This window comes from Pseudomonas sp. URMO17WK12:I6 (genome assembly GCF_003253625.1).
Lineage (GTDB): Bacteria > Pseudomonadota > Gammaproteobacteria > Pseudomonadales > Pseudomonadaceae > Aquipseudomonas.
On record NZ_QKYZ01000006.1, the window covers coordinates 346029 to 399909 of the forward strand.

A 53881-nucleotide genomic window follows, 5' to 3' on the forward strand; every position below is an offset into this window, starting at 1 on the left:
GCAAATCGCCCTGCCCAAAAGCATGCCGATCGGCCAGCCTCTGGCCGGACGGGCGATTTACCTGCTCGATGCCGGCGGCCAGCCAGTGCCAGTGGGTGTCGTCGGTGAACTGATGATTGCCGGCGACCTGCTCGCACGCGGCTACTTCAAGCGACCTGAGCTCACGGCCGAGCGCTTCATCCCCGACCCGTTCGATGTTCAGGGCGGCGGTCGTCTCTACCGCACCGGCGATCTGGCGCGCTATCGCGCCGACGGTGTGATCGAGTATGCAGGCCGGCTGGATCACCAGGTGAAGATTCGCGGCTTCCGCATCGAACTCGGGGAAATCGAGTCATGCCTGCTGCGATCGCCGCAGGTCCGCGAGGCGTTGGTGGTTGCCCGGGAAGGCGCGGTGGGTTTGCAACTGGTCGGCTATGTCGTGGCCCAAAGCGACTCGCTGAGCGAGCAGCAACAACTCGACCTGCGCGAAACCCTCAAGGCTGAGCTCAAGGCCAATCTGCCGGACTACATGGTGCCCAGTCATCTGCTGGTACTGGCCGCCATGCCGTTGAGCCCCAACGGCAAGCTCGACCGCAAGGCCCTGCCGCAGCCCGACCTCAGCCAGACGCAGCGGCACTTCATTGCCCCCGAAACGCCCCTGGAAAAGGCGCTCGCCGAACTCTGGCAAGAAGCGTTGCAGGTCGAGCGTGTCAGCCTGGACGACAACTTTTTCGAACTCGGTGGCCACTCGATTCTGGCCATTCAATTCATCTCGACCCTTAACGCGCGCCTGGGCATCAAACTGGCGTTGCAACACATGCTGGCTCACCCCAATGTCCAGGCACTGGCCAGATTCATCGCCCTGGAGCATCAGCAGCATGTGCAATGCGTGGTCGAACTCAATGCCTCGACAGCGTCGGCACCGCCGCTATTCTGCCTGCACCCCAGCGGCGGTATCGTGTTCTGTTATCAGCCGCTGGCGAAAAAACTCAGTGCCCATGCCCGGACCTTCGGCGTGATGCACAAGGGCTTTGCCGACAAAGACTCGATCGCTCAGACATGGGCCGAGATGATTGCCGACTACAGCGCACAGATCGTCGAGAAACAGCCCCACGGCCCCTACCGATTGATGGGCTGGTCATTGGGGGGCGCGATTGCCATGGACGTCGCCGCCCACCTGGAGCGCCAGGGCAAGGAAGTGACCTTCCTCGGCCTCGTCGACACCACTCTGCCAGAACGCGACCTGCCCGCCGACCTGCCGCGCAAGCCTCAGGAAGAAGACAACCCGAACCACCTCAGCGCGGAAAACGAACTGCTGGCGGCGCTCGAAGTCTTCAACCTGATGTTTGCGCATCTGGAACCGGCGGCGGCGAGCTTCATCGCCCGGAACCCGACGGCCGACCTCAAGACCTTCTATCGCTGGGCCAGCGAACAGACGGCCACCGGCGAGCAAGAGATGATCGCGACCCTGGAAGGCATCAAGCAGGAAGTCATGAACGCCCAGGCCTATGCGATTCACGATCGCCTGGTGGACGCGTTCAATGCCTTCTCGCTGCCGCCGCTCAAGGTCAAGGCCAGTTGCTGGTGGTCGCTGTCGCATAAAACCCTGGAGCAAGTGCTGTATTCGGAACAACTGCTCAGGGCCCACAACGTGACAGGCCAATTGCACACCTCGATCCACTCACCACTGCCGCACCGCAGCATGATCTACAGCGAGTCGCTACTGGAGTCGTTTACCGAAGTGTTCCTCGGCTGCCAGGGCAAGTCATGTAGCTGACCGAGCGACGGCAAAAAAAAACGCAGAAGCCATGGCTTCTGCGTTTTTGTTTGTGCTTGTTGACTGCTGCTAAATAGCGAGGGCGCAAGCGCCCTCACTACCTGCCTGGCGACTACCCAGGCTTGTGGTTATCCAGTACGCGTTTGACCGCTAACTCACTCATCAGGATCACCCGTTGCAGCACCAGCATCGTATAGCGTCGCGAGCCGTCCGCCAGCTCGGCGAGATCGTTGACCATCTCGCGGGCCGATGCCAACGATTCGCTGGCGTCGACCAGCAACGTTTCGTCATCCACCGCTGCGTCGATGGTGAAGATGGTGCTGGGCTTGCGGGGCGGTATCTGCGTTTTCGTCGCCCCTGGGTTGAGGTAGAAGTTGAGTGCGCGGTCGGCCGCCTCTTTCAGTTTCTTGGGGTCAAGATCAAGAGAGACGTCGTAAGGTACTGGATTAGTATCCGGGGGGTTGGGTGTGACTTTGAACATGGTTGAAACTCCTACTACAAATTTTAAGGAGCCGTCACCTTCGCTACCAAACGAGGGGTGGCGGCCATACGCGGGTTGGTAGACCGGCTGTAGTAGGAACCCGGCGCTCACGAAGGAGCCCCACGCATGACCACCATAAAAGCGAGTCCCAAAACAGGGGCTGCATAAGGTGTTGCCATACGGCTACTACAAGCGGGCTACCAAACCCGATCACTGTTTTGCAGTGACCCGGAAACGATATAGCCCGCCCCATAGCCGCACAAGCCGGCGGATTCTGGCGCACACGTAGGTAACGACGCAAGGTGTTGTAGCCGCTTCTGACGTAACACCGAGTGTCTATAAACACGCGTCGTTAAACCTTAAACGGTTGAGTGTTGGGGGGAATGGATGGCGGAGCATGCTCGCTCCTGCAGAGGGTGTTGGCCCATGTCCCTCAAAGGGGCATGGGCCGGGTTCATACCAGCGGGAGCGTGGATCAGAACTGCGGTGTGTATTTCACGCTGAACATCACGTTGCGTGGATCACCGTAGTTGTTGTTGCCGTTGATCTGGTTGTAGGCCGCTGCGAAGTAGGTCTTGTCAAACAGGTTGTTGGCGTTCATCGCCAGCTCGATTTCCGGAGTGAGCTGGTAACCGACGCGGGCATTCCACACGGTGTAACCCGGAACGTTGACGGAGTGGTCGAAACCTATCGTGTGGGTTTGTGCGGTAAAGCCCAGGCCTGTACTCACACGGCTCCAGTCGCCGCTCAACTGATAATTGCCCCACACACGCAGCATGTGTTTAGGCGTCCACCAGCTGAAGATTTTGCCTTCGTTGTCAGGGTCGTCGAGGTATTTGGTGGTGTTGTAGGTGTAGCCGGCAAACAGTTGCAGATTGTCGATCACTTCGCCGCTGATTTCGGCGTCCAGACCCTGGCTGCGCACTTTGCCCGATGCCGTCGAGCAGAACCAACCGTCGCAGGTTTGCGCACCCTGCGTATCGAGAACGGCACGGTTTTCCTGGTCGTAACGGAACAGGGCCACGGAGGTATTGATCCGGCCATCCATCAACTCGCCCTTGAGACCAATCTCGTAGTTACTGCCGATAATCGGTTTGAGTACCGCGCCGGCGGTATCGCGTTCGGTCTGCGGTGTATATACGTCGGTGTAACTGGCGTAGACCGCCCATTCGCGGCTCAGGTCATAGACGATACCGGCATAGGGCGTGACTTCTCCGGTTTCAGTGGCGGTGCTTTTTGGATCTTCTGTAATGCCGCTCGCGGTCTGGGTCGAAGACTTGTAATTGTAGTCGTACCAACTGACGCGCGAGCCGAGCACCAGGGTCAGGTCTTCAACAGGCTTGACCCGCCAGCTGCCGTACAGGCCTTTCTGGCGGATGTCGTATTGGCTGGGAGTCCCACGACCACCGGGGCTATTGATCAAGCCTTCGTAGCTGATCTCCGGACGGTTGTGATCAATGTCGAAGATATTGTCGGAGCTGTCATTGAAGGTTCGGGCGTATTTGTCGTCCGAGGTGTATTTGGAATAGTTGCCGCCCACCATGATTTCCTGCGGCATGGACAAGGCTTCGAACTTGCCGGTGAGGTTCATGTCCAGGGCGACTTTGGTGGAGTCCATGTCCGTCACGAAGTCCGCGTATTGCACGCCGCTGCCATCGGGATTGATGCCATCGCCGGTGGATTGCACCCGCTGGTTCTTCGCCTTGTTGGTTTCCGTCATGCGCACGGCGCCGATCTTGAAGGCCCAGTCATCGTTGAAACGGTGTTCCAGATCGGTGTAGAGCGTGGTGACGTCGATATCCGAATGGTTCCACTTCGCCCCGGTGTACGTGCTGCGCGGCAGGTCGATGGGTTTACTGTCGGAGTAACGCGGGAAGCCGCGGACATTCGAGCGCGATTCGCCGTCGGACTGGCTGACCGCGACCCCCACGGTGGTGGCTTCGCTCAGATCGAAGTCCAGCGCACCGTACAGCGAGGTGGTCTTGTACCATTCGGAATCAACGAATGTGTGGGTGTCGTCCTGGTCGGCCACGAAACGTCCACGAATGGTGCCGTTCTGGTTCAACGGCCCGCCCGCGTCCAGTTGCAGACCGTAGTGATCCCAGGAGCCAGCCTTGCCGGTCAGGGTCACGGTCGGTGTGGCCTGACCGCGCTTGCGCACCAGGTTGACCGCGCCACCCGGGCTGCCGGTGCCTTGCAGCAAGCCCGACGCACCACGCAGCACCTCCATGCGATCGAAGAAAATCAAGTCCTGCGTGGCCCAGTTGCCCAATGCGTAAGTGTTGCGCGGGATCGGCACACCGTCGTACTGCCAGTCATCGATCTGGAAACCGCGCGAAGAGAGGATCAAACCTCTGCCGACGCCTTGGGCACCGACCAGTCCGGTGGTCTTGTTGGCCGCGTCCTTGAGATCGACGATATCCTGATCATCCATTTGCTTGCGGGTCATCACCGTGACCGACTGCGGAATTTCCTTGAGGGTGTGGGTGCCCTTGCCGATGGTCACGGCATTCGAGGTGTAGGAATTCGAACCTTCGGTGGTCGCGCCCACCTGTTGCGCGTTGATGGTGGTGGCGCCCAGTTCCAGACCCTCGGTCGAACTGCCGCGTACCAGCATCAGCGTGTTGCCTTCAAAGCTGTAGTGCACGCCCGTGCCCTTGAGCAATTGGGCAATCGCCGCTTCGCCGCTCAACTTGCCGCTGACGCGTGTGCTGCGCAGGCCGGCCATGTCATCGGCGTTGTAGATCACCTGCTGATTGGTCTGCGTGCCAAACGCCTGCAGCGCCTGGGGCAAAGGCTGGGCAGGAATGTCGAGGGTGAAGTCTTCCGCGTGGACCTGCGCGCTGAGCGGCAGCAGGCAAGCCATGCCCAGACCGGCCAACGAGCGACGCGAGCGCAAGGTTCGGGCAATGACCAAGGCCTTGAACAGAGGTTTCAACTCATGAATTGCTGACATCGTGCTCTCTATTTTTAATTGAAATGGATAGGATCCATGGGCAATCGAGTGCCCTGCCGCTGCCTGGACCTGTGAACCACCTGGATCGGCTGCCTCTCGGGCAACACGTCGCAAGTCGATGACCGGCCCCTCCCCGGGCTCGATCGTTTGTCCGGGCAGCGGTAAAAATGTGTACGGCTGGGAAAACCTGAGCCCAGTGGCTACCCTGCCCGGCTCGATTTATCTGCTTACGTAAGTAAGACGCAGCACCGCGCAAAAACCGGAATGAGTTTATTTATCATTTGCGCAAACATTCAAAAAAAAGGCCGACGCATTGGGCGTCGGCCTTTTTTTCTGCTACTTCAACCGTTTTGTGCAGCCTTGGCGTTCTGCAGTTGCCGGGCTTTTTCGGTGAGCAACGCTTTTTCTTCGGGGCTCATATTGTCCAGACGCAACCGCGCCTGGGCGATTTTCTCCAACTGACCCGGACTGCTTTCCCGGGAGCGCAACGCCGCCGCCAGCCCCGCCACGGTCGGATGGTCAAACACCACGCCCGGCTGGATTTCGCACTGCAACAACTTGCGAATGCCGGCCACCAGTTTGATCACCAGCAAGGAATGGCCCCCAGCGGCGAAAAAGTCCCGGTCGATGCCCAGACGCTCAACCCCCAGCAACTGCGCCATGCGCGTCACCAGCAGTTGCTCAAGAGCATCGCGGGGCTGCATGCCTTCATCGTCAGCCGAGGTGGACGCGAGTTGTTGCAAGGCCTTGCGGTCAACCTTGCCGTTGGCCAGTCGCGGGAAGCTGTCGATCAACTGCAAGTGCTGCGGCAGCATCACACTGGGCAGACGTAGCGCCAGTTCGCCGCGAACGGCATCGAGCAACGTCGCCGAAGGCGCCTGATGCGGCACGATGAACGCGAGCATCCCGTCTTGCGCGGACGGCCCCGGCAACACCAGTGCTTGCGCGACCTGCGGCAAACGCAGTAACTCGGCTTCGATCTCTGCCAGTTCGATGCGAAAACCCCGTACCTTGATTTGCTGATCGCGCCGACCGTGCAACGCAATCGCCAGATCCGGGCGATAGCGGGCCAAGTCGCCGGTGCGGTACAGGCGCTCCTGCGGATTGAACGGGCTCTGGATGAACACTTGCGAATCAGCCTCGACATTCACGTAGCCGCGACACAACTGCGCGCCGCCGAGGTACAACTCGCCCAGCACACCGACCGGCGCCAGTTGCAGGTTATCGTCGAGTACAAACACCTGATTGTTGCCCAACACCCGGGACAGAACGCCGGCGTCAGGCACCGCCGCCTCCAGATCCAGCGGATGAACCAGCACGCCGACCGTGGCCTCGGTCGGGCCGTAGTGATTGAACACCCGGCAACCACTACGCAAACCGGCGATCCGTTGCACCAATGCCTGGGCAATCGGCTCGCCACCCAGCACCAGCGTGCGCGGCAGTTGCGCGCGTTCGCTGTCGAGCAGCGCGGCCAGGTGCGACGGAACGATCTTCAGGCAATCGATGGACTGCCGTTGCAGGAAATCGGCAAACAAATTGCCGTCCTGCATTTGCTCATCGCTGGCCACATGCAGCGCGGCGCCGTTGAACAAGGCGCCGAACAGCGCCGTGTTGCCCAGGTCCGCCGCCACCGTGGAGGTGAAGCCGAACTGCTGGCATTGATCCAGCCCCAGGGCCTGGCTGACGTGAGCGGTGTAATTGAGCAATTGCCGGTGCTCGATGACCACACCTTTCGGCATACCGGTGGAGCCGGAGGTGAACAGCACGTACGCCGCCTGATCGCCCTGTGTGTCGAGGGTGATGGCCGACGTGCTCGCCGGGGTCGATTGCAGCACACGATCCACGGTCGCCAGAGGCAACGGATAATCGTGCCATTGCGCGATGTGCCCGGCGTCGACCAGCAGCAACGCAGCGCCGGCCTGTTCCAGCATCAAGGCTTGACGGGCTTGCGGCCATTGCGGGTCCAGCGGCAGGTACGCGGCGCCGATGCGCCACGCCGCGAGCATGGCGATCACCAGCTCCGCCGAGCGTGGCAAGGCCAGCGCGACGATAGCCCCCGGCGCCATGCCCTGGGCCTTCAATGCCTGGGCCAACACCTCGACCTTCGCCTGCAACTGCCCGTAACTCAGGCGTTGATCGCCGTCAGTCAGGGCGATAGCTTGCGGCGTGGTCCGGGCCCAATCGGCAATGCGCTGCGGCAAGAACCGGCTATCGACCCGTGCTCGCACTGGCGGGTTGATCGCCAGCAAGCGCTGTTGTTCGGCGGCTCCCAACACGTTCAGTTGACCGAGTTCGGCGTGAAGATTGGCAACGATGTTTTCGAGCAATACGCGCAGCTGCTCCAGCAACCCTTCCATCGCCTGAACCGAGTAACGGGACGGGGTGTAATGCAGGTGGAACCCGTGGGCGCTGCCCGCCTCGTCCGTTTCCAGTTCAAGCATTAATTCAAACCGTGCTTCGCGCACCGCCAAACGCGGAGTCCATTGCAGATCAGCGGACGTCGCGGCTTGCATGGCCCGGCACACGGCAAAACCATAGGCCGGGCGAGCCGCCGTCGGCGCCAGTTCAGGCGACCAGTATTCCTGCCACGTACGGTGCTCATCCAGGCGCGCCGCCAACTCCGCCACCCAAGTGCTGAATGCTGCATTCGCCGTCAGTGACAGGTTCAGCGGCAGGGTTTTCTCGAACACGCCCACGGCATTACTGAAGTATTGGTAATCTTCGCGACTGTCATGCCGCACCCCGACCAGCACCTGTTGATGCCCGCTGAGCCGACCCAGCAACAGCCACCAGGCCGCTTGCAGCACCACACTCGGCGATTGCTCCAACGCCCCGGCCACTTGCTGCAAACCGCTGCGCAGTGCCGGATCGAGCGTGAGCGTGAGCGCCAGCGATTCAGTGACAGACGACAATCCAGGATTCCCGTCGCGATAGGCCAGCCACGGGGTACTCAAATCGGGATCGGCGCCTTGCAGGTGTTCCTGCCAGTAACTACGTGCGCCGGCCGCGTCTTCGTCGAGCACCACTTCACTGCGCCATTCCAGGTACTGGGTGAACTCACCGGTTTCTTCGTCGTCCGCCGCCGACTGTTGCCCATAGGCCCGCACCAACTGCTGATACAGCAACCGCACGCCGCTTTGATCGAGGCTGTGCCGGGCCAGGCCCAAGACCAATTTCCATTGATCATCGGCCAGGCGATAGAGCACCGCTTGCGCGCCCTCGGATTCACCGACGACAAAAGCACGCTCCGCCCATTCGCTGAGCTGAGCCTGAATACCGGCCGGGGTATCGACCCGCGCCTGCACGCTCAGCGGGAAGCGCTCCGCCCCCCCGACGAACTGTCGGACACCATGGAATCCCGGCGCCTTGCCCAGCCGCGCGACCAGCATTGGCTGTTGCGCCAGCAAGCGATCCAGTGCGTTTTGCACCCGCTGCGGATCGAGGGCGCCGCTGATCTCGACCTCCAGGAAATGCAGCGCATCACCACAGGCCGGGGCCTTGGGCAACTGCTCCAGCCACCGTTGCTGTTCAGGCGTCAAGGCGTAACCCAGATACTGCTGGTCCATCGATACCTCGTTCATGCTCCGGTTTCCTCGGTGTTCATTACGCGTTCAAGGGCGCTGCGGTCGAACATGTCGCCCATGGCCACGACAATCTTGCGCGGGCCTTCGAACGGATCACGGGCGTGGGCCACCAGCATGTTGTCGAGCAGGATGGCGTCGCCTTTCTGCCAGTCGAAACGCACCGCGCATTCTTCGTACAAGTCACCGATGCGTTGCATCACTTCGTCTTCGATCGGCGTGCCGTCGCCGTAGAACACGTGGCGCGGCAAGCGGTCCAGGCCGAACATCGACAACAGGTCTTCCCGCACGTCCGGCTCCAGCCAATAGATGTGATGCAATTGCACCTGGTTGAAGAACGATTTGGCGCCGGTCACCGGGTGACGAATGATGGCCGGCCCTGGGGTGCGGGTTTGCAGTTCATTGTTGTCGAGCCAGCGCCATTCGATGCCGCCGGCCCGGCAACGGGCCTCGACTTCGGCACGGTCTTCAGTCTTGAAGAAGTGCTGCCAGGACACGTCGAGGTTGTCGGTGAAGGTGCGCACGTAAAGCAGGCCTTTTTCCTCGAACTTGTCCCGCAGGTCCGCCGGCAGTTTTTCGTACATCAACCGGCAATCCACCACTGGAGTCGCACCGCCAATGGGCGCGGCTTGCTCGCAATAGAACATCTGCTTGCGCGGCCAGCGGTCCTGATGGGAGCTCTCGTTGTGGAACAGGATCATCTTGCGTTCCGGGTACGGCGTGGAGCGGTAGGTGTTCTTGCCGCCCTCTTTCTTCGGCAGATCGCCGTACTGGCCGTAAAGCCCTGGCTGGATCGCTTCGGCAAACGCCTCGAAGCCCTGAATGCCATCCAGCTCGAAACCACGGAACAGAATCCCGGCATGCCTGGCGAGTTTTTCTTCGATCAGCGGCCGGTTGTTGTTGATCCACTCGATCAAGTCCAGATGCGGCTCGTTCGGTTCCAGCAGCAACGGGAACGGCTGTGGCGCGGCGATCAGCGATTCGCGTATTGGCGCCGGTCGGGCCTTGGCCGCCGGGGCGGCGCCGCGCTTGAGGAACTTACCGAGTTTGTCGGCCTTGGGTCCGGGGACGGCAGGCTTGGCGGCCACCGCTAAATTGTCGACTGGCATGCTGATAGCTCCCAATTGAATGTCCTGATCAGCGACGATCTGTTCCAACAGGGCTATCCAGGCCTTCACCAGGTACTGGATGCGCTCGTGTCCGAACAAGGTTGTGGCGAATTGCCAATTACCCAGCAATTGCCCTGCTTCATCGTCAACGAACAACGCCATGTCGAATTTAGAATGGGTCTCCAGCGCCGGCAGCGATTCCACGCTCAAACCGCCCATGGCCTGGGTGCGTCCCGGCAAGTTGTTCATCACGAACAACACTTGCACCAGCGGGTTCATGCCCTTGTGCCGCGGCACGTCCGAGGCGTCGACGATCATGTCGAACGGCAGGTCCTGATGCTCCAGGGCACTGAGCAGGGATTCCTGGGTCTGGCCCAGGAATCGGGCGAACGGCGTAGCGGCGTCGAACTGCGAACGCAACGGCAAGACGTTGACGAAGAAGCCGATCAACCGTTCAAGCTCCGGCTGTTCACGCCCGGCCACGTCGGCACCGACCAACACATCCGCAACGCCGCTGACCCGGTGCAACAACACCTGGAACGAGGCCAGCAGCGTGCTGTACAGCGTGACGCCCGCGTCCATCGATAACTGGCGCAAGGCTGTGCTGAGTGGCGTGGTGAGCTGGAACTGCACCGAGTCACCCGCATAGGACGGTGTCAAGCCACGGGGGTTGTCCGATGGCAACTTCAGTTGCCCGTCATAGCCCGCGAGCCGCGCTTTCCAGTACTCGGCCTGACGCGCCAGCACGCCTTGCTGTTCCAGTTCCTGCTGCCACAGCGCGAAGTCGGAATACTGCACCTCCAGCGCCGGCAACGAGGTCAGGTCACCGGCCTTGGTGCGGTGGTAAATCTGCACCAGTTCGTTGACCAGCAAGCCCATCGACCAACCATCGGAAATGATGTGGTGCATCGCATAAAGCATCACATGCTCGGTCGGCCCCAGGTGCAGGATCCGCCCACGCAACAGTGGCGCGTGTTCCATATCGATCGGCGTGCGCGCGTTTTCCAGTGCCGCTTGTGCCACCCATTCTTCCTGGGCACTGCGGGACAGACCGGACAAATCGATCACCGGGAAATCCAGTTCAACCTGCTCGGCGATCACGGCAATCGGGTCACCTTCATCGTCCTGGGTATACGCGGTGCGCAGCACTTCATGGCGGCGCACCACCTCGGCGAAACTGCTGATCAGTCGTTCCACCGACAACTCACCACGCAAACGCAAGGCCATCGGCATGCCATAGGCCGCGGTGCCGCCGGACAATTGCTCGGCGATCCACAAGCGACGCTGCACCAGCGACAACGGTGCGCTGTGCCGGGTGCCATGGGCCTTGAGCACCACACCGTGGTGGCCGTTCGGCTCAGGTGTGCCCTGCTGCCGCGCGATCCACGCCGCCAGGTCCTTGAGTCGCGGATGGCCGAACAGGTCACGCAGGCTCAACGTACAGGCCGTGAGTTTGCGCAGGCGCGAGACCGCTTGCGTCGCGAGCAGGGAATGCCCGCCCAGCTCGAAAAAGTGATCGTCGCGACCGACCTGATCCCGTTCCAGCACGTCCTGCCAGACCGTAGCGATCTGCTGTTCCAGTGCACCTTCAGGCGCGACAAAGTCCAACGCCGCCAGACGGGCATCGACGCCGGGCAAGGCCTTGCGATCGATCTTGCCATTCGGGCTCAGGGGCAGGCCTTCGAGGAACAGCACATGGGCCGGAACCATGTAATCCGGCAGGCTGGCCTTCAGGCGTGCCTTGATGTCATCGCGCAACGCCGCCAGCCTGGATGAATCGGCGCTGGCTTGCGCCGGATCGTCGAACACCACGTACGCCACCAATTGCTGACCGATGGCGCCCGGTTGCGCCACCACCAGTGCCTGACGCACCGCAGGAACCCGCAGCAGATGGGTTTCTATTTCACCGAGCTCGATGCGCAATCCACGAATCTTCACCTGATGATCGACCCGCCCGACGTACTCAATCACGCCGTCGGCGCGATAACGCGCGAGGTCACCGGTACGGTACACGCGGCCTCCGCCCAGTGGATCGAACGGGTCGGGAATGAAGCGTTCGGCGGTCAATTCCGGGCGCTGGAAGTAGCCCCGTGCGAGCAGCTCACCGCCAATCACCAGTTCACCGACCACACCGGCCGGCGCCGGTTGGCCCAGGGTGTCGAGTACATGAATCGCCCGGCCGCCCAACGCCCGGCCAATCGGCATGGTCACCGGCAACGGGTCGCGGCCGGACACGTAGTCGCTGCAATCGAGCAGCGTGGCGCTGACCGTGGCTTCGGTCGGGCCGTAGGTGTTCAGCAGGCGCACATGGCCCAGCCCGGCCTGGCCCCAGGCGGCAACACCTTCCGGCGGCATGGCTTCGCCACCGACGATCACCTGGCGCAACGCGCCATAGTCACGATGACCCGCCGCCGCAAGGTCCTTGGCCAACATATTCCAGTAGGCAGTGGTCAGGTCGCTGACGCTGAACTGCTTGTCGCGCAGTTCGCGATACCAGGTCTCGCTGTCCCAGATGTCCGGCCCGCGCAGCACCACCGAGGCACCGCAAATCAGTGCCGGGTAAAGCTGCTCGACAAAGGCATCGAAGTTGAACGTGGCAAATTGCAGCGAGCGGTCCTGCGGCGTGAGGCCGAGAAAATCCAGGGCCACCCGGGCATGACGGGTCAGCGCCGATTGAGTGATGCCGACCCCTTTCGGGCGCCCGGTGGAGCCCGAGGTGAACATCACATACGCCAGGTTTTGCGGGCCGCTGCGCTGCGGCAGATTGTCGGTCTGGGTCGGGTAATCCAGTTGATCCAGGCTCAGGACGGTCACACCCGCAGCTTCTGGCAACTTCGGCACGAGGTGGCTTTGGGTCAACAGCACACGCAGACCGCTGTCCTCGATCATCGCGCCCAGTCGCTCGGCCGGGTACTCCGGGTCCAGCGGCACGTAGGCGCCACCGGCCTTGAGCACCGCCAGCAGGCTGATGATCATCTGCGTCGAACGCTCGACCGCAATGCCCACCAGCACTTCGGGGCCGACGCCGTGTTGCAGCAGCACGCGGGCCAATTGGTTGGCCTGGGCATTGAGCTGGGCATAGCTCAGGCGTTGCTCGTCGAAAATCAACGCCAGCGCGTGCGGCGTGCGTTCGGCTTGCCGTTCAAACAAACGCTGCACGCACACGTCATCGACCGGCAGCGCCAGCGGCTCGCGCACAGCGGTCGAGACCAGGGCCAGATCGCCCACGGCACTGGCGGCAGGTGCCTCGACCATCTGCAACAGCAGGTGCGCGAGATGCCCGGCCAGTTGTTCAATCGCGGCGTCATCGAACTGCTGACGATCGAAACTCAGTTGAAACGACAACTCAGCGCCGAGGTTTACCGACAAGGTCAACGGGTAATTGGTTTGCTCGAAGTTACCCACTTCACCGAAGCGCAGATCTTGCGGTGCGCCCTGTTGCAGGGCTTCGGAGATCGGGTAGTTCTCGAACACCAGAATGTTGTCGAACAGGGCTTCGCCGCCCTGCCCGGCCCAACGCTGGATGTCGAACAGCGCGGTGTGTTCTTGCTCACGCAAGGCCAGGTTCTGCGCCTGCACCTGTTGTAGCCACTGCGCCAACGGCTGTTCGGCCCGTGGGCTGGCGACCACCGGCAAAGTGTTGATGAACAGGCCGATCTGCTGCTCGACCCCGGTCAGTTGCGCCGGACGTCCGGACACCGTGGCGCCGAAGCTGACCGTGTCTAGCCCGGTATAGCGTTGCAACAGCAACAGCCAGGCTGCCTGCACCAGGGTGTTGAGGGTGACTTTATGTTCCCGTGCAAACGTATTGAGCCCGGCGGTCTGCGCCTGGTCCAGGGTCAGGAAGTGCTCGCCTTGAGCGGTGTTGGCCGCATCGCTGCCGGTCCACACCAGCGCCTTGGCCAACCGGGTCGGCTCATCGAACGCGGCCAACTGGCCCTTCCAGAAACCTTCGGTGACCTGCGCGTCCCGTTGCGTCAGCCATTCGATATAGTCGCGATAACGCCCCGCTGTGTTCGCCGGTACCTGGCCGCTGTAGCGTTGCAGCACTTCCCCGAGCAGCTGCGAATTGCTCCAGCCGTCCATCAAGATGTGATGACTGGTGTAGATCAGGTGAAAACGCGCGGTGTCGAGACGCACCACCGTCAGGTTCAGCAACGGTGCGGCGGCAAGGTCAAAACCCTGCTGGCGCTGCGCGGCCGCCAGTTCGCTGAGCGCCAGGGCCACATCGCTCTGGTCGCGCCAGTCATGGAAGGTGAACGGCACGGCCAGTTGCTTGTGAATCACCTGCAACGGACGCTTGAACTCGCCGTCCCAGACAAAACTGCTGCGCAGCACATCGTGCGCATCCATTGCCGCTTGCCAGGCCTCGCGGAAACGTTCGACGTTCAAGCCTTCGACATCCACGCACAGCTGATTGATGTAATCGCCGGCCTGCTGCTCGTAGAGGGTGTGGAACAGCATGCCTTGCTGCATCGGTGACAGCGGGTAAATGTCTTCGACCTGGCGTGGCGTCACGGGCAATGAATCAAGCTGGCGTTGCGTCAACCCGGCCAGCGGGAAGTCCGACGGTGTCAGGCCCTGATGCCGAGCCTCACAGCAGTGCTCGATCAACAGCCCCAGTTCCTGCGCATAAGCCTGCGCCAATCGCTCGATGGTCGACGGATCGAACATCTGCCCGCTGAACGTCCAGCCAATACTCAATTCGCCGCCATACACCCGGCCATTGAGGGTCAGCCAGTTGTCCAGCGGTGCCAGCTGACTTTGCTCCGCGCCCGCCGATTCGCTGGCCGGGGTGAACAGTGCGCCCGCCTCGTCGCCAAACCCGGCATCGAACTGGCCGAGGTAGTTGAAGGTAATGCGCGGCACGGGCAAGGCTTGCAGCATTTGCCGGGTACTGTCATTGCCCAGGTAGCGCAGCGCGCCAAAGCCCAGGCCTTTATCGGGGATCGCCCGCAGTTGCTCCTTGATCGTCTTGATCGAGTCCTGCGGCGTGCTCGCCGGGGTCAGCCGAACCGGGAACAGACTGGTGAACCAACCCACGCTGCGGCTCAAATCGAGTTCGTCGAACAGCGCCTCGCGACCGTGGCCTTCGAGCTGGATCAGGGTCGAGGCGTCGCCCGTCCAGTCCGCAATCACCCGCGCCAGCGCCGTCAGCAACAGGTCGTTGACCTGCGTGCGATAGGCCGCCGGCGCCTCCTGCAACAGCTGGCGAGTCTGCTGTTTGTCCAGACGGGTCTGCACATGCAAGGCGTGGCGATTGTGCAACTCGCCCTGGGGTCGATCGCAGGGCAAGTCATTGCGTGAACCCTGCAACTGTTCTTGCCAGAACCTCAGCTGAGCCTGCATCGCCGGGCTGTCGGCATGTTGTTGCAAGCGTCGCGCCCAGGCCTGGGTGGCGCTGGTCTTGGCCGGCAATGTGAGCGCTTGACCGGCCTGCAATTGCTCGCAGGCCTGTTGCAGGTCTTCGAGCAGAATCCGCCAGGACACGCCGTCGACCACCAGGTGATGGATCACCAGCAACAGGCGCTGGCTGCCATCGGCCATGCTCGCCAGCACCGCGCGCAGCAGATTACCGCTCGCCAGTTCGAGGCTGCACTGTGCCTGTTCGCCCAACTGTTCGAGTGCCGCCGCATCAGCAACGTCGGCGGTCCACAGCAGCGGCGACTGTTGCCAGAGCGCCTGTTGCTCGGCCAGGGAGCGATGCTGCGCGGTCCATTTATTACCCTGACGGGTGAAGGCCAGACGCAACGCGTCGTGATGGCTGACCAGCGCCTGCAACGCCCGCTCCAGGTGTTCGGCGTGCAGCGGTTTGGCTGGCTTGAGCAGCACCGACTGGTTCCAGTGGTGCGGCTCGGCCATCTCGCGCTCAAAGAACAACTGCTGGAATGGCAGCAGCGGCGTGTCGCCAGTGACCGGGCCCTGGTCGATGCGCAAGTCGCTGTCGCCGACCTTCGCCACCGCCGCGAGGCTTTGCACGTTCTGGTGCAGGAACAGGTCTTTGGGGCTGAAATGAATCCCCGCCTGACGCGCCCGGCTGACCACCTGGATCGAGATGATCGAATCGCCGCCCAACTCAAAGAAGTTGTCGCTGATCCCTACTTGCGGCCGCCCCAGCACGCTTTGCCAGATCTCCACCAATGCTTGTTCGATGGCGCTGGTCGGGGCGGTGTAAGCCTTGCTGCTGGCTGTGGTGTCGGCCTTGGGCAACGCCTTGCGTTCCAGTTTGCCGTTGGGGCTGACCGGCATTTTTTCCAGCCACAGCCAATGCTGCGGGACCATGTAGTCCGGCAATGTCTGGCTCAGGTGTTCCTTGAGACTGCGCTGCAAGGTGTTGCGAGTTTCATCGTCGGCGTGCAGCAACGCGTCGCGGGTCGGCACCACATACGCCACCAGCAGCGTGCCGTCCTGGGCGATCACCACGGTTTCACGGACTTCGGCGCGTTCGGCCAGGCGCGCTTCGATCTCGCCCAACTCGATGCGCAGGCCACGGATTTTCACCTGATGGTCCATGCGCCCGGCGTATTCGATCACCCCGTCGGCGCGATAACGCGCCAGGTCGCCGGTGCGGTACAGACGCTGGCCGTCACCGAACGGGCTGGTCGCGAAGCGCTCCGCCGTGAGCGATGGACGACGGTGATAACCCCGGGCCAGGCCTTCGCCGCCCAGGTACAACTCGCCGATCACGCCCACCGGCACCGGCGACAACTCGTGATCGAGAATGTAAGTGCCCAGGTTGGCGATCGGCTGGCCGATCGGCACGCTGTCGCGCCCTTCCTCGATGCACGTCCAGTGCGTGACGTCGATGGCCGCTTCGGTCGGGCCGTAGAGGTTGTACAGCCCGGCATTCGGCAGCTTGGCAAACACTTGCTGCTGCGCGTCCACTGGCAGGGCTTCGCCACTGCAGACGATCCGGGTCAAGCTGGCGCATTGGTGCACCGCAGGGTCTTGCAGGAACGCCTGCAACATCGACGGTACGAAGTGCAGTGTGGTGATGCGTTGCGCGGTGATCAGCTCGATCAACTGCGCCGGATCACGATGAATACCCGGCGCGGCCACCACCAGGGTCGAACCGGTCAGCAGCGGCCAGAAGAACTCCCAGACCGCCACGTCGAAACTGAACGGGGTCTTTTGCAGCACGCTGTCCGTGGCGTCGAGCCGATAGGCCTGTTGCATCCAGCACAGACGATTGATCAGTGCCGAATGACGGTTGCCCGCGCCTTTGGGTTTGCCGGTGGAGCCCGAGGTGTAGATCACATAGGCAAGGTTTTCCCCGTCGAGATCAACGCCAGGGTTGGCATCGCTGCGGCCTTCCAGCCAGTCGCCGTTCTGATCCAGCACCAGGCTGCGAATGCCGGCCGGAATCGGCAATTGCTCAAGCAAATGGCTCTGGGTCAGCAGCAACTGGATGCCGCTGTCTTCAAACATGTAGGCCAAACGTTCCTGTGGGTATTCCGGGTCCAACGGCAAATAGGCACCGCCCGCCTTGAGAATCGCCAGCAGGCCCACGACCATTTCCACCGACCGCTCGACCGCGATGCCCACCAGCACATCCGGGCCGACGCCCTGCTCGATCAGCACGTGAGCCAGTTGGTTGGCGCGGCCATTGAGTTCGGCGTAGCTCAAGCGTTGCTCGGCAAACACCAGCGCACACGCCTGCGGGGTTTTACCGACCTGCTCTTCGATCAGCGCCTGCACGCTGCGATGCAACGGGTAGTCGACAGCGGTGGCGTTCCAACCGGCGACCGTCAATTGCCGCTCGCGGTCATCGAGCAACGCCAATTGCCCGACCGGACGGTGGATGTCCTCGACCAGGCCCTGCAACAGATTCAGCCAGTGCCGGCCCATGCGCTCGATGGTCGATGGCTCGAACAAATCAGTGGCGTAGGTCAGTGACGCGTGCAGGCCTTGCGGGTTATCACTGGTGTCCAGGGTCAGGTCGAACTGCGCGGTGCGGTGTTCCCAACTGAGGTTTGCCAGCTCGATGCCCGGCAACGATTCGGCCAGCGTTGAGGCCGCTTCGCTGCGATGGTTGAACATCGCCTGGAACAGCGGGCTATGGCTCAGGTTGCGTTGCGGTTGCAGCGCATCGACCAGTTGCTCGAACGGCAGGTCCTGATGCATCTGCGCCGCCATGGCCGTCTGCTTCACCTGTTGCAGCAATTGCGCGCCCGTCAGCTGGCCGTCGAACTCGGCGCGCAGCACCTGGGTGTTGACGAAGAAACCGATCAGACGCTCGGTTTCCAGCCGATTACGGTTGGCAATCGGCACGCCGACGCGGATATCGACCTGGCCGCTGTAGCGATGCAGCAAGGTCTGGAACGAGCCGAGCAACAGCATGAACAGCGTGACGTTTTCCCGTCGGGCCAAGGCCTTCAGGGCATTGCTCAGGGATTCGTCGAGGGCAATCGGCAGACGCGCGCCACGGAAACTTTGCTGCGCCGGACGCGGATGATCCAGTGGCAGCTCCAGCAGCGGCTGTTCGCTGCCGAGTTTTTCGCACCAGTAGGCCAACTGCCGATCCCGTTCGCCGGCGGCCATCCATTGACGCTGCCACACCGCGTAGTCGGCGTACTGCACCGGCAATGGCGGCAGTGCGGCCGGCCGGCCCTGGCTGAGCGCCGCATACAGGGCCATCAAATCATCGGTCATCACCTGCAACGACCAGGCATCGGAGACGATGTGGTGTAGGGTCAGAATCAGCACGTGATCCTGCTCGCCCACCTGCAGCAGAACGAAGCGCACCAACGAGCCGTCGAGTACATCGAACGGGCGTTGCGTCTCCTGTTCGACGAAGGCCTTGATGCTCGCTTCATCGCTGGCAGCCAGACGTTGCTCGACAAAACTGATGCGGCCTTGCGGGCGGATCACCTGCCAGGTGCGGCCATCTTCCTCGACGAACGCTGTGCGCAAACTTTCGTGGCGCTCCACCAGCGCCTCAAAGCTGCGTTGCAGGGCGTTTTTGTCCAGCGCGCCGCGCATTCGCAGCGCGGTCGGGATGTTGTAGGCGGCGCTGTCGGGGTCCATTTTCCACAGGAACCATTGACGCTCCTGGGCAAAGGACAGCGCCAGCGGTTGGTCACGGTCGACCCGGGTCATCGGCGGTGACTGTTCGCCCGGCTCGGCGCCCAGCGCCTGGACGAAATCCTCCAGGGTGCTGTGCTCGAACAGGCTGCGCAACGGCACCTGAATGCCCAGCACCCGCCGCACCCGCGACACCACTTGGGTCACCAGCAGGGAGTGCCCGCCCAGCTCGAAGAAGTTGTCGGTCAGGCCCACGCGGTCCAGCTTCAGTACGTCCTGCCAGATGGCGGCGACTTGCTGTTGCCGCTCGCTCTGTGGGGCGACATAACGCGCCTGTAACTGGCTCGCGTCCACCGCTGGCAACGCCTTGCGATTGAGTTTGCCGTTAGGTGTCAGCGGCAGGTTGGTGAGGAACAGCAGATGCGCCGGGACCATGAATTCCGGCAGGCATTCCTTGAGCCGCGCCTTGAGTTCATCGCGCAGACGCAGTTGCTCGTCGGCGGCATCGAGGTCCAGTTGCGGCGCGACCACATAGGCCACCAGTTGCTGGCTGCCCAGGGCTTCCTGCGCCAGCACCGCCACTTCACGGACTGCTGGCTGCTCCAGCAAACGCGCTTCGATTTCACCCAGTTCGATGCGGAAACCGCGGATCTTCACTTGATGGTCGATACGCCCCATGTATTCGAGCACGCCGTCGTGACGATGGCGCGCCAGGTCGCCGGTGCGGTACAGCCGCGCACCGTTGCCGAACGGGTCGGGCAGGAAGCGCTCGGCGGTCATTGCCGCACGATGGTGATACCCACGGGCCAGGCCGTCGCCACCGATCAGCAGTTCGCCAATCGAGCCTGCCGGGTTCGGCGCCAGATCGTCGCCCAAAATGTACAGCGAGGTGTTGGCAATCGGCTGGCCGAGGTACGGCTGGCGCTGCTCACGGGTCAACTGCCAGGCCGCCGACCAGATGGTGGTTTCGGTCGGGCCATAAAGGTTCCAGACCTGCCCCGCCAGACCGAGCATGCGTTGGGCCAGGTCATCGGCCAGCGCTTCGCCGCCGCAGAGGAATTTACAACCCTGGAGGGTGGGCGCCTGTTCATGGTCGAGCAACATGCGCCAGGTCGACGGCGTGGCTTGCACCACGGTGACTTGCTGCTGCCGGATCATCTCCAGCAGCGCTTGCGGATCCTGGGCGGTGTGCTTGTCCACCAGCACCACACGGGCACCGCTGAGCAGCGGGCCGTAGATTTCCAGGCCGAAAATATCGAACGAGAACGTGGTCAGCGACAGCATGCGGTCCTGGGCCTCGATGCCCGGCGCCTTGACCATGCTCACCACGAAATTCACCAGCGCCTGATGGCGCACCATCACCCCTTTGGGCTTGCCGGTGGAACCGGAGGTGTAAATCGCATACGCCAGGTGTTCACCGCTGAGCGCTACCTGCGGATCGGCTTCGCTGTAACCACGGGCGTGCTCGCCTTGCGGGTCGAGCAACAGGGTCTGCACGCCGGCCGGAATCGGCAGTTGCCCGGTCAAATGCGCCTGGGTCAGCAGCAGTTGCAGACCGCTGTCCTCGATCATGTGCGCCAGACGGTCTTCAGGGTATTGCGGGTCCAGCGGCACGTAGGCACCGCCCGCCTTGAGAATCGCCAACAGCCCGATCAGCATTTCCAGGCTGCGGTCGATGGCGATACCGACCAACTGATCCGGGCCGACGCCCCGTTCGATCAGCCGATGGGCCAACTGGTTGGCCTGGCGATTAAGTTGTGCATAACTCAGGGATTGCCCGTCGAACACCAGTGCCGTGGCCTCTGGCGTGCGCCGGGCCTGGGCTTCGATCAATTGATGAATGCAGCGGTCGGTCGGGTATTCGGCGGCGCTGCGGTTCCAGTCGACCAGCACCCGCTGTTGTTCGGTTACGTCGAGCAGGCCGAGTTCGCCCACCCGCTGCTGCGGATCGGCAACCAGGCTGCCGAGCAGGTTTTGCCAATGCCGTGCCAGACGCTCGATGGTCGCGCCGTCAAACAGGTCGGTGGCATAGGTCAGCTGTGCGCCGAGGCCTTCGGGGCCGTCGAAGGTTTCCAGGGTCAGGTCGAATTGCGCGGTGCGCGATGGCTGATGCAAGTGGCGGATCGTCAGCGCCGACTCGCCGGTGCCCTGGCGGCTTTGGCTGGCGCCGGTGCTCTGGTGGTTGTACATCACCTGGAACAGCGGGCTGTAGCTCAGGCTGCGTTCCGGCTGCAAAGCCTCGACCAGTTGTTCGAAAGGCAGGTCCTGATGGGCCTGGGCAGCCATCGCCGTCTGTTTGACCTGGGCCAGCAGCGTGCTGAACGTGGCCTGAGCGTCGAACTCGGTCTTGAGCACCTGAGTGTTGACGAAGAAGCCGATCAGCCGCTCGGTCTCGACCCGGTTGCGGTTAGCGGTGGGCACGCCAACGCGAATCTCGGCCTGGCCACTGTAGCGATGCAACAAGGTCTGGAACGACGCCAATAACAGCATGAACAGGGTGACGTTTTCGCTTTTGGCCAAGGCGCTCAAGCGCTCGCCCAGTGCCGTCGGCAACGCCAGTTCATGACGAGCACCACGCAGGCTCTGCACCGCCGGGCGCGGGTAATCGGTGGGCAACTCCAGCACCGGATGTTCGCTGCCCAAGTGCGCCTGCCAGTAGTCCAGTTGCCGCTCGCGCTCCCCGGCTTCCATCCAGTGCCGTTGCCAGATGCCATAGTCGGCGTACTGGATCGACAGTGCCGGCAAAGCGAGTTCCTGGCCCTGGCGGTAAGCGCCGTACAGTTGCAGCAGTTCATCGACCATGACCCGCATCGACGCGCCATCCGAGGCGATGTGGTGCTGGGTCAGGGTCAGCACGTGCTCCTGCGCACCAAGGCGCAGCAGGCTGACGCGCAGCAGCGGCCCGTTGATCAGGTCGAACGGCTGCCCGGTCTGTTCGGCGACGAACGCTTGTATCTGTGCCTCTGGCGACAGGGCATCGGGGCGTTCATCCAGTTCATGCACGGCGACGGTCAGGTTCATGTGCGGATGAATCACTTGCACCGCTTGCTCATCCTGCTGCCGGAACGTGGTGCGCAGGCTTTGATGACGGGCAATCAGCGCGTTGAAACCCCGTTCGAGTGCCGCGATGTCGAGTTCGCCCTGCAACTGCATGGCACTGGGGATGTTGTAGGCGGCGCTGTCGGGGTCCATCTGCCAGAGGAACCACTGGCGCTCCTGAGCAAAAGACAGCGGCACCGGATCGAACTGCGACTGGGTTTCGGGAATCGGCAGGTTCGCCGGCGAAACGCCCTCCTCGAGCATCTTCTGCAGATAGACCCTGCGCTTGTCGAGCGGCAAAGTAATGAAGCGCCGGGCGATCTTCAAAGCGACATTGGTATCCATCAAGCTTCCTCCATTTCATCAAGCAGGGCGTCCAGCTTGCTCAGTTTCAACGTATCGACCTGCTCACCTGCGGTGGCCAGACTGCTGACGAAATCCGTGAGTACGGGGTGTTGAAAAATCAGTTGCGGGGTCAGTTTCAGGCCCAGTTCCAGTTGCAGGCGTGAAACCACATTGACGGCCAGCAACGAGTGGCCGCCCAGTTCAAAAAAGTGATCCAGCAGGCCGACACGTTCGACTTGCAGTACGTGCTGCCAGATCGCCGCGACCTGCCGCTCCCGCTCGCCTTGCGGGGCGACATAACGCACCGCCAATTGACCGCCCTCCACCGTCGGCAACGCCTTGCGGTCGAGTTTGCCGTTGGGTGTCAGCGGCAATTGCTCGAGGAACAACAGGTGCGCCGGAACCATGAATTCCGGCAGGGACGCCCTGAGCCGTGCCTTGAGTTCATCGCGTAGGGACTGCTGATCATCGAGCTCCAGTGGTGAAGCGACCACGTAGGCCACCAGTTGCTGAGTGCCCAGGGCTTCCTGCGCCAGCACCGCCACTTCGCGAACCGCAGGCTGCTCCAGCAGGCGCGCTTCGATTTCACCCAGTTCGATGCGGAAACCGCGGATCTTCACCTGATGGTCGATTCGGCCTCGGTACTCGAGCACGCCATCGGCCTGATAACGGGTCAAATCGCCGGTGCGGTACAGGCGCTCGCCGTTGCTGGCGAACGGATTCGGCACGTACTTCTCGGCGGTCATGCCCGGCCGCCCCAAGTAACCCCGGGTGATGCCGGCACCGGCCAGGTACAGCTCGGCCGATACGCCCAGAGGCACCGGTTGCAAGTCGGCATCCAGCAGGTAACTGGCGGTGTGTTTGAGCGGCCGGCCAATGTTCGCCGTGCCACCCGCCTCGCGACGGGTCCAGGTGGAATAGGTGGTGTCTTCCGACGGGCCGTAAAGGTCGTAGACATGCGCCACGGTCGGCTGCCCATAAAGCGCATCGACCAGCGACTGCTTCAGCGGCTCACCGGCGAGGTTGATGATGCGCACGCTTGGCGGGATCTGCCCGGCACTGTGCAGCGCATTGATCGCCGACGGCACGCTGTTGATCAGGCGCACCTGATCGCGAGCCGGCAATTGCGACAACTCCATGGCGTTGCGGGCGATGATCAGCGAGCCGCCGTTGGCCAGGGTGACAAACAGCTCCCACACCGACAGGTCAAAACACACCGAGGTCGAGGCCAGTACCCCCTGAATATCGTCGCGGCTGTACACCGATTGCGACCAGTCGATCAGCGCCAATACGTTGCGATGGGCGATGGCCACGCCTTTGGGCTTGCCGGTGGAGCCGGAGGTGTAGATCACGTAGGCCAGGTTATCCGGCGTGACACGGGTGACCGGGGCGATGCGCGGATAATCCGCCAGCCACGACTCGGCGTTGTCCATCAACAGCACTTGAGTGCCCGCCGTCACGTTCAATGTTGCCGCAACAGCCTGCTCGGTCAGCAGCACCAGCGCACGGCTGTCGTCGAGCATGTAGGCCACGCGGTCGGCTGGATAATCCGGGTCCAATGGCACATAAGCGCCACCGGCCTTGAGCACCGCCAGCAGCGCCACCAGCAGACTGTCGGAACGCTGCATCGCCACGCCGACCCGCACTTCCGGGCCCACGCCCAACTCGATCAGCTTGTGGGCGAGTTGGTTGGCGCGGCTGTCGAGTTCGGCGTAAGTCAGTTGCTTGGCCGCGAAGGTCACCGCCTGCGCATCCGGTTGGGCGGCGACTTGACGGTCGATCAACTGGTGAATGCACAGCTCCTGGGCGAAACCTTCATCGCTACGGTTCCAGTCCAGCAACACTTGTTGCTGCTCGGTTTCATCCAGCAGCACCAACTCGCCGAGGCAGCGTTCACCACCGTCGATCATCTGGCTCAACAGGTGCTGCAAATGAGCTGCCAATCGCGTCACCGTCGCCGGCGCAAAACTACCGCGTTGATAACTGAAGTGCATCGACAGTTGCGTCTCGAGGCTCACCAGCAGGGTCAGCGGATAATTGGTTTGCTCGCGGCTGGCCACCGGACCAAAGCGCAGCCCTTGCGGGGCTCCCTGCTCAAGGGCCTGGGCGATCGGGTAGTTCTCGAACACCAGAATGTTGTCGAACAGCGCTTCACCGCCCTGCCCGGCCCAGCGCTGGATATCGAACAGCGCGGTGTGTTCGAACTCGCGCAAGGCCAGGTTTTGCGCCTGCACCGCTTGCAGCCAGCTCGTGAGCGATTGCTCGGCCCGTGGGCTGGCGATCACCGGCAAGGTGTTGATGAACAGCCCGATCTGCTGCTCGACACCCGGCAAGTCCGCCGGACGACCGGCGACCGTCGCGCCGAAGGCCACGGTGTTCTTACCGGTGTAGCGTTGCAACAGCAGCAACCAGGCCGCCTGCACCAGCGTGTTGACCGTGACTTTCGCGGCCCGGGCGAACTCGCCCAGACGCAGGGTTTGATCGGCCTCCAGCACCTGGAAGTGATCGCCGTAACCTTGGGTTTCGGTAGACGCTTGCGGCATTGCGACGGTCTGGGCCAGGCGCGTCGGCTCTTCCAGCGCCAGCAGCGCCGGGGTCCAGAACGCTTCGCTGGCGGCCGAGTCCTGGCGTTGCAGCCAGGCGATGTAATCGCGGTAACGTCCGCTGTGAGCGCCGTTGAACTGGCCGCTGTAACGCTGCAGCACTTCGCCGAGCAACTGCGAATTGCTCCAGCCGTCCATGAGGATGTGATGGTTGGTGTAGATCAGGTGATGACGGTGGTCGTCGATGCGCGCAATCACCAACCGCAACAAGGTCGGTGCGCTCAAGTTGAGGGCTTGGCGTTCCGTGTCGGCGAGCGTCTGCAAGGCCTGATCGCGCTGCGGATGGGCGCGTAAATCGTGCAGGCTGTAAGGCATCTGCGCGTGCTTGCTGACCACCTGCACCGGGTTTTCCAGTTCGCCCTGCCAGACAAAGCGCGTGCGCAGAATGTCGTGGGACTCCACCGCCGCTTGCCAGGCCTGATGGAAACGCTCGGGGTCGAGCCCGTCGACGTCCAGGCGAATCTGGTTGATGTAATCGCCGGTGGTTTCCTGGTACACGGCATGGAACAACATGCCCTGCTGCATCGGCGACAGCGGATACAGGTCTTCGATCGATTGCGGTGCCAGCGGCAAGCCGTCCAGTTGGGCCTGACTCAAGCGCGCCAGCGGGAAGTCCGACGGGGTGACGCCGTGCTGCCCGGCCCGGCAGCAATGGGCGATCAGCGCTTGCAGTTCCTGGGCGTAATCGTCGGCCAGCGCTTGAATGGTCGCTTCATTGAACCGTTCGCGGCTGAAGGTCCAGCCCAGGTTCAGTTCACCGCCATACACCTGACCATTGAGGGCCAACTGGTTGGCCAATGGCGCACGAGCATCCAGTTCATCACCGGCCGCGTCACTGCACGGTACGAACAAAGCGCCGTCGGCTTCGGTGAAGCTGCCGTCGAACTGGCCCAGGTAATTGAAGGTCAGGCACGGCACCGGCAATTGGCTGAGGATTTGACGTGCAGCGTCGTCACCCAGATGGGCCAGCGCGCCAAAACCGAGGCCCTTGTTCGGGATCGCGCGCAGCTGTTCCTTGATCTGTTTCAGCGAGCCACCGAGGTCAGCGACCGGCGTCAGTTTGGCCGGGTACAGGCTGGTGAACCAGCCGACGGTGCGGGTCAGGTCAACGCCGTCGAACAGCTCTTCACGGCCATGACCTTCGAGCTGGATCAACGCGCTGTCGGTCCCGGTCCAGCGCACCATGACGCGGGCCAGAGCGGTCAGCAGCAGGTCGTTGACCTGCGTGCGATACGCCGCCGGGGCGTCTTGCAGCAGTTGCCGGGTCATTTCCTTGTTCAGTTGCGTGCGCACCGTCAGTGCATGCTTGTTCTGCTGCCCGCCCTCGGGATTGTCCACCGGAAACGCCACGTCGGCGCCGTGTAACTGCTGTTGCCACCAGGCCAGTTCGCTGCGCAATTCAGCACTGCGGGCGTAGGTTTGCAGGTGCTCGGCCCAGACCTTGGCCGCACTGGTTTTGGCCGGCAATTGCAGGGGCTCGCCGCTCAACAGCTGACGGTAAGCGGTTTGCAGATCGTCAAACAGAATCCGCCACGACACGCCGTCCACCACCAGATGGTGGATCGCCAGCAACAGGCGCTGAGTACCGTCATCGAGGTTCGCCAGCACCGCACGCAGCAGCGGCCCGTGTTGCAGGTTCAAGCTACGTTGCGCTTCATTGGCCACCGCTTCCAGTGCCGTGGCGTCGGCGACGTCAACCGCCCAGAGCAACGCCTCGGTCTGGCTGCCCGGCGCACGGTATTGCGCCTGCCAGCCCTCGGCCTGTTCGACGAAACTCAAGCGCAAGCCATCGTGGTGAGTAACCAGCGCACCAAACGCCTGCTCAAGCAGATTGGCATTCAGTATTTGCGTCGGCTTGAGCATCACCGCCTGGTTCCAGTGCTGACGCTCGGGGATGGCCTGCTCGAAGAACGCCTGCTGCACCGGCAACAACGCCAGTTCGCCGGTCACCGGCCCTTGATCGATGACCTGAGCCTGCTCACCCAACCGCGCCACCGTGGCCAGTGCCTGGATGGTCTGGTGCTGGAACAGGTCTTTTGGCGTGAAGCGGATGCCGGCCTGACGGGCGCGGCTGACCACTTGAATCGAGATGATCGAATCGCCACCCAGTTCGAAAAAGTTGTCGCTCAAACCAACCTGATCGAGTTTCAGCACGTCTTGCCAGATCGTCGCCAGTTGCTGCTCCAGTGCGCTTTGCGGCGCCACATAGGCTTGCTGCAATTGGCTGATGTCCGGCTTGGGCAGGTTCTTGCGGTCGAGTTTGCCGTTGGGGGTCAGCGGGAGGCGCTCAAGCAGCAGCAAATACGCCGGGACCATGTGCGCCGGCAGCGCGACTTTAAGTTGCTCGCGCAGGCTGTCGGCGAAATCAGCACGCTCGGCGTTGAGTGCATCGGCGACCACATAAGCCACCAGGCGCTTGCCGCTGCCGGCGGTGCCTTCCTGGGCAACCACCACGGCTTCGCGCACACCTTCGAGGGTTTGCAGGCGCGCTTCGATTTCCCCCAGTTCAATGCGGAAACCGCGAATCTTCACCTGATTGTCGATGCGATCCAGGTAATCGAACGTGCCATCGGCACGCTGCCGCACCAGGTCGCCGGTGCGGTACAGCAAGCCACCGACCGCGCTGAACGGATCGGCGACAAAGCGTTCCGCCGTCAGCCCCGGACGATTCAGGTAACCCCGGGCCAGGCCGGTGCCGCCCAGGTACAGCTCACCGGCCATGCCTTGGGGCAGCAGGTTCAGGTCGGCGTCCAGCACGTAAGCGCTGCGGTCACCGATGCGACTGCCGATCGGCGCGTAGGCCGCGCCGCACTGCACGTCGCGCCCGGCCTTCCAGATCAGCGGCGTGACCACGGTTTCGGTCGGGCCGTAGCCGTTGATGATGTAGTCCGGATCGAGCGCACGCTTGACCCGCTCGAAACTGGCGTTGGGCACGGCATCGCCGCCGAAACAGTAGATCCGCACCTTCGGCGGGTGGCCTTCACGCTCGGCGTGTTCGGCCAGTTGTTGCAGGTAGACCGGTGGGAACGCCACCACCGTCACGCCGTGTTCGCGCATGGCGTTGTAGGTCTGTTCCGGGGTCCACAGGCTGTCGTCGCGAATCAGCAGCGAAGCGCCGTGGGTCAGGCTGGTCAGCCAACGCTCGTGGGCGCCGTCGAAGGCGAAGGACATGAAGTGGAATTCGCAGTCGCTGTCACGCATTTCATAGCGTTCGCCAATGGCCTGGCAATGCATCGCCAGCGGGCCATGGGCGACGCTCACGCCTTTGGGGTTACCGGTGGAGCCGGAGGTGTAAATGACGTAAGCGAGGTTCTGCGGATCGAGCGGCACCTTGGGCGCGGTAAGGGATTGGCTGCGCAGATCGAGACGGTCGAGCTCCAGCACCGGGATCGCATCATCCACCGGCAACTGCGCAGAAACCGACGAATCGGTGATCAACAACGCCAGCCCCGAATCCTCGATCAGATAGGCCAGGCGTTCGCGCGGGTAGCTGGTGTCCAGCGGCACGTAGGCTCCGCCGGCCTTGAGCACCGCCAGCAGCGCGACAATCACCCCTTCGCTGCGCGGCAAGGCCACGCCGACCCGGGTTTCCGGGCCGACACCCCGCGCGATCAGGGCGTGGGCCAACTGATTAGCGCGTTGGTCGATGTCGCCATAGCTGAACCGCTTACCGGCAAAAATCACCGCTGTGCGCTCGGGGCGTTGGGCGGCGAGTTCGGCGATGCGTTGGTGCACGGCGACATTCACCGGGTACGGCTGCGGCTGGTTATCGGCCTGTTGCTGCGCCCGTTCGGCGGCGCTGGCCAGGGCAATTTCACCAAGATTGCGTTCGGCCGACTCGGCGAACTGCTCCAACAGTTGCAGCAGGTGCGCACCGATGCGTTCGATCGCGGACGTTGAGAAATGCGCCCGGTCGAAGCTGTAATGCAGCGCCAGGGTCTGGCCCAATGTCACGGCCACGCTCAACGGATAATGGGTTTGCTCGAGGTTGGCGACATCGCCGAACACCACACCTTGCTCCGCGCCCTGTTGCAGCGCCTGGGCAATCGGGTAGTTCTCAAACACCAGAATGTTGTCGAACAGGGCTTCGCCGCCCTGCCCGGCCCAGCGTTGAATGTCCGCCAGCGGCGTGTGCTCGAACTCGCGCAGGCTGAGGTTTTGCGCCTGTACCGCTTGCAACCAGTGGCCGACGCTTTGGTCCGGACGCGGCGTGCCGATCACCGGCAAGGTATTGATGAACAAGCCGACCGCTTGCTCGATGCCGGACAAGTCTGCCGGTCGCCCGGCCACCGTGGCGCCGAACGCCACGGTTGGGTGACCGGTGTAGCGTTGCAACAACAGCAGCCACGCGGCTTGCACCAGGGTGTTGAGGGTGACTTTCTGTTGCCGGGCAAAAGTTTCAAGGTGTTGGGTGCGACTGATGTCCAGGGTCTGGAAATGATCGCCGTGCCCACTCAGGGTTTCATTGCCGGACAGCACCCGCGCCAGTCGGGTCGGCTCTTGCAAGGACGCCAATGGCTCGCGCCAGAAGTCCTGGCTCAGTTGCCCATCCTGACGCTGCAACCAACCGATGTAATCGCGATAGCGTCCGCCGGTAGCTATCGGCGGGCGACCGCTGTAACGCTGCAAGACTTCGCCGAGCAGCTGCGAGTTGCTCCAGCCGTCCATCAGGATGTGGTGATGGGTGTAAATCAGCTGCCAGCTATCGGCTGCGGTTTGCACCAACACCAGTCGCAGCAATGGCGCCTGGCTCAGATCGAATCCTTGTTGGCGCTCGGCATCAGCCAGTTCATTCAAGGCCTGAAGCTGATCGTCACGCTCACGCCAGTCGAGCACGGTGAACGGCAACTGCACCTGCTTGTGGACGATCTGCACCGGATGTTCCAGTTCGCCTTGCCAGACAAAACCGGTACGCAGGATGTCTTGTGCATCGACCGTGGCCTGCCAGGCGGCGCGGAAACGCTCCGGTTCGAGGCCTTGCACATCCACCCGCAACTGATTGATGTACTCACCCGCTGCCTGCTCGTACAGGGTATGGAACAACAGCCCCTGCTGCATCGGCGACAGCGGATAGAGGTCGTCGAGTTGGCCGACGGCCACCGGCAATGCATCGAGTTGTGCCTGGGTGATGCGCGCCAGCGGGAAGTCCGACGGCGTGGCCTGTGGCACCTCAAGGGTGCAGCAATGCTCGATCAATGCGTTGAGGTCAACAGCGTATTGATCAACCAACTGCTGGATGGTCGTGGTGTCGAACATCTCGCGGCTGAAGCCCCAGCTCATCGACAGCTCGCCGCCGTACACCTGGCCTTCAACCGTCAGCCAGTTGGCCAACGGCGCCGACGGATCCTGGGCCACACCGCTGCCTTCGCTGGACGGCACAAACAACGCCGCTTCGTCGAACTGACGGTCGAACTGCCCCAGGTAGTTGAAGGTGATGCGCGGTTGCGGCATGGCTGCCAGTGCGGCGCCAACCTGCGAGTCGCCCAGATAGCGCAGCACGCCGTAGCCCAGTCCTTTGTCCGGCACCGCGCGCAGTTGCTCCTTGACCGTTTTGATCGATGCGCCGAGGTCGCCGACCGGGCTCAGGTTGACCGGGAACAGACTGGTGAACCAGCCGACAGTGCGGGTCAAATCGATATCGTCGAACAGGTCTTCACGGCCGTGGCCTTCGAGCTGGATCAACGTGCTGCCCTGCCCGGTCCAGCGGCACACGGCCCGCACCAGCGCGGTCAGCAGCAAATCATTGACCTGAGTGCGATAAGCCGCCGGCGCCTGTTGCAGCAGTTTGCGGGTTTGTTCGGCATCGAAGGTCAGTTCGACTTTCTGCTCGAAACGGTTTTGCAGTGCACCGTCTGGGCGGTCGCACGGCAAGTCGGTTTGCGGCGCATCGCGCAGTTGCGCCTGCCAATAATCGACACTGTTGTGGAACGTTGGCAGGTGGTTTTGTAGACGCGCCACCCAGCGCTGGTATGAACTGGTTTTCACCGCCGTCGTCAGCGTCGAGCCGTCGCGTGCCTGGCGATAGAACTGCTGCAGATCTTCCAGCAATACCCGCCACGACACACCGTCCACCGCCAAGTGGTGAATCACCAGCAGCAGCCGCTGAGTGCCATCGGCCATCTGCACCGACAACGCTCGCAGCAACGGGCCGCTGCTCAGATCAAGACTGCGCTGGGCTTCGTCGCACAACGCATTCAGCTCTTCGAGCGATTGCGCCGAGCGTTGCCACAGCACCGACTCAACAGACGCTGCGCCATAGGCCTGCTGCCAACCGGCGTCGGTCTGTTGATAACGCAGACGCAACCCATCGTGATGCTGGAGCAACTGCGCCAACGCCTGATCCAGCGCCCCGGCATCCAGCGCTTCGCGCGGCACCAGCAGCAGCGACTGGTTCCAGTGATGACGCTCAGGGATGGCTTGCTCGAAGAACCAGTGCTGCACCGGCGCCAAGGCCACCGCGCCAACAGCCGGACCTTGATCGATCAGGTTCTGTTCGCCGCTGCGGGCCACTTGCGCCAGGCTGCGGATAGTCTGGTGCTGGAACAGGTCTTTGGGGCTCAACAGGATGCCCGCCTGACGCGCGCGGCTGACCACTTGCATCGACACAATGGAGTCGCCGCCCAGCTCGAAGAAGTTGTCTTCAAGGCCGACGTTGTCGATGGCCAGGATGTCTTGCCAGATCGCCGCCAGCGACTTTTCCAGCGCCGTGCGCGGCGCCACGTGTTCACGTTGTTGCTGGGTGCCGTCGACCGCAGGCAAGGCCTTGCGGTCGAGCTTGCCGTTGGGGGTCAACGGCAATTGTTCGAGGAACAGCAGATACGCCGGGACCATGTAGTCCGGTAAATGTTGGCGCAGCGCGGCTTTCAGGGTTTCGCGCAGGTTCGCTTGAGCATCGGCATTGTCCGCCAACAGCGCTGCATCGGCGGGCACGATGTAGGCGACCAGTTGCTGACCGCTGGCGCCGTCCTGGGCCAGCACCGCCAGTTCGCGTACCGCGTCCTGCTGCAACAGCCGCGCTTCGATTTCACCCAGCTCAATGCGGAAACCACGAACCTTGACCTGATGGTCGATGCGACCGACGTATTGCAACGCACCGGTGACCTGATAGCGGGTCAGGTCACCGGTGCGATACAGACGCTCGCCGTTGCTGGCGAACGGGTTCGGCACGTACTTCTCGGCAGTCATGCCCGGTCGCGCCAGGTAACCCCGGGTGATGCCCGCGCCGGCCAGGTATAACTCGGCCGATACGCCCTGTGGCACCGGTTGCAGATCGGCATCGAGCAAATAGCTGGCGGTATGTTTGAGCGGTCGGCCGATGTTGGCGCTGCCGCCGGACTGGCGGCGGGTCCAAGTGGAATAGGTGGTGTCTTCCGACGGGCCGTAAAGGTCGTAGACATGCTCAACGGTCGGCTGCCCATAAAGCGCGTCGACCAGCGACTGCTTCAGCGGCTCACCGGCGAGGTTGATGATGCGCACGCCCGGCGGAATCTGCCCGGCACTGTGCAGCGCATTGATCGCCGACGGTACGGTGTTGATCAGGCGCACCTGATCCCGCGCCGGCAGTTGCGGCAGCTCCAGGGCGTTGCGGGCGATGATCAGCGAGCCGCCGTTGGCCAGGGTGACGAACAGCTCCCACACCGACAGGTCGAAACACACCGAGGTCGAGGCCAGTACCCCCTGAATATCGTCGCGGCTGTACACCGACTGCGACCAGTCGATCAGCGCCAGCACGTTGCGATGGGTGATGGCCACGCCTTTGGGCTTGCCGGTGGAACCGGAGGTGTAGATCACGTAGGCCAGGTTATCCGGCGTGACGCCGGTCACCGGTGCGCTGCTTGGGTAAGTGGCCAGCCATGGCTCGGCGCTGTCCATCAACAACACTTGTGTCTCGGCAGCGATGCTCAATGTTGCCGCAACGGCCTGCTCGGTCAGCAGCACCAATGCACGGCTGTCTTCGAGCATGTAGGCCACGCGGTCGGCCGGGTAATCCGGGTCCAGCGGCACGTAGGCGCCGCCGGCCTTGAGCACTGCCAGCAACGCCACCAGCAGGCTGTCGGAACGCTGCATCGCCACGCCGACCCGCACTTCCGGACCCACGCCCAACTCGATCAGTTTGTGGGCGAGTTGGTTGGCGCGGCTGTCGAGTTCGCCGTAAGTCAGTTGTTTGGCCGCGAAGGTCGCCGCCAGCGCATCCGGTTGGGCGGCGACCTGGCGGTCGATCAATTGATGGATGCACAGATCATCGGCGAAACCTTCGTCAGCGCGGTTCCAGTCATGGACGATGCGTTGGTATTCCTCGGCTTCAAGCATCGGCAAATCGCTGATGCGCTGCTGGCTGTCGTTGACCATGCCGTGCAGCAAATGGGTCCAGTGCCGCGCCATGCGCTCGATGGTCGGCGCATCGAACAGGTCATTGGCGTAGGTCAGCGCGGCATGCAGTGTGCCGGCCTTTTCATAGGTGTCCAGGGTCAGGTCGAACTGGGTGGTGCGCCCTTCCCATTCGATCACGCCCAGCTCCAGGCCTGAGGCGGTGGTCACCGTGGAAATGTCCGCCACCTGCGGCTGATGGTTGTACATCACCTGGAACAACGGCGTATGGCTGAGGCTGCGCTCCAGCTTTAGCGCTTCCACCAGCCGCTCGAATGGCAAGTCCTGATGGGCCTGGGCGCCGAGGGCGGTTTCCTTGATGTCACTGAGCAAATCCGCCACGCGGGTCTGGCCATCGAGCCGGGTGCGCAGCACTTGGGTGTTGACGAAGAAACCGATCAGGCCTTCGATTTCGCCGCGATTGCGGTTGGCGATCGGCACGCCGACGCGGATGTCGGTCTGCCCGGTGTAACGGTGCAGCAACGCGTTGAACGCACCAAGCAACAGCATGAACAAGGTGATGTTGTGCTTCTGCGCGGTGGCTCGCAGTTGCTCGGCCAATGGGCCGTCGACGCCGAACTCATAACGCGTGCCGCGATAGCTGGGCATCGCCGGGCGCGGGTGATCGGTGGGCAGCTCCAGCACCGGATGCTCGAAGCCCAATTGGGCTTGCCAGTATTCCAACTGCCGCGCCTGCTCCCCGGCTTCCAGCCAGCGGCGTTGCCACAAGGCATAGTCGCTGTATTGAATCGGCAACGGCGCGAGCTGCGGTTGCACGCTGGCATCATGGGCGTCGTAGCAGCGGATGAACTCGTCGATCAACACGTTCATCGACCAGCCATCAGAAACGATGTGGTGCAGGGTCAGCAGCAGCACGTGCTCCTGCTCGGCGAGCTTGAGCAGCTTGACCCGCAGCAGCGGCCCGACGGCCAAATCGAACGGCAGCAACGATTGCTGCTGGGCGGCCTCGGCCACGGCCTGTTCGCGCTCAAGGGTTGGCAGCGCGCTGAAATCAATTTGCTCGATCACCAACGGCGCACTGGCAGGTGCCTGTTGCAGGGACTCGTCGGCCTGGCGCTGGAACACCGTGCGCAGGGTTTCATGACGCGCCACCAGGCTGGCGAACGCTTGCTCCAGGGCCGGCAGGTTCAGTTGCCCGGTCAGGCGCACTGCGCCCGGCAAGTTGTAGGCGCCGCTGTGCGGGTCCAGTTGCCAGAGGAACCACATGCGCTGCTGGGCGTAGGACAGCGCTTGCCGGTCCTCGGCCTCGACCCCTTGCGGAATCGGAAAACGGGCGAAGTCCACGCCCTCCTTGTGCAAGGCCGCAAGGAACATCTGGCGCTTTTCCAGGGGCAACCCGATAAACCGGCGAGCAAGTTTCAAGGAGTCTTCAGCATTCATTTCTTAGCATCCAGATCAGTAGGCAGGAAGCACAAAGGCACGTCGTCCCTATGAAACGAATGCAGACCGGAAAAATTAGCACTTGAGAACAAGTATCAGGAAGGAAGATCGAAGCGGCTGGAATCGGCGGTGCGGCGAAGAAATGACGGCCGAACACAGACCTGTGGCGAGGGAGCTTGCTCCCGCTCGGCTGCGCAGCAGTCGTAAACCGGCGAATGCGGTATTCCTGACACAGCGAGGTCGCAGGTTTTAGGGTTGCTTCGCAACCCAGCGGGAGCAAGCTCCCTCGCCACAGAGATCACCAAACTGAAGCATCGTGTTAACCGACAGCCGCCAAGGCATGCCGCCGATGGTGAACCTCCAGCTGATCCTTGATCACCCGCAGCACCTTGGCTTCGTGCTCATGAATGAAGAAGTGCCCACCGGCCAACATGTCCACCGAAAAGCTGCCGAGGGTTTCCCTGCTCCAGCCGATCAACTGTTCGGTGGTGGCCTTGTCGGCCTTGCCACCCAGCACATGCACCGGGCACTTGAGCAACGGCCGCTGCACCGGCTGAAAACGCCCACACAATAGAAAATCCGCACGCAGAATCGGCAGTGTCAGGCTCATCAGCTCTTCATTGGCCAGCACCTCTTCGCTGGTGCCATTGAGCGTTCGTAGCTGCTCGATCAACTGCGCATCGGTTTTCGGCTCGGCAAAGCCGCGATCGTAATCGGCCCGCATTGTTGGCGCCGCCGTCCCCGAGGCAAACAGCGCCACCGGTTCCGGGCAGCCCAGCGCACGAAAGGCGTGGGCCAGTTCACACGCGAGCAAGGCGCCCAGGCTATGGCCAAACAGTGCATAGGGCGCCTTGAGCGTCGAACGCAACTCCCTGGCCAATTGCATCGCCAGCGCGCGCATGTCGGTGTGCAGCGGTTCGCCGAACCGTACGCCCCGCCCCGGCAGCTCTACCGGTTGCAACTGCAGCCACTGCGGCAACTTGCGTCGCCAACGGCTGTAGACCATGGCACTGGCGCCAGAATACGGCAGGCACAGCAGGGTCAGCTTGGTCACCACGTTTACCTCGAAAAGTCGTCTGTAGGGGAAGACGACCCGCAAGCGGCGCAAATTAGTCGGCGCCGATAAATCCCGCCTGGGAGAAAGCGTCGAATTATTGGTTGAGTGTGAAGGCCGGTTCGGCGCCAAATGAACTCTCTGTGGCTTAAACCAGTCAGCTGGTTAGACCTTCAGTCCCCGGAGTTCCACGGCAATGGCTGATCCTTCCGAACGACAAAGCGCGATCGACGCCCACGGCATCATTGGCGACATGCGCAGCGCGGCGCTGGTCAACGACAAGGGCAGCGTGGACTTTTTCTGCTGGCCGGAATTCGACAGCCCGTCGATCTTCTGCTCGCTGCTGGACAGCCCCGAAGCCGGCATCTTCCAACTGGCTCCGGACTTGCCCGACGCCCGCCGCGAGCAGATTTACCTGCCCGACACCAACGTCTTGCAAACCCGCTGGCTCAGCGATCATGCGGTGGTCGAAGTCACCGACCTGCTGCCCATCGGCGACAGCGAGGATGATTTGCCGATGTTGATGCGCCGGGTGCGCGTGGTCAGCGGTCAAGCGACGATTCAGATGTTGTGCAACCTGCGTCATGACTATGCGCGGGCTCACACCAAGGCGCGGGCGCGCGGCCGCAGTGTGTATTTCGAGGCCACCGGTCAGCCGCCCATGCAGCTGTGTGCGGATCAGCCCTTGCGCGTCGAGGGCAACGCAGCGATTGCCGAATTCACCCTCGAACAGGGCCAGAGCGCCGAGTTTTTGCTCGGCGGCGTTGACGATCCGCGCTTCAAGGAAGGCGCCGCCGATCTGTGCCTGGAGCGCACCCTGAAGTTTTGGCGCAACTGGATCGGCCAGTCCAATTACCGCGGGCGCTGGCGGGAAATGGTCAATCGCTCGGCCCTGGCGCTGAAGCTGCTGACCTCGCGCAAACACGGCGCCATCCTCGCCGCCGCCACCTTCGGCCTGCCGGAAACACCTGGCGGCACACGCAACTGGGACTACCGCTACACCTGGATCCGCGACGCCTCGTTCACCGTCTACGCCTTCATGCGCCTGGGCTTCGTCGAGGAAGCCAACGCCTACATGCGCTGGCTGCGCGGCAGGGTCAGTGATTGCCGGGGTAAACCGATGAAACTCAATATTCTCTACGCCATCGATGGCCGCCAGGAACTGCCGGAAACCGAACTTTCGCACCTGTCCGGCCATGGCGGCGCGACGCCGGTGCGCATCGGCAATCAGGCCTACGAACAAATCCAGCTCGACATCTTCGGCGAGCTGATGGACGCGGTGTACCTGGTCAACAAGTACGGTGAGGCGATCTCCCATGAGGGCTGGAAACACACCGTGGAAGTGGTCGATCAGGTCTGCGAAACCTGGCAGCAAAAGGACGTTGGCATCTGGGAAATGCGCGGCGAGCAGCATCATTTCCTGCACTCGCGACTGATGTGCTGGGTGGCGCTGGATCGGGCCATCCGGCTGGCCTCCAAACGCTCGCTGCCCGCCCCTTTTGCCCGTTGGGACCAGACCCGTCAAGCGATCTACGCCGACATCTGGAGCAACTTCTGGAACGAAGAACGCGGGCATTTCGTCCAGCACATCGGCGGCACCGGCCTCGACGGCTCGATGCTGCTGATGCCGCTGGTGCGCTTCGTCAGCGCCAAGGATCCGCGCTGGATCGCGACCCTCGAAGCCATCGAAAAACACCTGGTGCGCGCGGGCATGGTCTACCGCTACCGCAACGACGACAGCCAGATCGACGGCCTGCCCGGCACCGAAGGCGCCTTCGCCGCCTGCTCGTTCTGGTACGTCGAATGCCTGGCCCGCGCCGGCCAGATAGAAAAGGCGCACCTGGAGTTCGAACAATTGATGCGGTACGCCAACCCGCTGGGGCTGTACGCCGAAGAGCTAGACAGCCACGCGCGGCACTTGGGCAACACACCACAAGCACTGACGCACCTGGCGCTGATCAGCGCGGCGAGCTTTCTGGATCGGAAGTTGAGTGGGGAGAAGAACTTCTGGCAGCCTTGAGACTGAGGTGACTGCTTCGCGGGCAAGCCTCGCTCCTACACGGAACCGGGTTCAATTCGAGTCCAATGTGGGAGCGAGCTTGCTCGCGATGACGAGGGATCAGCTGTGTGGCGCAGGCTTCGGTACGTCGACGTTATCCAGCACCCGATTCACTGCCAGCTCGGCCAGCATGATGACTTGCTGAATCGCCAGGAGCGTATGCCGCTGTGGGGCGTCGACATAAGCGGCAATGTCGCTGGTCATGACGCTGGCTGAGGCCAGTGATTCGCAGACATGGGCCAGCAGACTTTCGTTATCCATATCCGGCGCAACCAGAAACATCCTGCTTGGCTTACGACCTTCGGTTTTTTTCGGGGTGGGTTTGAGGTAGTGGTCGAGCGCGCGTTCGGCAGCGTCGTGGAGTTTTTTCGAATCGAGGGATTCATAGGGCGAAACGTCGTCGGTTTCTGGGGGATTCGGTGTGGCTTTGAACATGGTGACACTCCAAATGAGAAGTTGAGCTGCCACTGATCGCTGCGACGCGATGGAGGGAGGCAGCTGTACGCGGGGTCGCAGACCGAGTCATTTGGAAACCCGGCATACCCGAAGGTATCCCGCGCACAGCCACCATAAGACCAAACGACACACTCCGAAGGAGCGTTGGTTGGGCGGCGGCGATTATGCACCAAATGAACTGAACGGACTGCGACGCCCGGTCGCTGAATTTGCAACGACCCCCAAAGCCTATCGGCTCCCTTTCCTAACCAACAACCGCCAAAACTCGTCGGAAATATCCACTTTTACGACACTTTTTGTAGGATCAAGACCTACCCGCGGTGAACTTAAACACACTCTGCCTGGCAGGGCTGACCTCCTGTGGCGAGGGAGCTTGCTCCCGTTGGGGCGCGCAGCGGCCCTGAAATCTGCAACCACATTCCTCCAGAAGCACCGTATTTACTGGCTCAGCGACTGCTGCGCAGCCGAACGGGGGCAGGCACCCTCGCCACAGGATCGTGTAGGTCGAACACCTACATTTACTAAACAAAACTGCCCAATCAACACTTGGTCACTGATTCCTACATCCGGAAATACCTTGTTGCCAGCACCTACATCCATCCCTACCATCCACGCTCAACGGGCACAGCGGAGCTGTCCAACAAAACCCGAATTCAAGGAACCAGAATGACCCAGCGCATCCATCGCAGCATCAACGTCCCACTCCGATCAGGCCTGAATCGGACTGAACTGTGGGAAGGCCCCGACAAAGGCTTGATCAAATGCTGGGAAATCGGCCGTCAGCGCGCCGCCCGCTTCCCCGACCTCGCCCACCAATGCCTCACCGGCGAACTCCCGGTGCTGGGTTGGAAAGGTGGCGTCAGCCGCAGCCTGAAGAAACTCGAAAAATACGGATCCCTCAAATACCTCGCCCAATGGCAAGGATTACGCGGGGAAGATCTGAATATTGATCTGAGCGCAGAACGGGCGTTGACCTGTTCCAGGACCAAAATGGTCGTGACATTTACGCCGGATCGGTCGAAGTACTTCAATCAGATGGACGTGGAAGCCTGAGGAAAGAGCCCGGGTCGATCTGAATCAGCCGTTGATAGACAGCCCATGGAGCATCGAATGCAGACCCAACATGTCCTGACGCCAAACCTCGATATTGCCTGCGAAACACACGGCCCCAGCACCGGCGACCCGATCATTCTTCTGCACGGTTTCCCCTACTCCCCACGCGCCTACGACGACATCGCCCCAACCCTCGCCGCAAAGGGCTACCGCGTGATCGTTCCGTACCTGCGCGGCTACGGCCCGACCCGTTTCAACTCCCCCGCCACCCTGCGCTCTGGCCAGCAGGCCGCCCTCGCCCAGGATTTGCTGGACCTGATGGACGCCCTCGCCATCAAACAGGCCGCGCTGTGCGGTTATGACTGGGGCGGTCGGGCGGCGTGCATTGTCGCGGCGCTAAGGCCGGAGCGGGTGCGCTGCCTGGTGACCGGGGACGGTTACAACCTGCAGAACATCCCCCGCTCCACCCAGCCTCTGGATCCGCTGACTGAACATCGTCTCTGGTATCAGTATTACTTCCACACCCCGCGCGGCGTGGAAGGCTTGACCCAAAACCGCCGGGCCCTGTGCGAACTGCTCTGGCGCCTGTGGTCACCGACCTGGGCGCAAAATGCCGAACGATATCCCTTGAGCGCGCCAGCCTTCGATAATCCGGATTTCGTCGACGTAGTAATTCACTCGTACCGGCACCGGTTCATGTATGCGCCCGGCGACCCAGCGCTGGAATGGATGGAAGAAGCGCTGACCCGACAACCGGCAATCAGCGTGCCGACAATTTCCCTGTGCGGTGCCGATGACGGTGTGGGGCCCGCGCCTGAAGTCGATGAAGACGCCGGGCATTTTACCGGCCCTTACGAACGCCGAGTGCTGGCGGGCGTCGGGCATAACATTCCCGAGGAAGCGCCCGAGGCGACGCTCAAGGCAATACTGGATCTGCTGAAGGGCTGACGGAAAACCGCTCGCGATAAGCCTGCGGTGTCACGCCCATGGCCCGCAGAAAACTGCGGCGCAGGGTCTCTTCGCTACCAAACCCGCATTGCATCGCGACCCGTTTGATCGGTACGCCGGTGTCGCTGAGCAGTCGTCGCGCGGTCTCGACCCGAATCAGCTCGATGGCCCGCGCCGGGGTCTGGCCAGTATCGGCGCGGTAGTGACGGACGAAGCTGCGCTCGCTCATCCCGGCCTGCAACGCCAAGGTCGGGATGCCGAGGTCCTTGGTGAGGTTTTCGCTGATCCAGGCGTGAAGCTCGTCGAATCGGTTGCCTTCTTTCTGCAAAGACAGGGTCACGCTGAACTGCGACTGGCCCCCCGGACGCTTGAGAAACACCACCAGTTGCCGGGCGACTTCGAGGGCCATGGTTCGGCCGAGGTCTTGTTCGACCATGGCCAGCGCCAGGTCAATGCCCGCGGTAACCCCGGCCGAGGTCCAGACCGGACCGTCGTTGATGAAGATCGGGTTGGGTTCGACCTGCAGTTTGGGATGCTGCTGCGCCAATTGCTCGCAGCGGGTCCAGTGCGTCACCACCCGTCGACCATCAAGCCAGCCGCTGGCCGCCAGCAAAAACGCCCCGGTACACACCGACGATACCCGCCGGCAATCTCGCGCATGCTCACGCACCCACGCCACCAGCGACGCGTCCTGCGCTGCCGCGTAAACGCCCCAGCCACCGGCAATGATCAAGGTGTCGCTGCCCCGATCCGGCAGCGGTTCTGCCAACAGTGCCAACCCCGCCGACGACATCACCGCCCCGCCACCGCTGGCAATCACTGACGGTGCATAGGGCGGCGGCAGACCTTGCTGGCGGGCAATGTCGTTGGCCGAGGCAAACACCTGCAACGGCCCGGTGACATCGAGCACTTGCACGTTGGCGAAGGCCAGCACATGAATGGTTTTCGGGTGGTTTGGCATGATTGGCGTAATTCGTGGGGTTATTGGCGTATTCGCCAAATCCTACGAGCCTACAGTGAAGCCGTCCACCCCAATCAGGAGAAAAACGCCATGACGTTGCAGATCGGTTTACTGTTGTTTCCACAGGTTCAACAACTGGACCTGACCGGCCCTTATGACGTGCTGGCCTCGCTGCCGGACGTGAAGGTGCACCTGATCTGGAAGGACCTGGCGCCCGTCACCGCAAGTACCGGGCTGGTGTTGAAACCGACCATCACCTTCGACGATTGCCCGCCGCTGGATGTGATCTGCATTCCCGGAGGTGGCGGCGTCGGCCCATTGATGGAGGATAAACAAACCCTGGCCTTCATCAAGACTCAGGCCGCCACGGCGCGGTATGTCACCTCGGTCTGCACCGGTGCCCTGGTGCTTGGCGCGGCAGGGCTGCTCAAGGGCAAGCGCGCCACCACGCACTGGGCGTATCACGAGTTGCTCGGGCTGTTGGGGGCGATCCCGGTGAAGGATCGGGTGGTGCGCGACGGCAATCTGCTGACCGGTGGCGGGATCACCGCGGGAATCGATTTTGCCCTGACCCTGGCCGCTGAATTGTTCGATAAGGACACCGCGCAACTGGTGCAATTGCAGCTGGAATACGCCCCGGCACCGCCGTTTGCTTCGGGCAGCCCCGAGACAGCGCCAGCCGGCGTGCTGGAGGAAGCCCGTAAACGTGCTGCCGGGTCGTTGAAATTACGTACGGAAATCACCGAACGTGCAGCGGCGAAACTCGACCTCCAGTGAAAGAGATGGCCGCGGGGGGCTATCCCCCCGCAGCCAGTCATTCAGGCCGGCCATTCGGCACAAACAGCTCGAACGAGTCATCGCCATAAGCCCGCTCCACTTTAGCGATCACCACTTGATAACCCGCATACCACTTGCGGTACTGGCGCTTGGCCTCCAGGTGCCTGGGGTGGCTGGCGAATTCCCGGATAGAGGTTTCGTCCTGCCAGTAGTAACTGGCGTTGACCAGTTCGCCATCGGCCGAGCACCAGGACTGGGTACCGACGAACCCTTCGATGCTGATCGCGACTTCGTCGATCAACGTGCTCAACAGGTTGAACTCCTCGTCTCGTTGCCCGGGTTTGTAGATAAACGATGCGATGTACATGCAGAGGTTCCTTTTCAGTGAATGAGTCAGGCCGGACGTGTCATCAGGGCCAGCCGGACGGCGAGCAACAGCAATACCGCGGCCAGCCCCAATGACTGCCATGTGGCGAATGTCGACGTGCTGGAAATACGCCGGCTGACCGTGCTGCCGAAAACCCCGAGCAGGGTGTGAAACACGCCACTGACCAAGGTCAGCACCATGCCCAGCAGCACCAGCTGTACGGCAATCGAGCCTCGTTGCGCGTTAACGAATTGCGGCAGGAACACCATGAAAAACAGCAAGGCCTTGGGGTTCAGCAGGCTGTTGAGCATCGCCCGGATCAGCAGGGTCTTGAGCGGCACCTGCGCAACATCCGACGTGCCGCTGGCCGATGGCTTTTGCAACGCCTTGAACGCCAGCCACAGCAGGTACAGAACGCCGGCATAACGGATCAGGTCGAAGGCCGGTGGCCAACTGGCAACCAGTGCCGTAACCCCCATCGCGGTCAGCGCCGTCAGGATCAGATCGGCCAGGCCAATGCCCAATCCCGACGCCACACCGCCGCGCCAGCCATAACTGGCACCATGGCTGATTACGAAGGCCATGTTCGGTCCGGGTGACAGCAGCAACAGCATCACCGCGCCGACGAAAATCGATAAGGTCGCAGGGTCAATCACAGCGAAGTCTCCGTCCTGGAAAGCCTGTAGATTAGAGCGCCAATCTGATACAAACAAAAAATTGATCCAGATACAAAGAGCGCTCACCCATGACTCGTATTCGCTACAAACGCCTGGTGGATCAGTTCGCCGGGAAGATTCGCAGCGGTGAACTGCCACCCGCCACGCAACTGCCGACCATTCGCGCGTTGATGCAGAGCGAACGGATCGCCCTGGCCACGGCTTTGCGGGTCTATCACGAGTTGGAGGCGATCGGCCTGGTGGTCGGCGAGACCGGCCGTGGCACCTTTGTGCGCGACACGTCCTTGCCTCGCGGACTGGGGTTGGAACAGCAACCACTGGGCATCGGCACGGTGGACCTGACCTTCAATTACCCGTCGGTACCCGGTCAGGACGAGTTATTGCGCGAGGGTTTGCGAGCGATTGCCGCCTCCGGGGATATCGATGCGCTATTGCATTCCGCGCCTCAGGGCGGGCGGCCGCATGAACGGCAGACGGCGGCCCGGCATTTACGCAATCGGGACATTCGGGTGGGGGGCGATCAGGTGCTGATCGTCAACGGCGCCCAGCAAGGTCTTGCCGTGACGCTGATGGCACTGCTCAAGCCGGGAGATATTCTGGCCCTCGACGCCCTCACCTACCCCGGCCTGAAAACCCTGGCCCAGGCCCATCGGCTGGACCTCGAAGCCCTCCCGCAAATCGCCGGGCACACTGACCTCGACGCCCTGGAAGCGCTGTGCAAGCGGCGCCCCGTGCGGGCGCTCTACAGCATGCCGACGATGCACAACCCGCTGGGGACGGTGATGTCCATCGCCGACCGTGAACGCCTGGTGCAATTGGCCGAACGCTACGACTTTCTGATCATCGAAGACGGCGCCTATGCCTTCCTCGCAGAACCGGCACCCAAACCGCTGTTTACCCTGGCCCCGCAGCGCACGCTGTACATCAGCGGCCTGTCGAAAAGCGTTGCCTCGGGCCTGCGCATCGGTTTCATCGTTGCACCGAAAGCGATGATGCCGGCGCTGGAGCAAGCCATCCGCGTGTCGACATGGAGCACCCCGTCGCTGACCGTCGCGCTGGCCTGCCGCTGGATCGATAGCGGCGAAGTCGACAACCTCGAAGAGCAAAAGCGCCTGGACGCCCGGCAGCGACAGGACCTTGCTCGGCAGATCCTGAAAAACTGCGAACTGGTGGCGCATCCCGCTTCCTACTACCTCTGGCTCAGATTGCCCGAAGGCTTGCGGGCCGAAACGGTGGTTGCCGAGCTGGAACGTAAAGGCGTGCAGGTGACCAGCGCCGATCCCTTTGCCACGACCACTCATGTGCCTCCTGCACTGCGGGTGGCCATGGGATCGATCAGCCTCGACGTGTTGAAGCGCGCCCTGGAGACTCTGCGTGAAGTCGTGGACATCTGACGGACTTTTCTGACACCCATAAAAAAACCCGCCTAAGCGGGTTTCTCAAGACCATTACGACATCCTGTCGGTAGCCATCCTGGCGTATGGTCGATCATCCGTGATCCTGAACACGTCCTGTGTTCAGTTGATGGATCCAGATTAAACACATTGGCGAAGCTTCAAAAGACGACATAACAGCGGCTGCGTGTAAGCCATTGACCACTCAGCACCTGAAAGCAGCCCCCGTAGCAGCTGCCGAAGGCTGCGTTCGGCAGCTGCTACTAGTACGGGTACAGGTACGGGAGATCGGTCGCAGTTTCCTGCAGACGAAAAAAAACCCGCCGAAGCGGGTTTTCCCAAGACCATATCGACTCCCTGTCGGCAGCAATCCTTGCTTATGGTCGATCATCCGTGACCCTGAGCACTTCCTGTGCTTCAGTTGATGGGGCTAGATTACGCTTCGGATCCAATCAGCAATAGACGATATAGCTACTACCGCGTGTAAGACATTCGCTATAGCCACCCTTCCGAAAACCCTTGGACGTATCAACCATCATGGGCCGAAGCCGCGAATTTCGCGGCTTGCAGCCATCAACTTCCCTGACGCTCGTGGGCCTTGGTGTTTTCTGCCAGAAACTGTTCGATGTTGTTCATCTGCTCATCCCAGCCACGGCTGTCCATGCGGAAAGCCTTGAGCCTGCGCGACTGGGGAACGTGATCGAAACCGGACTCGACGACCGTCAACAGCGTGCCTTCGTCCATGTCCTGGAGTTCGAATTTCACCAGCGTGGTGGGCTCCTGAGAGTAATCGACTTCCGGCTCCACCGCATACGGGTGCCAGCGAAACGAAAACACCCGCTCCGGCTCGACCCGCTCCACCAGTACATTCCACAACAAGTGCTCATAACCAGGATACGTAATCTGTCCCTGGGTCCACTCGCCGGCGACAAAGCGCTTGCCTTCGAGTGCCACGCCGAACCATTGTCCGAACATTTCGGCATTGGCCAGCATGCGCCAGACCCGCGAGCGCGGCGCCTTGAGCAGGATCTTCCTTTCGATGCGATCTGATGCTGGGTTCATAAGTCACCTCCTGTATTGAACAGTAGGCCCGTAAAGACCAGAAGACCAACCTAAAAGTTGTATCAAACGGCTGATGCAATCAACCGTACCTGAAATATTCGGCCTCGATTTTGGCCATAAGTTCTGGTTTGAAAGGCACAGTCAACGGATTGAAACTGCTAACGTTTGCAACGACGTGCAACCTTACAAGGAAGATTCATGCAGCCTTCACTCACGGAGCGTTATCGCGCAACCCTGTTTGGGCTTGCTTGCGCAGATGCTATCGGCACCAGTGTCGAATTCCAGCCACGCGGCTCGTTCGAGCCCCTGACCGATATGGTTGGCGGCGGCCCGTTCAATCTGAAGCCGGGGCAATGGACCGATGACACATCCATGGCACTTTGCCTGGCTGAAAGTCTGCTGAACAAAAAAGGTTTTGATGCGGCTGACCAGATGGGCCGTTACCTCAACTGGTGGCAATGGGGTTACCAGAGTTCGACCGGCGAATGCTTCGACATTGGCATGACCGTACGTGACGCGCTGGCTCGTTATCAGAAAACCGGTCAGCCATTCGCAGGCTCCTCCGATCCCGACACGGCGGGCAACGGTTCGCTGATGCGGCTGGCGCCGGTAGTCTTGTACTACTTTCCCGACCGCGACCGGATCAGGACGTTTTCCGTAGACAGTTCGCGTACTACCCATGCCGCGCCGGAGGCACTTGAATGCTGTCAGTTGCTTGCCGAACTGCTCCGCAAGGCATTGCTAGGCGCCACCAAGCCGGATTTGCAGCGCCTGCCAGAGACAATACTCCTGGAACCAAAAGTCATGGCCATCGCCCGAGGCGACTACCTCGACAAGTCCAAAGACGATATCCGGGGCAGCGGCTACTGTGTTGCATCACTGGAAGCGGCCTTGTGGTGCTTTCACCACACTGACAGTTTTGCAGCCGCCATCCTCGAAGCCGCGAACCTGGGTGACGACGCCGATACCACTGCCGCCATCGTCGGTCAGTTGGCCGGGGCTCACTATGGTGCGCAGGCCATCCCTGAAGGCTGGCTGGCGAAGTTGCACAGGCGCGCTGACATCCAGGTTTGTGCGGACCAGTTACTCGCGGCTTCAGGCGCCCTTTCTACAAGCTGAAGCCTGCGTCTTCGCTACACTGCAACCTCCTCTTTTCAATTGTCACAGCGAGAATTCCCATGCACCCACGCTTGCTCCTGGCACTGACGCCGCTGCTGTTCACCCCTCTTGCGCATGCCGTCGACTGCGACAACGCCACCGACCAGACAACGATGAATCAGTGCGCGGCGCAGCAGAACAAAGCGGCCGACAAGGAGCTGAATGCGCTTTACCAGCAGATCACCACGCGATTGAAGGACAGCCCTGACGCCAAGAAGCTGTTGGTCGGTGCCCAGCGCTCATGGATTGCGTTTCGCGATGCCGAGTGCAAGTTCTCGGCGTCCGGAGTGGAGGGAGGCAGTGTTTACCCGCTGATCTATAGCAACTGCACCACGGCGCTGACCAAGGCGCGGGTCGAAGCATTCAAGACTTACTTGAAGTGTAAGGAAGGGGATTTGAGTTGCCCGGTGCCTGAGGCTTGATGCTGCGGCGTTCTTGAGGCCGCCGCGTGCCAGCTTAACGATCACTATAAAAATCAATCAGTTACTTGAAATAACTGGCTTATGGGCGCGTCTGAACGAGATCGCCCGCGTCTAATATCGCGATACCTGTTGCAGTGTGAGACAAGCATAGAGGCCCCCGGCTGGAACACTTCATCGCCCGGCGATTGACGATGCTGCAGTGCAGGCGCGAAATGTGGGTTCACCGATTGCCAGTCAGAGGGTAAGAACATGGCAAGCATAACGGTCCTGGCGGGGGACTTTCTGCAGGGTGATGGAGAGTACACAGACGGCGTTTTCACGCTCAGGACGTCGCTTCACCCGTGGCCCGGCATCACCCTCCCGCTCTCATTGTTCAAGAGTGTAGAAGTGGCCAACGAGGATTCGATCAACAACATCAAGGATGTCATCGGCTTCGGCGTGGCGGGGGCCATGTTGCTGGGGCCTATCGGCGCAATTGCCGGCTTCATGTTGGCTGGCAAGGAAACCGAGGTAACCTTTCTGGCCACACTCAAGGATGGAAGAAGGTTGCTTGCGGCTGTAGACAACGACACGTTCGATGAGATTTCCCGAAAAATCCCGTCCTGACATGACAGACGCACGCCGCACCATCGACAGGTGCGGCGTGACATCGGTTCAGCTGTAGAACGTCGGGTGAACGCCTTTGTGAGCCTCGATTTCCAACCGCATATCAGCCACCAGCGATGCAATTGCATGGGGACTGTCCAGTGTCCATACCGGTACGTGAGTGGCCACCAGATCCACTTTGCCGGTCATGCAATCGCAGACCCGAATCGTCAGGAACTGGTCTGCCTCCATGCTACAGGTGCACACGGCGGGCAGAAAACTTTGCTCGATGATGTTTTGGATTTCCAGGGGTGATAGGAACATCGCTACCTCCCTCACGCCAGATGGATGCCGGGCAAATGCTCCGTCATTTCACCCTTTAGCCTGAAAATTCTAATCCTCATTAGCGGGTGTCTCAAGGCTGTGACAGGTTGCTCGTCGTCTCATCGGGCTGTCGCGATTTGCGACACCTCCAAGCGAGTCGCCCGCCCCCTCGCATCACTCAAAACCCCGCCGACACTGGGCGATCAGCCCCTTCCCGGCACTTGGCACAGCCATTGCCAAACATTGAGCAAGCCCCCGTTTTCACGCACAACAAGAGGTCTTGCCATGCCCCTCCCTTATCTGCTTCCCGCCACCTCGGCGTTCATCCAGCGCGCACCGCGCATGCTCATTGGCGGTGACTGGGTCGAGGCCGCCGACGGCCAGACCATGCCCCTGCGCCAAGGGTGATGTCTTGCAGGCCGCTGCCCTTGAGACGGTCGGCGCGACCTTCGACGGCGAGGATGGTGGCGTCGGAATTGGCGAGGATGATCAGCCCTTCCTTGCCTTGGCGATCGGCCAGATAGTCGATGGCCGGCATCGCCGCATCGATCAACAACCGATTGCTCGCCAGCAGCCCGTCGAGACTGGCGCTCGAGAGTGTCGAGCTTAGCCTTTCAATACCCGCGCCAGCGTCGACTTCACTTTGCCCATGCCATCATGCAGTGCCTGTTCAATCTCGGTCATGGTAATGACCGCCGTCGATTTGCCCGCCGCGGGGTTCACCACCAGCGCCAGACAGGCATAGTCCAGTTCCAGTTCACGCGCCAATGCAGCTTCTGGCATACCGGTCATGCCGACGATGTCGCAACCGTCACGTTCCAGCCTCGCGATTTCAGCAACTGTTTCCAGACGTGGCCCTTGAGTGCAGGCGTACACGCCATGGCTGCTATAGCCGACGCCTTCAGCCGCCAACGCCGCGATTAATCGCTGACGCAGGGGTTCGCTGTAGGGATAGCTGAAGTCGATGTGTGTAACGTGTTCCAGGTCATCGGCGAAATAGGTGTGTTCGCGACCGCTGGTGTAGTCGATCAATTGATGCGGCACGCAGAAATGCCCGGTGCCCATCGCGGCATGAATCCCGCCCACGGCGTTGACCGCGAGAATCGCTTCAGCTCCGGCCTGCTTCAAGGCCCACAGATTGGCGCGGTAGTTCACCTGATGCGGCGGGAAGCGGTGCGGGTGGCCGTGACGTGCGAGAAACAGCACTTCCTTGCCGGCGTACTCACCGATCTGCACCTCGGCCGAAGGCGCACCGTAAGGGGTGTCCACCGCCAATGACTGACGAATGCTCAAGCCTTCGAGTTGAGTCAGGCCGGTGCCACCGATAATCGCGTAAACCGTCATAACGAAAAGTCCTTAATCAATCAATTGAGCTTCTTTGAGCGCGCCGACGGCCGTCAGCCAGCGCGGGTCTTGACGGTATTCGGTGCTGGCGTACGCCTGCCCACGCATCCGCGCGATACGCGCCGAAGGCTTGACCTTCAACCGCTGGGCGGCACTCAAAGCCAACTCGGCAGCCGCACGGTCGTTGCACACCAGGCCCATGTCGCAACCGGCGGTCAATGCCGCTTCGATGCGACTGGCGGCATCGCCCACCACGTGCGCACCGGCCATCGACAGGTCGTCACTGAAGATCACGCCATCGAACTGCAGCTCGCCGCGCAGGATGTCCTGCAACCAGCGACGGGAGAAGCCGGCAGGCTGGGAATCGACTTGTGGATAAATAACGTGGGCCGGCATGACGGCGGCCAATTGCTTGCTCAATCGCGCGAATGGCACCAGGTCGTTGGCGCGGATCTCTTCGAGGCTGCGCTCGTCGTTGGGAATCGCAACGTGGGAATCGGCCTCGGCCCAGCCATGACCGGGGAAATGCTTGCCGGTGGCAGCCATCCCGGCGCTGTTCATGCCGCGGATGAATGCACCGGCGAGCAAGGCAGCGCGCTCGGGATCACCTTCGAACGAACGGGTGCCGACAACGGCGCTGCGCTGGTAATCCAGGTCCAGCACCGGGGCGAAGCTCAGGTCGAGACCGACCGCAAGCACTTCGGTCGCCATGATCCAGCCGCACTGTTCGGCCAGGTATTCGGCATTTGGGTTGTCGGCGATGGCGCGCATGGCGGGCAGTCGCACGAAGCCCTGACGCAGCCGCTGAACCCGACCGCCCTCCTGGTCGACCGCCAGCAGCAGATCGGGACGAATGGCGCGGATCGCGGCGCTCAATTCGCGCACCTGACGCGGGTGTTCGATGTTGCGGGCAAAAATGATCAGGCCGCCCACTTCGGGCTGGCGCAACAATTGGCGATCTTCAGACGTCAGCCAGGTACCGGCGACGTCCACCATCAACGAGCCTTGCAGGCCAGCAGTCATGGAAATTCCTTGAATACGATAAACCCGGCTCGCACGAATTCGCCGCCATGGGCTGAGCCCGGCAGGTCGGCGATATCAATGAGGGGGTTCAAAACGAGAGTCGGCATGGGCGCCTAGCTTAGCGGATGTCCGCCACCGCGCCCACCCGTGTGCGGTTAAACCTTGGCGGCTACCGGAGTCGATTTACTGCGCGGACGCAATTGCGCGGCGGCCATGGCGGTGTCGGTGACGCCGGTTTCGGCACGCATGCCCGCAGCCAGGAACGGCACCATTAGACGCATCACTTGCTCGATGGAAGTGTTGACGCCGAAATCGGTCTCGGCAATCGCACGCAGGGCCTTGATCCCCGACATGCTGAATGCCGCGGCACCTAGCATGAAGTGCACGCGCCAGAACAGTTCGATCGGGGGAATGCGTGGCGCAGCTTCGTTGACCAGCAGCATGTAGCGGCGGAAAACCTTGCCGTACATGTCTTCCAGATAACGACGCAAGTGCCCTTGGCTCTGACTGAAAGCCAGCCCCAGCAAACGCATGAAGATGGACAGGTCGTTGCCGCTGCGTGGTTGCACCACCAGGGCTTGCTCGACGAGGATCTCCAGCAATTCTTCGAGGGTCGGTTTGTTCTCGGGTTTGGCCTGACGGCGCTCCAGCTCTTTATCGAGACTGAGGCAGAACGGCCCGAGAAAACGCGAGAAGACCGCTTGAATCAGCGCCTTCTTCGATCCGAAGTGATAGTTCACCGCCGCCAGATTGACACCGGCCTTGCTGGTGATCAGACGCAACGAGGTTTCAGCGAAACCTTTTTCCGCGAACAATTGCTCGGCAGCATCGAGAATGCGTTCAACGGTTTCCGACTGGGCCATGGCTACTCCGCCTGACAAACACTTGTTTGAAACATACGTTTCAGCCCAGGCCTTGTCAAGTCTGGCGGGTTCGTTTTGGGAATGGTCGGTCAGCTATTTAACCATACAACACTGGCGCTTCAATCGGCGAGCTGAATGACCGTCCAGCGGCCGGCAAAAAAAGGGGCATTGCCAAGACCGGTTCACTGTATATAATCCCAGTCACTGTATAAAAAGACAGAGCGATCAATATGCTAAAGCTGACGCCACGCCAAGCAGAGATTCTGGCCTTCATCAAACGCTGCCTCGAAGACAACGGCTACCCACCAACCCGCGCGGAAATCGCTCAGGAACTGGGCTTCAAGTCGCCCAACGCGGCGGAAGAACACCTCAAGGCACTGGCCCGCAAGGGCGCGATCGAGATGACCCCGGGCGCCTCCCGTGGCATTCGCATCCCCGGCTTCGAAGCCAAGGCCGACGATTCTACCCTGCCGATCATCGGCCGAGTGGCAGCAGGCGCTCCGATCCTCGCCCAGCAGCACATCGAAGAATCCTGCAACATCAACCCTTCGTTCTTCCACCCTCGCGCTGACTATCTGTTGCGGGTCCATGGCATGAGCATGAAGGACGTCGGCATTTTCGACGGAGACCTGCTGGCCGTCCATACCACCCGCGAAGCCCGTAACGGTCAGATCGTGGTGGCGCGGATTGGCGACGAAGTGACCGTCAAGCGCTTCAAGCGCGACGGCAGCAAAGTCTGGCTGATTGCCGAAAACCCTGAATTCGCCCCTATCGAAGTCAACCTGAAAGATCAGGAACTGGTGATCGAAGGCTTGAGCGTCGGCGTGATTCGCCGCTAAAGGAGGCTTTATGCAGTTCCCACACACTTCACAGCAAGCCCAACTGCCGTTGTTCGAGGCATTCATGGCGCAGCCGCTGGCGCCGATCCTGAAAGAAGTGGTCGAGTCGCCCTGGAGCGCCGAGCCCGAAGTCTTCAGCGAGCTGTCATTGCGTGGCGCGGCCGGGAACTGCCTGAACCTTCTGGCACCAATCCTCAGGGAGCTGAGCCAGGATCAGGACGCTCGCTGGCTGACTCTGATCGCCCCGCCCGCCAGCCTGACCCAGGCCTGGCTGCGAGACGCCGGCCTGAACCGTGAACGCATTCTGCTGCTGCAACCACGCGGCACACAGAGCGCTCAGCAGCTGACCTGTGAAGCTTTACGACTTGGCCGCAGCCATACGGTCGTCAGCTGGCTAAACCCGTTGAGCACATCGTCGCGGCAACAGCTGATCAGCGCCGCCCGTACCGGGGATGCGCAAAGTCTGAATATTCGGTTGGGTTAACTGACAAAACAGTGTTTGCACTGAACAGCGCGGGGCTTCTCCAAGGATAGAGAAGCCGGTCTGTAGAGGTATCCGCAAAATCCGACGGGCGGGATCAATGAAGAACCCGTGGCCCCTCTTCCTTATCAAATTCGCCTTCAACCAGGCGTCCTGCCATCTGAACACCGACGCTCAACATCGCCTTGGCGACTTCCACGTGCTGGCCTTGCAGGAAAGCCTTGGCATCCTCGGAGAAATCCAAAGTAACCAGAGAACCCTCGTCCTCGGCCCTACGCAGCTCGATTCGGCCGTCTGGTAACTCGACAATTTCTAGAAAGGACGTTGGCATAAAGGACTGTTCTCCACGAAAGGCAGGGATTATATAGGCATCGGCCAAGCTTCGCTCAGGATCTTGACCAGATGCCATCACGAAGAGAAATTTCTGACATCACGCTTCCTTGAGCGGACCATTCACCGAGCACTCAATCTTTCAGCACTCGTTCAGCCCGTCGCGAAACCGGATCGCCAAGCTTTTCAGATTCTGGCGCCAGCTCTCCAGTTCTTCCCGGCTCAGCTCTTCAGGCGCCTCTTCTTCGTCCAGGTTGACGGCCAGAATAAGCGGCTGCGTCACATCACCCTTGGGCTTGTGTGGAGCACGAGGCGGTTGAAACAGTGCGGCATAAGCCGACAGCAGCTTGGCCAGCCAGGTTTCAGGGTTTTGCGCCAACTCGACCATCTCGGCCATTTCCGGAATAGCGATGGTTTCGAGTACTTCGCGGGTCAGCAGCATCTCTGCCCGCGGCGCATTGGCCTGAGGCAAGCGATAGAAACCGGCGATTTCATGGCACAGCCCCAACAGCGCCCCGTACAGGTGAAACAACGCCGATTCGCGACCGGCCTGAATCAGCGCCAGGGAGTTCATCGCCCGCCCCTCTTCGGCCTTGGCGAGCGCTTCCAGCGACAAGCCGGCGAAATAAATTTTCTGGTTGGTACGGGTATAGAGTTCGTGGGCCATGACGGCAGCCTCCACAACGAAATAATTGCTTCACGCAGGTCTGACAGTGTCATGGATCACCCAAGCTCACCGCAAGCCCTGTCTAGTCCTGAAATAGGTTTACACCTGTTTCACCCTCAAAACGCCCGATGCACCGCATCGGGCGTTTTGCATTTCAACGATAGGTGCGGACGTTTGCTGTTGTAGATGCTTATCGACTCGTCGACCATTCGAATCGCCTCGGCCAGATCTCTAGGTCGGTGAAGCAGAAACTCTGTCTTCAAGATCCCGTTCACACGCTCTGCCAAAGCGTTCTGATAACAGTCATACCCGTCGGTCATCGAGCACCTGATTCCATGTTTGGCGTGCAACTTCTGGTAGAGATCAGAGCAGTAT

Annotated in this window: 29 protein-coding genes and 1 pseudogene (1 of these 30 running past the window's edge); 11 read left to right on the top strand and 19 right to left on the bottom strand. The window is 61.6% G+C overall.

What is annotated here, in order from left to right; translation table 11 throughout:
- A protein-coding gene (locus F475_RS13955; protein ID WP_111454149.1) for a non-ribosomal peptide synthetase crosses the window boundary here: on the top strand, positions 1-1756 show its final stretch. 2420 nt of this gene lie to the left of the window's left edge; the window shows 1756 of its 4176 coding nt (coding positions 2421-4176); its start codon lies off the left edge, out of view; its stop codon occupies positions 1754-1756.
- Positions 1757-1868: 112 nt separating this feature from the next.
- On the opposite strand, the gene F475_RS13960 is transcribed toward F475_RS13955, so the two are convergent.
- The 6 genes from F475_RS13960 to F475_RS13990 form a co-directional block, all read right to left on the bottom strand.
- Complete coding sequence (locus F475_RS13960; protein ID WP_111454150.1) at positions 1869-2237, bottom strand: DUF6124 family protein; 369 nt, start codon at positions 2235-2237, stop codon at positions 1869-1871.
- Between the two features lie 475 nt (positions 2238-2712).
- Positions 2713-5193 (bottom strand): TonB-dependent receptor, encoded by a 2481-nt coding sequence (locus F475_RS13965; RefSeq protein ID WP_111454151.1) that lies wholly within the window; start codon positions 5191-5193, stop codon positions 2713-2715.
- A gap of 341 nt (positions 5194-5534) precedes the next feature.
- Positions 5535-8774 carry an amino acid adenylation domain-containing protein gene (locus F475_RS13970; RefSeq protein ID WP_111454152.1) on the bottom strand — a complete coding sequence of 1080 codons (3240 nt, stop codon included), beginning with the start codon at positions 8772-8774 and terminating at the stop codon, positions 5535-5537.
- Positions 8771-22291 (bottom strand): non-ribosomal peptide synthase/polyketide synthase, encoded by a 13521-nt coding sequence (locus F475_RS13975; RefSeq protein WP_111454153.1) that lies wholly within the window; start codon positions 22289-22291, stop codon positions 8771-8773. Before F475_RS13975 ends, F475_RS13970 begins: the two co-directional genes overlap by 4 nt.
- On the bottom strand, positions 22291-34662 hold the full coding sequence (locus F475_RS13980; protein ID WP_111454154.1) for a non-ribosomal peptide synthetase: 12372 nt from the start codon (positions 34660-34662) through the stop codon (positions 22291-22293). Before F475_RS13980 ends, F475_RS13975 begins: the two co-directional genes overlap by 1 nt.
- A gap of 319 nt (positions 34663-34981) precedes the next feature.
- Complete coding sequence (locus F475_RS13990; RefSeq protein ID WP_111454155.1) at positions 34982-35719, bottom strand: thioesterase II family protein; 738 nt, start codon at positions 35717-35719, stop codon at positions 34982-34984.
- A 193-nt stretch (positions 35720-35912) separates the two neighbouring features.
- Here F475_RS13990 and F475_RS13995 point away from each other — a divergent pair, with 193 nt between their 5' ends.
- Entirely contained in the window at positions 35913-37736 is a 1824-nt protein-coding gene (locus F475_RS13995; RefSeq protein WP_111454156.1) for a glycoside hydrolase family 15 protein, read from the top strand.
- A gap of 99 nt (positions 37737-37835) precedes the next feature.
- Here F475_RS13995 and F475_RS14000 read toward each other — a convergent pair whose 3' ends face one another.
- Positions 37836-38210: a DUF6124 family protein gene (locus tag F475_RS14000; protein ID WP_086945112.1), complete on the bottom strand. Its 375-nt coding sequence runs from the start codon at positions 38208-38210 to the stop codon at positions 37836-37838.
- Positions 38211-38897: 687 nt separating this feature from the next.
- Here F475_RS14000 and F475_RS14005 point away from each other — a divergent pair.
- Together F475_RS14005 and F475_RS14010 are read left to right on the top strand one after the other, a co-directional pair.
- The gene (locus F475_RS14005) at positions 38898-39284 is read left to right on the top strand and encodes a hypothetical protein (protein ID WP_111454157.1); all 387 of its coding nucleotides are present in this window, start codon (positions 38898-38900) and stop codon (positions 39282-39284) included.
- A 57-nt stretch (positions 39285-39341) separates the two neighbouring features.
- Complete coding sequence (locus F475_RS14010) at positions 39342-40232, top strand: alpha/beta fold hydrolase (protein WP_111454158.1); 891 nt, start codon at positions 39342-39344, stop codon at positions 40230-40232.
- Here the strand turns inward: F475_RS14010 and F475_RS14015 are convergent.
- Complete coding sequence (locus tag F475_RS14015) at positions 40201-41193, bottom strand: GlxA family transcriptional regulator (RefSeq protein WP_111454159.1); 993 nt, start codon at positions 41191-41193, stop codon at positions 40201-40203. The genes F475_RS14010 and F475_RS14015 overlap by 32 nt on opposite strands.
- A gap of 90 nt (positions 41194-41283) precedes the next feature.
- Here F475_RS14015 and inhA point away from each other — a divergent pair, with 90 nt between their 5' ends.
- Positions 41284-41970 carry an isonitrile hydratase gene (gene inhA, locus F475_RS14020; RefSeq protein ID WP_111454160.1) on the top strand — a complete coding sequence of 229 codons (687 nt, stop codon included), beginning with the start codon at positions 41284-41286 and terminating at the stop codon, positions 41968-41970.
- A 37-nt stretch (positions 41971-42007) separates the two neighbouring features.
- On the opposite strand, the gene F475_RS14025 is transcribed toward inhA, so the two are convergent.
- Together F475_RS14025 and F475_RS14030 are read right to left on the bottom strand one after the other, a co-directional pair.
- Complete coding sequence (locus F475_RS14025; protein ID WP_111454161.1) at positions 42008-42337, bottom strand: antibiotic biosynthesis monooxygenase; 330 nt, start codon at positions 42335-42337, stop codon at positions 42008-42010.
- Between the two features lie 26 nt (positions 42338-42363).
- Entirely contained in the window at positions 42364-42993 is a 630-nt protein-coding gene (locus F475_RS14030; RefSeq protein WP_018925330.1) for a LysE family translocator, read from the bottom strand.
- An 89-nt stretch (positions 42994-43082) separates the two neighbouring features.
- On the opposite strand from F475_RS14030, the gene F475_RS14035 reads away from it, so the two are divergent.
- Positions 43083-44408, top strand: coding sequence for a PLP-dependent aminotransferase family protein (locus tag F475_RS14035; RefSeq protein ID WP_111454162.1), 1326 nt, complete (start codon positions 43083-43085; stop codon positions 44406-44408).
- A gap of 573 nt (positions 44409-44981) precedes the next feature.
- On the opposite strand, the gene F475_RS14040 is transcribed toward F475_RS14035, so the two are convergent.
- Complete coding sequence (locus F475_RS14040) at positions 44982-45470, bottom strand: SRPBCC family protein (RefSeq protein WP_018925328.1); 489 nt, start codon at positions 45468-45470, stop codon at positions 44982-44984.
- A gap of 198 nt (positions 45471-45668) precedes the next feature.
- Here F475_RS14040 and F475_RS14045 point away from each other — a divergent pair, with 198 nt between their 5' ends.
- From F475_RS14045 to F475_RS14055, 3 genes are all read left to right on the top strand, one after another.
- Complete coding sequence (locus F475_RS14045) at positions 45669-46589, top strand: ADP-ribosylglycohydrolase family protein (RefSeq protein WP_111454163.1); 921 nt, start codon at positions 45669-45671, stop codon at positions 46587-46589.
- 59 nt (positions 46590-46648) lie between these two features.
- Positions 46649-47050, top strand: coding sequence for a lysozyme inhibitor LprI family protein (locus tag F475_RS14050; protein ID WP_018925326.1), 402 nt, complete (start codon positions 46649-46651; stop codon positions 47048-47050).
- Positions 47051-47299: 249 nt separating this feature from the next.
- A complete protein-coding gene (locus F475_RS14055; RefSeq protein WP_018925325.1) occupies positions 47300-47656 on the top strand; it encodes a hypothetical protein in 357 nt (118 codons plus the stop codon).
- A gap of 48 nt (positions 47657-47704) precedes the next feature.
- Here F475_RS14055 and F475_RS14060 read toward each other — a convergent pair whose 3' ends face one another.
- The 5 genes and pseudogenes from F475_RS14060 to F475_RS14080 all read right to left on the bottom strand — a co-directional run bounded on the left by F475_RS14060 (position 47705) and on the right by F475_RS14080 (position 51189).
- Positions 47705-47959 (bottom strand): DUF1652 domain-containing protein, encoded by a 255-nt coding sequence (locus F475_RS14060; RefSeq protein ID WP_018925324.1) that lies wholly within the window; start codon positions 47957-47959, stop codon positions 47705-47707.
- 370 nt (positions 47960-48329) lie between these two features.
- Positions 48330-48554, bottom strand: a pseudogene (locus tag F475_RS14065) (sigma-54-dependent Fis family transcriptional regulator); the annotation flags it as partial.
- An 11-nt stretch (positions 48555-48565) separates the two neighbouring features.
- The gene (locus F475_RS14070; RefSeq protein ID WP_111454165.1) at positions 48566-49303 is read right to left on the bottom strand and encodes an S-methyl-5'-thioinosine phosphorylase; all 738 of its coding nucleotides are present in this window, start codon (positions 49301-49303) and stop codon (positions 48566-48568) included.
- A 12-nt stretch (positions 49304-49315) separates the two neighbouring features.
- Positions 49316-50326, bottom strand: a complete 1011-nt coding sequence (gene nagZ / locus F475_RS14075; protein WP_019579917.1) for a beta-N-acetylhexosaminidase — start codon at positions 50324-50326, stop codon at positions 49316-49318.
- A 155-nt stretch (positions 50327-50481) separates the two neighbouring features.
- Positions 50482-51189, bottom strand: coding sequence for a TetR/AcrR family transcriptional regulator (locus tag F475_RS14080; RefSeq protein WP_018925321.1), 708 nt, complete (start codon positions 51187-51189; stop codon positions 50482-50484).
- 230 nt (positions 51190-51419) lie between these two features.
- Here F475_RS14080 and lexA point away from each other — a divergent pair, with 230 nt between their 5' ends.
- Both lexA and sulA read left to right on the top strand, forming a co-directional pair.
- Positions 51420-52028, top strand: a complete 609-nt coding sequence (lexA, locus tag F475_RS14085; protein ID WP_026286346.1) for a transcriptional repressor LexA — start codon at positions 51420-51422, stop codon at positions 52026-52028.
- 10 nt (positions 52029-52038) lie between these two features.
- The gene (gene sulA / locus F475_RS14090; RefSeq protein ID WP_018925320.1) at positions 52039-52512 is read left to right on the top strand and encodes an SOS-induced cell division inhibitor SulA; all 474 of its coding nucleotides are present in this window, start codon (positions 52039-52041) and stop codon (positions 52510-52512) included.
- 94 nt (positions 52513-52606) lie between these two features.
- On the opposite strand, the gene F475_RS14095 is transcribed toward sulA, so the two are convergent.
- The 3 genes from F475_RS14095 to F475_RS14105 form a co-directional block, all read right to left on the bottom strand.
- Positions 52607-52840 (bottom strand): hypothetical protein, encoded by a 234-nt coding sequence (locus tag F475_RS14095; protein WP_007933173.1) that lies wholly within the window; start codon positions 52838-52840, stop codon positions 52607-52609.
- 141 nt (positions 52841-52981) lie between these two features.
- Complete coding sequence (locus tag F475_RS14100; protein ID WP_105339558.1) at positions 52982-53506, bottom strand: DUF6586 family protein; 525 nt, start codon at positions 53504-53506, stop codon at positions 52982-52984.
- Positions 53507-53622: 116 nt separating this feature from the next.
- The coding region (locus F475_RS14105) for an integrase core domain-containing protein (protein WP_146602935.1) at positions 53623-53881 on the bottom strand (259 nt) is incomplete at its 5' end.

What these genes read in the sequence shown, in the direction of transcription:
- F475_RS13960 (WP_111454150.1), bottom strand. Translation starts at nt 2,237, where the DNA reads ATGTTCAAAGTCACACCCAACCCCCCGGATACTAATCCAGTACCTTAC.
- F475_RS13965 (WP_111454151.1), bottom strand. Translation starts at nt 5,193, where the DNA reads ATGTCAGCAATTCATGAGTTGAAACCTCTGTTCAAGGCCTTGGTCATT.
- F475_RS13970 (WP_111454152.1), bottom strand. Translation starts at nt 8,774, where the DNA reads ATGAACGAGGTATCGATGGACCAGCAGTATCTGGGTTACGCCTTGACG.
- F475_RS13975 (WP_111454153.1), bottom strand. Translation starts at nt 22,291, where the DNA reads ATGGATACCAATGTCGCTTTGAAGATCGCCCGGCGCTTCATTACTTTG.
- F475_RS13980 (WP_111454154.1), bottom strand. Translation starts at nt 34,662, where the DNA reads ATGAATGCTGAAGACTCCTTGAAACTTGCTCGCCGGTTTATCGGGTTG.
- F475_RS13995 (WP_111454156.1), top strand. Translation starts at nt 35,913, where the DNA reads ATGGCTGATCCTTCCGAACGACAAAGCGCGATCGACGCCCACGGCATC.
- F475_RS14000 (WP_086945112.1), bottom strand. Translation starts at nt 38,210, where the DNA reads ATGTTCAAAGCCACACCGAATCCCCCAGAAACCGACGACGTTTCGCCC.
- F475_RS14005 (WP_111454157.1), top strand. Translation starts at nt 38,898, where the DNA reads ATGACCCAGCGCATCCATCGCAGCATCAACGTCCCACTCCGATCAGGC.
- F475_RS14010 (WP_111454158.1), top strand. Translation starts at nt 39,342, where the DNA reads ATGCAGACCCAACATGTCCTGACGCCAAACCTCGATATTGCCTGCGAA.
- F475_RS14015 (WP_111454159.1), bottom strand. Translation starts at nt 41,193, where the DNA reads ATGCCAAACCACCCGAAAACCATTCATGTGCTGGCCTTCGCCAACGTG.
- inhA (WP_111454160.1), top strand. Translation starts at nt 41,284, where the DNA reads ATGACGTTGCAGATCGGTTTACTGTTGTTTCCACAGGTTCAACAACTG.
- F475_RS14025 (WP_111454161.1), bottom strand. Translation starts at nt 42,337, where the DNA reads ATGTACATCGCATCGTTTATCTACAAACCCGGGCAACGAGACGAGGAG.
- F475_RS14035 (WP_111454162.1), top strand. Translation starts at nt 43,083, where the DNA reads ATGACTCGTATTCGCTACAAACGCCTGGTGGATCAGTTCGCCGGGAAG.
- F475_RS14040 (WP_018925328.1), bottom strand. Translation starts at nt 45,470, where the DNA reads ATGAACCCAGCATCAGATCGCATCGAAAGGAAGATCCTGCTCAAGGCG.
- F475_RS14045 (WP_111454163.1), top strand. Translation starts at nt 45,669, where the DNA reads ATGCAGCCTTCACTCACGGAGCGTTATCGCGCAACCCTGTTTGGGCTT.
- F475_RS14050 (WP_018925326.1), top strand. Translation starts at nt 46,649, where the DNA reads ATGCACCCACGCTTGCTCCTGGCACTGACGCCGCTGCTGTTCACCCCT.
- F475_RS14055 (WP_018925325.1), top strand. Translation starts at nt 47,300, where the DNA reads ATGGCAAGCATAACGGTCCTGGCGGGGGACTTTCTGCAGGGTGATGGA.
- F475_RS14060 (WP_018925324.1), bottom strand. Translation starts at nt 47,959, where the DNA reads ATGTTCCTATCACCCCTGGAAATCCAAAACATCATCGAGCAAAGTTTT.
- F475_RS14070 (WP_111454165.1), bottom strand. Translation starts at nt 49,303, where the DNA reads ATGACGGTTTACGCGATTATCGGTGGCACCGGCCTGACTCAACTCGAA.
- nagZ (WP_019579917.1), bottom strand. Translation starts at nt 50,326, where the DNA reads ATGACTGCTGGCCTGCAAGGCTCGTTGATGGTGGACGTCGCCGGTACC.
- F475_RS14080 (WP_018925321.1), bottom strand. Translation starts at nt 51,189, where the DNA reads ATGGCCCAGTCGGAAACCGTTGAACGCATTCTCGATGCTGCCGAGCAA.
- lexA (WP_026286346.1), top strand. Translation starts at nt 51,420, where the DNA reads ATGCTAAAGCTGACGCCACGCCAAGCAGAGATTCTGGCCTTCATCAAA.
- sulA (WP_018925320.1), top strand. Translation starts at nt 52,039, where the DNA reads ATGCAGTTCCCACACACTTCACAGCAAGCCCAACTGCCGTTGTTCGAG.
- F475_RS14095 (WP_007933173.1), bottom strand. Translation starts at nt 52,840, where the DNA reads ATGCCAACGTCCTTTCTAGAAATTGTCGAGTTACCAGACGGCCGAATC.
- F475_RS14100 (WP_105339558.1), bottom strand. Translation starts at nt 53,506, where the DNA reads ATGGCCCACGAACTCTATACCCGTACCAACCAGAAAATTTATTTCGCC.